The 57,671-nt window shown below is 38.9% G+C and carries 60 protein-coding genes, 3 pseudogenes and 1 riboswitch (1 of these 64 running past the window's edge); of the genes and pseudogenes, 18 read left to right on the forward strand and 45 right to left on the reverse strand.

Annotated elements, in window-relative coordinates; translation table 11 throughout:
• Positions 1–305: 305 nt before the first annotated feature.
• Together ACFQRG_RS10595 and ACFQRG_RS10600 are read right to left on the reverse strand one after the other, a co-directional pair.
• Complete coding sequence (locus ACFQRG_RS10595) at positions 306–821, reverse strand: type 1 glutamine amidotransferase domain-containing protein (RefSeq protein ID WP_380965893.1); 516 nt, start codon at positions 819–821, stop codon at positions 306–308.
• Between the two features lie 245 nt (positions 822–1,066).
• A complete protein-coding gene (locus ACFQRG_RS10600) occupies positions 1,067–1,660 on the reverse strand; it encodes a Maf family protein (protein WP_380965894.1) in 594 nt (197 codons plus the stop codon).
• A 192-nt stretch (positions 1,661–1,852) separates the two neighbouring features.
• Here ACFQRG_RS10600 and ACFQRG_RS10605 point away from each other — a divergent pair, with 192 nt between their 5' ends.
• The 9 genes from ACFQRG_RS10605 to ACFQRG_RS10645 all read left to right on the forward strand — a co-directional run bounded on the left by ACFQRG_RS10605 (position 1,853) and on the right by ACFQRG_RS10645 (position 10,886).
• On the forward strand, positions 1,853–2,197 hold the full coding sequence (locus tag ACFQRG_RS10605; RefSeq protein WP_380965895.1) for a YojF family protein: 345 nt from the start codon (positions 1,853–1,855) through the stop codon (positions 2,195–2,197).
• 32 nt (positions 2,198–2,229) lie between these two features.
• Positions 2,230–2,889, forward strand: coding sequence for a bacillithiol biosynthesis deacetylase BshB2 (gene bshB2 / locus ACFQRG_RS10610; RefSeq protein ID WP_380965897.1), 660 nt, complete (start codon positions 2,230–2,232; stop codon positions 2,887–2,889).
• Between the two features lie 238 nt (positions 2,890–3,127).
• Positions 3,128–4,015 (forward strand): N-acetylmuramic acid 6-phosphate etherase, encoded by an 888-nt coding sequence (gene murQ / locus ACFQRG_RS10615; RefSeq protein ID WP_380965898.1) that lies wholly within the window; start codon positions 3,128–3,130, stop codon positions 4,013–4,015.
• Positions 4,016–4,118: 103 nt separating this feature from the next.
• On the forward strand, positions 4,119–5,492 hold the full coding sequence (locus tag ACFQRG_RS10620) for a PTS transporter subunit EIIC (protein WP_380965899.1): 1,374 nt from the start codon (positions 4,119–4,121) through the stop codon (positions 5,490–5,492).
• Positions 5,493–5,618: 126 nt separating this feature from the next.
• Positions 5,619–6,704: a DUF871 domain-containing protein gene (locus ACFQRG_RS10625; protein WP_380965900.1), complete on the forward strand. Its 1,086-nt coding sequence runs from the start codon at positions 5,619–5,621 to the stop codon at positions 6,702–6,704.
• 14 nt (positions 6,705–6,718) lie between these two features.
• Entirely contained in the window at positions 6,719–7,576 is an 858-nt protein-coding gene (locus ACFQRG_RS10630) for a MurR/RpiR family transcriptional regulator (RefSeq protein WP_380965901.1), read from the forward strand.
• A gap of 125 nt (positions 7,577–7,701) precedes the next feature.
• Positions 7,702–8,607 carry an AAA family ATPase gene (locus tag ACFQRG_RS10635; protein WP_380965902.1) on the forward strand — a complete coding sequence of 302 codons (906 nt, stop codon included), beginning with the start codon at positions 7,702–7,704 and terminating at the stop codon, positions 8,605–8,607.
• 42 nt (positions 8,608–8,649) lie between these two features.
• On the forward strand, positions 8,650–10,548 hold the full coding sequence (locus ACFQRG_RS10640; RefSeq protein WP_380965903.1) for a nitric oxide reductase activation protein NorD: 1,899 nt from the start codon (positions 8,650–8,652) through the stop codon (positions 10,546–10,548).
• 155 nt (positions 10,549–10,703) lie between these two features.
• Complete coding sequence (locus ACFQRG_RS10645; protein ID WP_380965904.1) at positions 10,704–10,886, forward strand: YfhD family protein; 183 nt, start codon at positions 10,704–10,706, stop codon at positions 10,884–10,886.
• Between the two features lie 205 nt (positions 10,887–11,091).
• On the opposite strand, the gene ACFQRG_RS10650 is transcribed toward ACFQRG_RS10645, so the two are convergent.
• The 4 genes from ACFQRG_RS10650 to ACFQRG_RS10665 form a co-directional block, all read right to left on the reverse strand.
• The gene (locus ACFQRG_RS10650) at positions 11,092–11,466 is read right to left on the reverse strand and encodes a DnaJ family domain-containing protein (protein WP_380965905.1); all 375 of its coding nucleotides are present in this window, start codon (positions 11,464–11,466) and stop codon (positions 11,092–11,094) included.
• Between the two features lie 116 nt (positions 11,467–11,582).
• A complete protein-coding gene (locus ACFQRG_RS10655; protein WP_380965906.1) occupies positions 11,583–12,665 on the reverse strand; it encodes a permease in 1,083 nt (360 codons plus the stop codon).
• A 195-nt stretch (positions 12,666–12,860) separates the two neighbouring features.
• Positions 12,861–13,400 carry a CotD family spore coat protein gene (locus tag ACFQRG_RS10660; RefSeq protein WP_380965907.1) on the reverse strand — a complete coding sequence of 180 codons (540 nt, stop codon included), beginning with the start codon at positions 13,398–13,400 and terminating at the stop codon, positions 12,861–12,863.
• A 134-nt stretch (positions 13,401–13,534) separates the two neighbouring features.
• Positions 13,535–14,152: a nitroreductase family protein gene (locus ACFQRG_RS10665; RefSeq protein WP_380965908.1), complete on the reverse strand. Its 618-nt coding sequence runs from the start codon at positions 14,150–14,152 to the stop codon at positions 13,535–13,537.
• Positions 14,153–14,608: 456 nt separating this feature from the next.
• Between ACFQRG_RS10665 and ACFQRG_RS10670 the strand changes: the two genes are divergently transcribed.
• Positions 14,609–15,604: a C40 family peptidase gene (locus tag ACFQRG_RS10670; RefSeq protein ID WP_380965909.1), complete on the forward strand. Its 996-nt coding sequence runs from the start codon at positions 14,609–14,611 to the stop codon at positions 15,602–15,604.
• A 36-nt stretch (positions 15,605–15,640) separates the two neighbouring features.
• Here ACFQRG_RS10670 and ACFQRG_RS10675 read toward each other — a convergent pair whose 3' ends face one another.
• Positions 15,641–17,170, reverse strand: coding sequence for an FAD-dependent oxidoreductase (locus ACFQRG_RS10675; protein ID WP_380965910.1), 1,530 nt, complete (start codon positions 17,168–17,170; stop codon positions 15,641–15,643).
• Between the two features lie 221 nt (positions 17,171–17,391).
• Between ACFQRG_RS10675 and ACFQRG_RS10680 the strand changes: the two genes are divergently transcribed.
• Positions 17,392–17,574 carry a hypothetical protein gene (locus tag ACFQRG_RS10680; protein WP_380965912.1) on the forward strand — a complete coding sequence of 61 codons (183 nt, stop codon included), beginning with the start codon at positions 17,392–17,394 and terminating at the stop codon, positions 17,572–17,574.
• A 100-nt stretch (positions 17,575–17,674) separates the two neighbouring features.
• On the opposite strand, the gene pheA is transcribed toward ACFQRG_RS10680, so the two are convergent.
• Together pheA and metA are read right to left on the reverse strand one after the other, a co-directional pair.
• On the reverse strand, positions 17,675–18,496 hold the full coding sequence (pheA, locus tag ACFQRG_RS10685) for a prephenate dehydratase (RefSeq protein WP_380965914.1): 822 nt from the start codon (positions 18,494–18,496) through the stop codon (positions 17,675–17,677).
• 941 nt (positions 18,497–19,437) lie between these two features.
• The gene (metA, locus tag ACFQRG_RS10690; RefSeq protein WP_380965915.1) at positions 19,438–20,346 is read right to left on the reverse strand and encodes a homoserine O-acetyltransferase MetA; all 909 of its coding nucleotides are present in this window, start codon (positions 20,344–20,346) and stop codon (positions 19,438–19,440) included.
• A 361-nt stretch (positions 20,347–20,707) separates the two neighbouring features.
• Between metA and ACFQRG_RS10695 the strand changes: the two genes are divergently transcribed.
• Positions 20,708–21,082 (forward strand): hypothetical protein, encoded by a 375-nt coding sequence (locus ACFQRG_RS10695; protein WP_380965917.1) that lies wholly within the window; start codon positions 20,708–20,710, stop codon positions 21,080–21,082.
• 56 nt (positions 21,083–21,138) lie between these two features.
• On the opposite strand, the gene ACFQRG_RS10700 is transcribed toward ACFQRG_RS10695, so the two are convergent.
• The 11 genes and pseudogenes from ACFQRG_RS10700 to ACFQRG_RS10750 form a co-directional block, all read right to left on the reverse strand.
• Entirely contained in the window at positions 21,139–22,323 is a 1,185-nt protein-coding gene (locus tag ACFQRG_RS10700) for a DEAD/DEAH box helicase (RefSeq protein WP_380965918.1), read from the reverse strand.
• 20 nt (positions 22,324–22,343) lie between these two features.
• On the reverse strand, positions 22,344–22,565 hold the full coding sequence (locus ACFQRG_RS10705) for a YdbC family protein (protein WP_380965919.1): 222 nt from the start codon (positions 22,563–22,565) through the stop codon (positions 22,344–22,346).
• A 32-nt stretch (positions 22,566–22,597) separates the two neighbouring features.
• Positions 22,598–23,521 (reverse strand): RluA family pseudouridine synthase, encoded by a 924-nt coding sequence (locus tag ACFQRG_RS10710; RefSeq protein WP_380965921.1) that lies wholly within the window; start codon positions 23,519–23,521, stop codon positions 22,598–22,600.
• A gap of 491 nt (positions 23,522–24,012) precedes the next feature.
• Positions 24,013–24,981: a sugar phosphate isomerase/epimerase family protein gene (locus ACFQRG_RS10715; protein ID WP_380965922.1), complete on the reverse strand. Its 969-nt coding sequence runs from the start codon at positions 24,979–24,981 to the stop codon at positions 24,013–24,015.
• 18 nt (positions 24,982–24,999) lie between these two features.
• Positions 25,000–26,043: a Gfo/Idh/MocA family protein gene (locus ACFQRG_RS10720; RefSeq protein WP_380965924.1), complete on the reverse strand. Its 1,044-nt coding sequence runs from the start codon at positions 26,041–26,043 to the stop codon at positions 25,000–25,002.
• Between the two features lie 21 nt (positions 26,044–26,064).
• Positions 26,065–27,099: a Gfo/Idh/MocA family protein gene (locus tag ACFQRG_RS10725; RefSeq protein ID WP_380965925.1), complete on the reverse strand. Its 1,035-nt coding sequence runs from the start codon at positions 27,097–27,099 to the stop codon at positions 26,065–26,067.
• 33 nt (positions 27,100–27,132) lie between these two features.
• A complete protein-coding gene (locus ACFQRG_RS10730) occupies positions 27,133–27,843 on the reverse strand; it encodes a ThuA domain-containing protein (protein WP_380965927.1) in 711 nt (236 codons plus the stop codon).
• A gap of 16 nt (positions 27,844–27,859) precedes the next feature.
• Complete coding sequence (locus tag ACFQRG_RS10735; RefSeq protein WP_380965929.1) at positions 27,860–28,687, reverse strand: carbohydrate ABC transporter permease; 828 nt, start codon at positions 28,685–28,687, stop codon at positions 27,860–27,862.
• A 13-nt stretch (positions 28,688–28,700) separates the two neighbouring features.
• On the reverse strand, positions 28,701–30,005 hold the full coding sequence (locus tag ACFQRG_RS10740; protein ID WP_380965931.1) for an ABC transporter permease subunit: 1,305 nt from the start codon (positions 30,003–30,005) through the stop codon (positions 28,701–28,703).
• 36 nt (positions 30,006–30,041) lie between these two features.
• Positions 30,042–31,335 (reverse strand): annotated as a pseudogene (locus ACFQRG_RS10745) (ABC transporter substrate-binding protein).
• An 89-nt stretch (positions 31,336–31,424) separates the two neighbouring features.
• The gene (locus ACFQRG_RS10750) at positions 31,425–32,417 is read right to left on the reverse strand and encodes a LacI family DNA-binding transcriptional regulator (RefSeq protein WP_380965932.1); all 993 of its coding nucleotides are present in this window, start codon (positions 32,415–32,417) and stop codon (positions 31,425–31,427) included.
• Between the two features lie 364 nt (positions 32,418–32,781).
• On the opposite strand from ACFQRG_RS10750, the gene ACFQRG_RS10755 reads away from it, so the two are divergent.
• Entirely contained in the window at positions 32,782–33,801 is a 1,020-nt protein-coding gene (locus ACFQRG_RS10755; protein ID WP_380965933.1) for an LLM class flavin-dependent oxidoreductase, read from the forward strand.
• Between the two features lie 107 nt (positions 33,802–33,908).
• Positions 33,909–34,064, forward strand: coding sequence for a small acid-soluble spore protein O (gene sspO, locus ACFQRG_RS10760; protein ID WP_380965934.1), 156 nt, complete (start codon positions 33,909–33,911; stop codon positions 34,062–34,064).
• Between the two features lie 68 nt (positions 34,065–34,132).
• On the opposite strand, the gene ACFQRG_RS10765 is transcribed toward sspO, so the two are convergent.
• The 6 genes from ACFQRG_RS10765 to ACFQRG_RS10790 form a co-directional block, all read right to left on the reverse strand.
• Positions 34,133–34,291: a hypothetical protein gene (locus tag ACFQRG_RS10765; RefSeq protein ID WP_380965935.1), complete on the reverse strand. Its 159-nt coding sequence runs from the start codon at positions 34,289–34,291 to the stop codon at positions 34,133–34,135.
• 97 nt (positions 34,292–34,388) lie between these two features.
• Positions 34,389–34,595 carry an H-type small acid-soluble spore protein gene (locus ACFQRG_RS10770; RefSeq protein ID WP_380965937.1) on the reverse strand — a complete coding sequence of 69 codons (207 nt, stop codon included), beginning with the start codon at positions 34,593–34,595 and terminating at the stop codon, positions 34,389–34,391.
• Between the two features lie 116 nt (positions 34,596–34,711).
• Positions 34,712–35,953: an alkaline phosphatase gene (locus tag ACFQRG_RS10775; RefSeq protein WP_380966045.1), complete on the reverse strand. Its 1,242-nt coding sequence runs from the start codon at positions 35,951–35,953 to the stop codon at positions 34,712–34,714.
• 193 nt (positions 35,954–36,146) lie between these two features.
• A complete protein-coding gene (locus ACFQRG_RS10780; RefSeq protein WP_380965938.1) occupies positions 36,147–37,652 on the reverse strand; it encodes an aminotransferase class V-fold PLP-dependent enzyme in 1,506 nt (501 codons plus the stop codon).
• Between the two features lie 139 nt (positions 37,653–37,791).
• Positions 37,792–38,976, reverse strand: a complete 1,185-nt coding sequence (locus tag ACFQRG_RS10785) for a serine hydrolase domain-containing protein (protein WP_380965940.1) — start codon at positions 38,974–38,976, stop codon at positions 37,792–37,794.
• Positions 38,977–39,306: 330 nt separating this feature from the next.
• Complete coding sequence (locus ACFQRG_RS10790) at positions 39,307–39,540, reverse strand: hypothetical protein (RefSeq protein WP_380965941.1); 234 nt, start codon at positions 39,538–39,540, stop codon at positions 39,307–39,309.
• Between the two features lie 118 nt (positions 39,541–39,658).
• A riboswitch (PreQ1 riboswitch) is annotated at positions 39,659–39,703 on the forward strand.
• A 6-nt stretch (positions 39,704–39,709) separates the two neighbouring features.
• Here ACFQRG_RS10790 and ACFQRG_RS10795 point away from each other — a divergent pair.
• Positions 39,710–40,195, forward strand: coding sequence for a QueT transporter family protein (locus ACFQRG_RS10795; RefSeq protein WP_380965942.1), 486 nt, complete (start codon positions 39,710–39,712; stop codon positions 40,193–40,195).
• 78 nt (positions 40,196–40,273) lie between these two features.
• Here the strand turns inward: ACFQRG_RS10795 and pcp are convergent, their stop codons facing one another.
• From pcp to ACFQRG_RS10810, 3 genes are all read right to left on the reverse strand, one after another.
• A complete protein-coding gene (gene pcp / locus ACFQRG_RS10800; protein ID WP_380965943.1) occupies positions 40,274–40,921 on the reverse strand; it encodes a pyroglutamyl-peptidase I in 648 nt (215 codons plus the stop codon).
• Between the two features lie 330 nt (positions 40,922–41,251).
• Positions 41,252–42,484 carry an MFS transporter gene (locus ACFQRG_RS10805; protein WP_380965944.1) on the reverse strand — a complete coding sequence of 411 codons (1,233 nt, stop codon included), beginning with the start codon at positions 42,482–42,484 and terminating at the stop codon, positions 41,252–41,254.
• Positions 42,485–42,816: 332 nt separating this feature from the next.
• Positions 42,817–42,987 (reverse strand): hypothetical protein, encoded by a 171-nt coding sequence (locus ACFQRG_RS10810; protein WP_380965945.1) that lies wholly within the window; start codon positions 42,985–42,987, stop codon positions 42,817–42,819.
• A 354-nt stretch (positions 42,988–43,341) separates the two neighbouring features.
• Between ACFQRG_RS10810 and ACFQRG_RS10815 the strand changes: the two genes are divergently transcribed.
• A complete protein-coding gene (locus tag ACFQRG_RS10815) occupies positions 43,342–44,124 on the forward strand; it encodes an arylamine N-acetyltransferase family protein (protein WP_380965946.1) in 783 nt (260 codons plus the stop codon).
• Positions 44,125–44,247: 123 nt separating this feature from the next.
• Here ACFQRG_RS10815 and ACFQRG_RS10820 read toward each other — a convergent pair whose 3' ends face one another.
• From ACFQRG_RS10820 to ACFQRG_RS10830, 3 genes are all read right to left on the reverse strand, one after another.
• Positions 44,248–45,132, reverse strand: a complete 885-nt coding sequence (locus tag ACFQRG_RS10820) for an SH3 domain-containing protein (protein WP_380965947.1) — start codon at positions 45,130–45,132, stop codon at positions 44,248–44,250.
• A gap of 477 nt (positions 45,133–45,609) precedes the next feature.
• Positions 45,610–46,974 (reverse strand): 23S rRNA (uracil(1939)-C(5))-methyltransferase RlmD, encoded by a 1,365-nt coding sequence (rlmD, locus tag ACFQRG_RS10825; protein WP_380965948.1) that lies wholly within the window; start codon positions 46,972–46,974, stop codon positions 45,610–45,612.
• A 36-nt stretch (positions 46,975–47,010) separates the two neighbouring features.
• Positions 47,011–47,949: a diacylglycerol kinase gene (locus tag ACFQRG_RS10830; RefSeq protein WP_380966046.1), complete on the reverse strand. Its 939-nt coding sequence runs from the start codon at positions 47,947–47,949 to the stop codon at positions 47,011–47,013.
• A gap of 242 nt (positions 47,950–48,191) precedes the next feature.
• Between ACFQRG_RS10830 and ACFQRG_RS10835 the strand changes: the two genes are divergently transcribed.
• Complete coding sequence (locus tag ACFQRG_RS10835) at positions 48,192–49,352, forward strand: ArgE/DapE family deacylase (RefSeq protein WP_380965949.1); 1,161 nt, start codon at positions 48,192–48,194, stop codon at positions 49,350–49,352.
• 132 nt (positions 49,353–49,484) lie between these two features.
• On the opposite strand, the gene ACFQRG_RS10840 is transcribed toward ACFQRG_RS10835, so the two are convergent.
• Positions 49,485–49,613 carry a hypothetical protein gene (locus tag ACFQRG_RS10840; protein ID WP_380965950.1) on the reverse strand — a complete coding sequence of 43 codons (129 nt, stop codon included), beginning with the start codon at positions 49,611–49,613 and terminating at the stop codon, positions 49,485–49,487.
• Positions 49,614–49,869: 256 nt separating this feature from the next.
• On the opposite strand from ACFQRG_RS10840, the gene ACFQRG_RS10845 reads away from it, so the two are divergent.
• Positions 49,870–50,034 carry a LuxR C-terminal-related transcriptional regulator gene (locus ACFQRG_RS10845; protein ID WP_380965951.1) on the forward strand — a complete coding sequence of 55 codons (165 nt, stop codon included), beginning with the start codon at positions 49,870–49,872 and terminating at the stop codon, positions 50,032–50,034.
• Positions 50,035–50,094: 60 nt separating this feature from the next.
• On the opposite strand, the gene ACFQRG_RS10850 is transcribed toward ACFQRG_RS10845, so the two are convergent.
• The 12 genes and pseudogenes from ACFQRG_RS10850 to ACFQRG_RS10905 all read right to left on the reverse strand — a co-directional run.
• Positions 50,095–50,562, reverse strand: coding sequence for a DUF600 domain-containing protein (locus ACFQRG_RS10850; RefSeq protein WP_380965952.1), 468 nt, complete (start codon positions 50,560–50,562; stop codon positions 50,095–50,097).
• An 11-nt stretch (positions 50,563–50,573) separates the two neighbouring features.
• A complete protein-coding gene (locus tag ACFQRG_RS10855; protein ID WP_380965953.1) occupies positions 50,574–51,374 on the reverse strand; it encodes a DNA/RNA non-specific endonuclease in 801 nt (266 codons plus the stop codon).
• 236 nt (positions 51,375–51,610) lie between these two features.
• Positions 51,611–52,093, reverse strand: coding sequence for an antitoxin YezG family protein (locus ACFQRG_RS10860; RefSeq protein ID WP_380965954.1), 483 nt, complete (start codon positions 52,091–52,093; stop codon positions 51,611–51,613).
• Positions 52,094–52,186: 93 nt separating this feature from the next.
• Positions 52,187–52,660, reverse strand: a complete 474-nt coding sequence (locus ACFQRG_RS10865) for a hypothetical protein (RefSeq protein ID WP_380965955.1) — start codon at positions 52,658–52,660, stop codon at positions 52,187–52,189.
• A 23-nt stretch (positions 52,661–52,683) separates the two neighbouring features.
• On the reverse strand, positions 52,684–52,989 hold the full coding sequence (locus ACFQRG_RS10870; protein WP_380965956.1) for an AHH domain-containing protein: 306 nt from the start codon (positions 52,987–52,989) through the stop codon (positions 52,684–52,686).
• Positions 52,990–53,302: 313 nt separating this feature from the next.
• The gene (locus ACFQRG_RS10875) at positions 53,303–53,899 is read right to left on the reverse strand and encodes a pre-toxin TG domain-containing protein (RefSeq protein WP_380965958.1); all 597 of its coding nucleotides are present in this window, start codon (positions 53,897–53,899) and stop codon (positions 53,303–53,305) included.
• 9 nt (positions 53,900–53,908) lie between these two features.
• Positions 53,909–54,115 (reverse strand): hypothetical protein, encoded by a 207-nt coding sequence (locus ACFQRG_RS10880; protein WP_380965959.1) that lies wholly within the window; start codon positions 54,113–54,115, stop codon positions 53,909–53,911.
• A 414-nt stretch (positions 54,116–54,529) separates the two neighbouring features.
• A complete protein-coding gene (gene ltrA, locus ACFQRG_RS10885; RefSeq protein ID WP_380965960.1) occupies positions 54,530–55,495 on the reverse strand; it encodes a group II intron reverse transcriptase/maturase in 966 nt (321 codons plus the stop codon).
• A gap of 564 nt (positions 55,496–56,059) precedes the next feature.
• Positions 56,060–56,528 (reverse strand): annotated as a pseudogene (locus ACFQRG_RS10890) (DUF600 domain-containing protein).
• Positions 56,529–56,773: 245 nt separating this feature from the next.
• A complete protein-coding gene (locus tag ACFQRG_RS10895) occupies positions 56,774–57,229 on the reverse strand; it encodes an antitoxin YezG family protein (RefSeq protein ID WP_380965961.1) in 456 nt (151 codons plus the stop codon).
• Between the two features lie 15 nt (positions 57,230–57,244).
• On the reverse strand, positions 57,245–57,577 hold the full coding sequence (locus ACFQRG_RS10900; RefSeq protein WP_380965962.1) for an SMI1/KNR4 family protein: 333 nt from the start codon (positions 57,575–57,577) through the stop codon (positions 57,245–57,247).
• A gap of 9 nt (positions 57,578–57,586) precedes the next feature.
• A pseudogene (locus tag ACFQRG_RS10905) lies at positions 57,587–57,671 on the reverse strand (suppressor of fused domain protein) (it continues 479 nt past the right edge of the window).

Genomic DNA, 57,671 nt, shown 5'->3' on the forward strand with positions numbered 1-57,671 from the left:
TCCCTCCTAGTAAAATAAATCTGGTTGGCGAACCAAAATTTATTTTATCACTAGAGGGGCTTTTTTTGTTACATCGCTGAAAGCTTTCCGGAACCATACGCCTAGCGTATGGTTTTCTTTTTATAAAAAATCCGAAGCCGGTCCAAGCCGGCTTCGGCAATCAACTTTTTTACTTTTATTTTAAAAATGGGTTGGTTGCCCAAAGACTGGCAGAACTTTGTATGATCTTATATTAATCAAAATGAGCCAAGCTTAAAAAAAAGCTGCCTCATTATTATGAGACAGCCCTCTTCTATTTACCTTAATTATTGCAGTAATTTTAAGCTTTCGCGGTTAAATGCCGGTAAGTCATCCGGCGTACGGCTTGTTACCAGCTGATTTTGACAAACGACAACCTCTTCATCATGGAAGTTTGCGCCGGCGTTCTTCAAGTCTACTTGAATAGATTTATAACCTGTTGCATCACGCCCGTTTAATGTCTCAGCTGTAATGAGTAACTGAGGTCCGTGGCAAATTGCAAACACAGGCTTTTTATCGTCCATAAATGATTTTACAAAACTTACAAACCGGTCATCGGCACGAAGGATATCCGGTGAGAAACCGCCCGGAATTAACAGTGCATCAAAATCACTTGGCTTCACATCGTCAATGGATGCATCTGCTGTTACTGAAACTTCGCCTTTTTTCCCTTTTATCGTTTTTCCTTTTTCTTTCTCAATAATGGTTAATTGATGTCCTGCTTCCTTTAAAGCTTTTGCAGGTTCACTATATTCAGAGTCCTCAACCATATCAGTCATGACTACAGCTACTTTCTTGCTCATTAGGTAAATCCTCCTTTTATCTTTCTAATATGTATCTACCCGTCCAATTTAAAATTAAAACATTGTGTTAATAGATAAAAAGCAGCCTTATTTGACCAAATCTTTAATGAATCTTCTCAGAAAGATCTTTTTGATTATCAGTTGAAACGGCGATACTATTGACAGTTTGGCTCACTTCATCAATCACATTGGATATATTTTCGAGCTCTTTCCAACTAAAAACGGTGAAGTGATTTGAAGATCTTTTATATGACTTGAATGTCAAACTCTCCAAGCATATCAGCCAATAGGGCCAACGGTAAGCCTACAACAGTAAAATAATCACCGTCTATTTTTTTAACAAAAGTCGCCCCAAGTCCTTGAATACCGTAAGCACCTGCTTTATCCATCGGTTCGCCTGTATTTATATAGCGTTTTATCTGTTCTGAAGATAAAGTTTTAATCTTAACCCGGGTCATGCTGTCATTCACTTGGGTTTTACCTGACTCTGAATCAATACAAGCAATTCCGCTGTAAACTTCATGAATATTTCCTTGAAGCATGTTTAACATATGGAAAGCATCATCTTTATTTTTTGGTTTGCCGAGCCTTTTGCCATCTAAAACAACAATCGTATCGGAGCCAACGATAATGCCATGCTCGTTATCCTCCTTACATGCCGCATAAGCTGCGTTTGCTTTTCTTAACGAGAGCTCCTTGACAACTTCAGAAGGCGTCATATTTTTGTTAATCGTTTCGTCAACATCATTTTTCTTTATCTCGACAGGCAGGCCCAATGTATGTATAAGCTCACGGCGGCGCGGAGATGAAGATGCTAAAATTAATTTTCTCTGTTTCATAAATAATGGTCACTCCTAATCATAGGTACTAACTTTATTTTTCACCTTTTCTAATTTCTAAAAACATAAATATGCATTTCACTAAGCATATTTTTATAACAAACCCATTCAAAGTTGTATGATAGTGTGTAGAATAAAATTATCGAACATCATGTTTGTTGTAAAGTTCGCTGATTAAAGGAGGAATGACAGTTGCAGCCGATAAAACGATCCGAAGTGCAACAGGCTTTAGATACATTTGCTAATCAAGAGGTATACATCCACCTTGAAACAACCAATGGCGCCTATGCCTCCCATTTTAATGAAGGTTTCTTCTCGGCGGGCGCATATATAAGAAACGCAAAAGTAAGCTATACGCGGGGAACTATTACCGGCGACGATCCATACCGGATCGGTCTTAAAATGCCGATAGGATGGATTTATGCCGAGGGTCTTACAGATTGGGAAATTGACGATCAAGGGCGGTTGCTGATCGCCGGTCACGATCACGAAGGAAAACTTGCTGTCGCTCTGGAGATAAGCAAGGAACCATTTTAATACGTAACATCCCTGCAGGAAGGAGAATAAAGATGGATCGCCACATTTTAATAGTATTTCCGCATCCGGATGATGAAGCATTCGGTGTTTCCGGCAGTATTATGAAATATATTCAAGAAGGGGCCTCTGTTACATATGCTTGCCTAACTCTAGGTGAAATGGGACGTAACATGGGAAGGCCGCCTTTTGCGACACGTGAATCATTGCCGGGGATTCGTAAAAAAGAACTTGAAGAAGCTTGCCTGATTACAGGCATTCAGGATTTGCGACGCATGGGTCTTCGCGACAAAACAGTTGAATTCGAAGATCCAGATGAGCTTGCTAAGCGCATCCGTGCAATTATTGATGAAATACATCCGGAAGTTATCATTACTTTTTATCCCGGTTACAGCGTCCACCCTGACCATAATGCATGCGGCGCAGCTGTTATTAAGGCTGTCCAAAGCATGCCGGAAGATCAAAGACCGGCAGTTAACTGTGTCGCATTTTCTCATGACTGTTACGACAAATTAGGTCAACCGGATATTAAGAGGGACGTCAGCGAGTTTGCTGAACGGAAGCTTGAAGTTATAAAAGCCCACCGCTCACAAACACAAGGACTGGTCCAAGGAATAAAAAAACGCCTCAGCAAAGAAAATCAAGAATTTATGAATCAACTTAAAACAGAAAGATTTTGGACTTACAAGTTCTAGATATTAGAAGTTGGATGTTTGAAATTTGATTTTAGAACCCAAGGCTATATTTTATGGCCTTGGGCTTTTTAATACTTAAGAAAAATATAAATTGGAAGCTATGCTGGCTTTGTTTATTAAACGTTTATTTAAAATTTAATTTTATTTTTTTTATTTATTATTGATATTTTATTTTACTGATCATATAATATAAATCAGAAAACGCTTTCAATACTCTAGAATTGTGGTGATAGACACGATGCTTAATCATTTAACAACAGAGACAAGAAACAAACGCACGATGAATTTAGATCAAATGTCGATAGAAGAATTTTTAAAAGTCATGAATGAAGAGGACGCAAAAGTTGCTCAGGCTATCCGTGAACAAATTCCGCAAATTGCAGAAGCAGTTAAAAGAATTATAAAATCCTTCAAATCCGGCGGCCGTCTTATTTATATGGGTGCCGGCACCAGCGGCAGGATCGGCCTTCTTGACGCCGTTGAATGTCCGCCAACATTCGGTACGAATCCTGATGAGGTGATTGGATTAATAGCCGGCGGCGAAAGAGCCTTTATTAAAGCAGTTGAAGGGGCTGAAGACAGCCGAACATTAGGAGTACAAGATTTACAAGACATCAAGTTAACTAAAAAAGATGCGGTCGTCGGCATCGCAGCCAGCGGCCGTACGCCCTATGTCATTGCCGGTCTTGAATACGCTAACAAAATCGGCGCAACAAGCATTGCCGTCAGCTGCAATAAAGATTCCGAAATTGGAAAGGCTGCGCAAATTGCCATCGAAGTGGTTAACGGCCCCGAGGTTTTAACAGGTTCAACCCGATTAAAGGCAGGCACTGCACAAAAGCTTATTTGCAATATGCTGTCAACAGCCTCAATGATTGGGATAGGCAAAGTCTATGGAAATTTAATGGTGGATTTGCAGCTTACGAATGAAAAACTGGTAGAACGCGCAAAACGGATTGTTATGGAAGCAACGTCTTGTGATTTTAAAACGGCAGAAGAATATTTGAAAAAGGCCAATGATAAACCAAAGATTGCTATTGTTATGCTGCTTACCGGCATGTCATATGAAGATGCTGTCAAACGTTTGGAAAAATCACAAGGGTTTGTTCGGAAAGCTGTTGAGTAGAGAAACTGGCTAAATATTTTTCTAAAGATTGGAGGGATTTCATCCAATTATAAGTTTACCAGTTTCATTGTTTTAAAAGAAAATTAAAGGGGGTAGTACAACAGTGAAAAAAGAAGAACGTATGGCCAAAGAAATATTAGAAAATGTCGGTGGTCAAGAAAACCTTATCAGTCAAGCCTATTGTATGACAAGGGTCCGGATGAAATTAAAAGATTTCACAAAAGCTGATATTAGTAAATTAAAAGCTATCGATGGTGTTATGGGCGTCGTAGAAGATGAAACATTACAAGTCGTTGTGGGACCAGGTACTGTTAATAAAGTTTCCGCTGAAATTACTAAAATAACAGGGTTAAAGGCCGGTGAAGTAAACGAAAACCCTGATGGGCCATATACCGAAAAAGCTCTTGAAAAGAAGTCAGAAATTAAAAAAAAGAACAACACACCGGTTAAAAATGTTTTGCGAAAAATCGGCAACATCTTTATACCGCTCATTCCAGGATTGGTCGCATCCGGTATTTTAAACGGGATTGCCAACTTTGCTAAAAACGCCGGTGCTGATCCAAAAGATATTTGGATGCAGCTGTTATTGTTTATCGGCGGCGGTATCTTTACCTATATGGGTATTCTTGTTGGCTGGAACACCGCTAAAGAGTTTGGCGGAACACCTGTATTAGGCGCTATTGCCGGTATCTTTATTATCAACCCCGCACTGGCGGATATGGTTGTCTTCGGTCAACATTTAATCGCCGGGCGCGGCGGTTTGATTGGTGTCATGTTTGCCGCTTGGTTAATGGTTATTATAGAAAAAGTTGTCCGTAAATTCATACCGAATTCTATTGATATTATTTTTACTTCTACTATCACCGTTTTAGTTGTCGGCATTTTAACTGTCTTTGTTGTTCAACCGGTAGCCGGGATCCTTTCAGACGGCATTACTAACGGTATCAACGCCATCTTGAATGTCGGCGGTGTCGTGGCCGGTGCTATTCTAGCCGGGTTCTTTCTCCCGCTTGTTATGGTTGGCTTGCATCAGGGACTCACGCCAATCCATATGGAAATGATTAATAAGTTAGGCTACACCCCGCTTCTGCCGATTCTGGCCATGGCAGGTGCCGGTCAAGTTGGCGCAGCTATTGCAATCTTTGTCAAAACTAAAAACAAACGCTTGCGCAATATTATCAAAGGCGGTCTTCCTGTCGGCTTCTTAGGTATTGGCGAGCCGCTCTTATACGGGGTTACCCTTCCCCTTGGCCGTCCATTCATCACAGCTTGTCTCGGCGGTGCTGTCGGCGGTGCCTTTCAAGCGGTTATGCATACAGCTTCAGCCGGCATCGGCGTCTCCGGCTTGTCACTTATACCTTTAATTGTGCAAAATAAATATTTACAATACTTTATTGGCCTAGTTATCACATACATTGCCGGCTTTATTTTCACATACTTTTTCGGTTTTAAAGATGAAATGGCCAAAAATATATAAAGAAAACTTGGCTGGCGCCAAGCCTTAAAGGCGCAGGCAATTGCCAATTTATACGCTTAACGTATAAAAAATGTAAATGGCCCGCACCTTTTGAAAAGGATGCGGGCTAAATTTGGAGGATTGCTTATGCTCGGGATTTCTATTTATTTAAACAATAAACTTACCGCAGCCGGTGAAAGTTTTATAAAAGATGCCAAGCAACACGGGTTTGAAGCCATCTTCACTTCACTGCACATTCCAGAAGATGACCCGTCTCAATACCGTGAACGATTAAAAGCATTAGGCCAGCTTTCAAAAGATAATAGTATGACTTTAATGGCTGATATATCATCAAAATCAATGGAGCACCTTGGTCTTTCTTTTTCAACGGCTGCCGAACTATTAAACTGGGGCGTTGACGGATTGCGCATTGATTACGGAATTGATGAACAAACGATTATCAGTCTTTCACAACAAATGCGAATCGCCCTTAATGCGAGCACTATAACAGAAACAAAGCTTGACCAATTGACAAAAAACGGATTAATTACCGGTCACACAGAGGCTTGGCACAACTTTTATCCCCGTCCTGAAACCGGTTTGAGCAAAGCCTATCTCATTGAAAAAAATCAATTATTTCACAAATACGGTATCCAAACGATGGCGTTTATCCCCGGTGACGCATCATTGCGCGGCCCCCTTCATCTCGGTCTGCCGACGCTTGAAAAGCATCGAAACTTATCGCCATTTGCTGCTTATTTAGAACTTATTCATTCTTGTGAAGTAGATAAGGTGCATGTTGGCGATCCCTATTTATCGCAAACTGCCTTAGTACAATTTGCTGAATGGCAAAAAGAGCGTGTGATAACATTAAGAGCATGGCCATATCTTGAAAAGCGTTTAAGAGAAACCATTCCTGTCAGTCATACAAATCGTCCAGATCCGGCCAGGGATTGCCTGCGCTCGGCTGAATCCCGCACTTATGCCAGTGAAAACGGCATGAAATATGAACCTTATCAAACAACTGAACGGCCGCGCGGATCTATTACAATCGATAACAAACTTTACGGCCGCTACGCCGGCGAATTGCAAATAACCCTGACAGACTTGCCGAAAGATGATAAAGTCAATGTCGTCGGGCAAATAATAAGCGAAGATTTACCTCTGTTAGACGCTGTCGAACCCGGCGGCAAGTTTAATATTAAATGGATCGAAACTGTTAATAACAACTAAAAGGAGATTACTGGATGACAATTGGTAGTATTATTTCCCAAATAAAAGCGGCTTTATCTGATTTACCTGACTCGGAACAAAAGGTCGCAGAATATATCATGGATTTTCCAAAAGAAGTTATTAAAATGAGCATCCATGAAACAGCAAAAAAAGCCGGAACAAGCAGTGCTGCCATTGTCCGTTTTTGCCGTTCCATGGGGCTGGACGGTTTTCCAGACTTAAAAATACGTCTTTCTGTTGAAATGTCCAAACCGCAACAGCCCGGTTATCTTGATATAGAATCAAATGAAGAGGTTGAATCAATCGCAAATAAAATCATGTCTAATACATTGCAGACCCTTCAAACAACTGCAGGTCACTTGGACAGTTCAGCTATAAAAAGAACCATTGAGGTCATGCGCAAAGCATCGGTTATTTACGTTTATGGCGTTGGCGCATCCTATATTGTTGCAGAAGACGTTGCCCAAAAGTGGCAGAGGCTTGGCAAGCATATTTTCTCTATCTCCGACTGCCATATACTGTCGATGAATTTTGCCACCTCCCCTCCTGACGCTGTTTTCTTCGGGATCTCATACAGCGGGGATACACCGGAAGTGGTTCATTTAACAAAGCTTGCCAAGGATTACGGCATTACTACCATCGGTCTTTCCCGTTTTGGCAATAATAAGCTTTCACAGACAGCTGATATTGTGATTAATACAGCCCGTGCTCCGGAGGCGGAACTCAGGAGTGCGGCAACGACATCGCGTTTTGCCCAACTCTTGGTCATTGATGTTCTTTTTTTTGCTTACGCTTCATCACAATATGATTTTACGGTTGATCAATTGGCAAAAACCAGGGAAGCTGTAGAGTCATGGAAAGAGAAATTTTAAAGCGGGGGTTGCCCCGCTTTTTATTTATTTTCTTATTTTAGCTCCGAAATGCCATTATTAGACTAAATGACGGATATCGATTATCATAGAATGTTGGATGAAAAATATTTTATGGAGGGTTTACTTTGTTAGATAGTGAACTTTTAAACACACTCCCTGACGTTATTCAGGATCGTGTTTTAACAATAAATGAACAAAATCAATCACGCTATGCAGAAGAGGTTGAATGGCTGATTGGCAAAACAGGCTATACGGCACCGGATGAGAATATTATTAACGATGCTGTCACAGCCCTTGCTCTCGGTAAGAACGTCCTTTTAAAAGGACCGACGGGATCCGGTAAAACGAAGCTTGCCGAATTATTGTCTTACTTATTTTATCAGCCAATGCATTCTATTAACTGTTCAGTTGATTTGGATGCGGAAGCGTTGTTGGGATACAAAACGCTTTCCTATGATGATGACAATAACGCTCACATTACATTTGTTTCAGGACCTGTTGAAAAAGCGATGAAACAGGGACAAATGTTATATATTGATGAAATTAATACGGCAAAGGCTGAAACGCTGCCGATTCTTAACGGTGTTCTCGACTACAGGAGAATGGTTTTAAACCCTTTTACCGGTGAAACAGTAAAAGCCAAAGAAGGATTTAGCGTTATTGCTGCAATAAACGAAGGTTATGTCGGGACAACGCCTTTAAATGAAGCATTAAAAAACCGCTTTGTTGTGATTGACGTGCCTTACCTTCAAGGTGATGCGCTCGGAAGTATGTTAAAAGAACAGTCACTGCTTAAGGATGAAAATGTCATATCACAATTTGTAACGTTAAGCCAGGATCTCCTTTCAAAAGTAAAAGAAGGCCAAATCTCAGAAGAAGGCGCATCTACCCGTTCACTTTTAGATGCCTGCGATTTATCTGCATACATGCCGCCCGTCCGCGCCATCCGCCGGGCAATTATCGACAAGCTTGAAGATGATCGTGAAAAAGCGGCTGTTCAAAACATTTCCGAAACCATTTTTGGACGCTAAGAATTTTTGACTGTCTGTTAAAAGAAAGAGAGGTGAAAAACGATGAAGTTCTTAAACTTTATGGAAAAACGCATTGATCCATTTCTTAAAATTGAGCTGACGGATTTAGCTAAAACACTGGCTTCTTCAGAAGATTTAAAGGTTGACTTTGCTTTCCATTCCTACTATAGAAAAGAAGAAGATACAGTCACTGTCAGTCATTATTGGACAAGACTGCTTGATGAAAGTAAAAAGGACGGCATGAAAAGTGATATTTATTTAAGAGCTTTTGGAAACCTCCATTTTACTGATTATCAGGCTGTTAGCCATTATTTATCTGAGATTGACACAATGAATGCCCCTTCATTTCGAAAACAAATTTTTTGTTTTTTGGAAGATATGCGCCTTGAGAAAGTATCCTGTGAAAAGCGCCCAGGGATGATTGTCGCTTTTCAGGCCAGGCATGACCTCTTTCATAGACGTTTCCGTGAGCGTTTCTCTTATCATAAATCAAAAAATGAATGGCTTGATGCCCTTTTTTGCGCTTTTTATTTGCAGTTTATCGGCAAACCCATTGCTTTACCGCAGCCTATTGCACACTTAAAACCAATAATGCGAAAAGCCGTTTCCGAATGTCCTAAAGCTGAACATACGGCTGACATTCGTGATTTGGCAATTTTAATCGGAAACGAGATTAATAAGGAACTTGGAGATATGGAAGCCTCTTACCTAACCATGTATGAATCCTTAAGTGAGCCGGAAGCGGATGAAGCGTCTATGGAAGAAAAGAACGAACTGATTAGCGACTCTTCTAAACAGGTTGAGGATAAGGAAGACAAAGAAGCACACAAAGAGAAAATGCCTTCTTGGCACCAAGAGCAAGAACAAGAAGGAGATAATTTTCTTCAATTTGATTTAGATGAAGGACAGAAAACAGACCTTATCGGTGAGGGTGAACGCAAATCAGAATCCGGGGATCAAGCTCTTGCCAGCGTCCAAGGCGCATCAAAGGATTCCGAGGGAAACCAATTTGATGAAAATCAAATGGAAACGAGTAAAAGCGAGGGGGCTGTACCTTCCGGAGAGGATTATGGATACGCTGAAGTCAACAGGAACGCCAAAGCCATCATAAAAGGTGTTAAAAAGCCCAATCCCGCCGATCAACAGGCCTATAAAAATTTAAAGGCAAAAATCCAGCCTGTACAAAAAAGCCTTCAGCAATCGATCCAAAAAACGATTGAACAAAAACAAATTGCTCCTAGAACGGATTTGCACTTTGGAAGGTTAAACAAAAAGCTATTGCGAATTGTTACCGACGATAATCCAAGGCTATTTTATAAAAAACAAGAACCAAGTACAGAATTGGATGTTGTCTTCTCGCTTCTTGTTGACTGTTCAGCTTCCATGTACGACAAAATGGAAGAAACACAAGCGGGTATCGCTCTTTTTCATGAATCATTGCTATCTCTTGGCGTCCCCCATGCTGTAACGGGTTTTTGGGAAGATGCCCTGTCCGCTGATGACAATGAACAGCCTAACATTTTTCTCGAAGTCATCAAGTATGAAAAATCCTTATTACCCGGACAAGGCGCAAATATCCTTCAACTTCATCCTGAAGAGGACAACCGCGACGGCTTTGCCATCCGAACAGCCGCTAAAGAATTGTTGGCTAGACCTGAAAAGCATAAAATACTGCTCGTTTTTACAGACGGCGAACCATCTGCCTTCGATTACAGCGAGAACGGCATTGTCGATACACAAGAAGCCGTCCTTGACATACGAAAAAAAGGAATAGAAGTCATCGGCGTCTTCCTGTCGAATGAATACACCCAAGACAGCGAAAAAGAAACAATGCAAAATATTTACGGAAGGCAAAGTCTTATCATACCGACCGTAGAAGAAATCCCTTCATACATTACCCCGCTCCTAAAAAAATTATTATACCGCTTTTTGGGGGTCTGACCCTGTGAACTTGTGGATAGTGTTGATAATGTGGATAAATGATGCCGATTTAGTCAATATAGTAAGTCCTCTTGTGAAATCACAAGAGGACTTTGCATTATTTCTCTCATCCTTTCACAACATAAATAAGAAGCTACAGAAAGGAATGAGAATATATGGGCAGATCGCATCATCGTAAAAAGCGCGATAAAAACAAACAAGATTTACCGCAAACACCTAAATACGAAAAAAACCCGGATGGCCAAGATTTAGAATTGGCAAAGGAACTTTCAGACCGTTATGAATTAAAAGCAAAACCCGGATTCCCTCCAATGGATGTTGAAAGAAAGAGTAAATAGGGGGTCTGACCCTGTGAATTGTGGATAATGTTAATAATGTGGATAACGCATTATTTGCATATATCAAGGCCATTAAATTAGCGCCATGTTCAACTTGGAACATGGCGCATTTCCATACTTTCACAAACGAACGGCGGCTTAGGTTTAAAGCATAAGTATAACTGCCTCTGGCTGCACCTGCTGCATGCCAGTCAGAGTGTATTCTTTATAATTTAAACTTGTCCGCAACCTTATCCTTATAAGCATAATAGGCCTTCGATTTTGTAAGATTCCTTCGTTCCATTAACTGGTTATATCGTATTGTTTTCTCGGTAAGTTCCCTATGCAAAGAGGCAATTTCTTTTTCATCATCACAACAGGAAATTAAGTCTTCCAGTGAAAGCATTTCCTTCTTTAATTGAACTTCCTCGGGAACATAACCCGAATTTTTTAAGATTTTATAACTCATGCGAAGGTCGTCAGGTACACCAGATAATTTTTCCATCTTCAATGGCTTGCCTTTCCCTTTCAAATTATCAAATTCACCGTTATTCATAGCTTCACGTATCTTCCCTTCTGCAATCAACGAGAAAATATCCATACCGGTGCCTCCTCCTTATAGTGGGGTCTGACCCTGTGAACTTGTGGATAGTGTTGATAATGTGGATAACTTAATAACCATGGTCCGGATATAATTTATATTATTTGCCAAATTAACTAAAGAAAAAACATACCAATAAGACCGCTGATAATGCCCAATATCATGATACTGATACCAAGAAAAATAAGTGTCCGCCAAGACAAGGCTCTCCGTACCATTAACATGGACGGCAAACTGATAACAGGAAGCGTGATTGCAAGCGCAGCTGCTGGCCCGGTTCCTAATCCCATTGCCATAAACGCTTGAACAATAGGAATCTCTCCTGCGGTTGGAATAACAAATAAGGTACCCGCAATCGCAAAGATAATAATAGCTAAAATACCGTTGCCCCAATCACCGCCAACTATCGGAAAAAGCCATGCCCGAAAAGCCCCTAATACAAAAACACTAATAATATATATAGGAAGAGTTGTTAATACGATAGAACCCAGGTTCTTTAACCAACGAATTGGAAGGCGCCCTTTAGGATCGTCATTATTATTATTGGCTGTTTTTTGGATGATTTCGAGCGGCTGATCTTGCTCTTTTGCTATCCGTCCTGCCAGGTAGCTTAGTCCAAACACGATAATGATGCCAAAAATAAGACGCAGAACGGTGAACTTCCAACCTAAAACAAAAAACATAAAAACAAGAACAGCAGGATTTAATGCTGTATTGCCAAACCAGAAAGCTGCAGCCGCTGAAACAGAACTCGCCTGTTTTCGCATACCTACAACAAGCGGCGCCGTACAGCAAGTGCACATCATACCAGGCAAAGCAGAAAGACCGGCTATAACCGTACTGCCGTAAGTCGTTTTACCCAGCACACGGCGGAACCAATCTCGCGGGATAAGAACTTGAATAAGTGAGGCCAGAATAAGTCCTACAACAAAAGCTTTCCAAATCGATTGAAAATAGGCAACGCTGTATTGCCACGCCGCTGACCACGACGGTTCCGGCGTCTTACTATGGCCGCCGGAAATAATAGAAGAACCGACCGAGTGAGTAGTCACGGCATTTAGCGCCTTCCCGTAATAAGGGTGCCATTTTACCCAATATAAACCTATAATTGCTGCAATAATAAATATAATGGCACCGGCGATCCATCGCTTTCTATTTGATGAAGGAATATGTGATGATAACTGGGTTTGTTCATTCATTTTTGCTTCACTCCTTTCCTGGGGTCTCCCCTGTGAGCTGTGGATAATGTTAATGATGTGGATAAATAAAAAGTTATTATTGAGTCTCCGGAACGACACTGAATAAACGCCATATTCACTTTGAATATGGCGCTTTATATTATTAAACGGATCCACCGCTCCTATTTAATTATACATGATTAAGATACATACGATCTAGAACTTTCCATGATGATGCATATGATGCGGATGGTGCGGGTGTTGCGGATGATGCGGATGATGCAAATGCTGCGGCAGCACACATCCGCAATTCACGTCTTCGCAGCTTTCTGTACATTTCATCGACTCAGTATGAGGGTAATAATGAGCATTTGTGACATGAGTGTGTTTCCAATGTAACGTATGAGACGGATGAATATACGGTACGACTATATTCTCATAATAGTTTTGTTGAGAATATTGCGGATCACAAACTACTTCCGGCATCACCTTTGGCGGGCAAGGTCCAGCACCATCCATCATTGGTCCCATACCATCCATCATTGGCCCTGTACCATCCATCATCGGTTCATTGCCATATGGCATATTTGGGTTCCCTCCGTCATGATGATGCATACCATGGTGATGTGCGTCATGATGATCATGATGATGCATACCATGGTGATGTGCGCCATGATGGTCAAATTTGTGGTGATGCATTTCATTTTCCCAGTTAGCCAAATTTGGATTAAACATATTTTCATTATCCAAATGCATTTTAACATGCCTCCTTATGGTTAATTCACTATAGATTATGTAAAATAACCATCGTCTGAAATGGACAAAGACCTATGGAAAAACCTATTTTTAAAAAAAATCCCTTAAATAACAAGGGATTTTGGGTGTTATTATCATTCGAATGATTCATAAGTAATAATTTCTTTTGGTCCGCGCCGGGAACCGCGCTCTCTCGTTTCTGCCTCACCTTTACCAAGAGTAATCATCATAACAGGAACCAAATTTTTTGGTACATTAAATTCCTTTTGAATGGCTTCCGGATCGAAACCTATCATCGGGCATGTCGCATATCCCATATCTTTTGCCGTAAGCATCAGTGCCATTGCCGCAAGCGAAGCGCCGCGGATCGCTTCGTCCCTCTTCGTTTGATCGCCTTTGTAAAAGTTATGAATAGTATCAACCAACCCGGCCTTTCCCTCTTCAGAGAGGTAACCTTTTTGAATCCAATCATCAGCTACTTCATCTGCTCGATTATAGGCATCTAAATCGCCAAGAACGACAATTGATGCACTTGCGTCGGCAACTTTTGGCTGATCCCAGGCAGCTTTCTTTAACTGTTCCTTTTTCTCATTATCTGTAACAATGAGAAAATGCCATTGCTGCAAGTTCCAGGCTGATGGTGATAGAGCCGCTAATTCTATAATCTTTTCTATTTCTTCTTTGGTCATTTTATAATCTTTATCATATCTTTTAACTGACCTGCGTTCATTGACTACTGCTAAGTATTCCATAATCTTGACCTCCTAAAGTTAGTGATTTTAACCAGACACTACTTATTATAATGAACGTTTTTTATGAAAAAAAATCATCGGCTCAAGGATTGAAAATTCTTAAAGACAGCCGCCCTTTTTGGATAACTATTAAAAATTATGATTTTAACTTGCATTTAGTTTAGGAAAAATGGACTTTTTTTCTGAATTAATCTAGCAGATTACCTGCCAATAACCCCCTTCTTTTGTTCTATATAACAAATCCAACCTATCATTCGCCATTTTTCTCCAATAATTCAAGTAAAAAATTTCTAGAATAATAGGACTTTGTAGCCAATATCAACCAATGTAACCAAATTGTAATTTTTTTAAAACCTGCATGTTACATTATTCGAGTATTATTGACACCAGAGAGAAAAAAATGTTGAATCGTAAAGCTTCATTATGAAAAGAAATAAAATTAGGGGGAATTTTGTTTTGTTAAAACCTAAAGGTATTGTAAGAAAACTTGTAACTACAACAACTGTCGCTGGAGTAATGGCAATCGCGCCATTAGCGCTGCATCCTGGAAGTGCTTCAGCACATTCGCCATCTATTGGCTTAAAAAATCAATCTACTAATTATAGCAGTCAATCTACGGTTGTACATAAATCTGTTCCAGTTTCAAAGCAAAATACACAATCTAGCGGACTTTTACAATCCGGTGACCGTGGACAAGCTGTCAGCAACCTTCAATCCAAATTAAACTCTAAAGGCTATTTAAAAGGCGGCGTTGACGGTATCTATGGTCCTAATACGGCTAATGCTGTTCGCCAATTCCAAAGTGCAAATGGTCTTTCTGTTGACGGTATTGCCGGTCCAGATACACTTTCTAAATTAAACGGTAATTCTGTTGCAAACAATAATAATGGCAGTAACTCCAGCAACAGCAATAATAACAGCCAAAGCAATAATACTACTGTAAACAATGACAATTCTAAATCTAATAATGATAATGTCTATCATCCTATGTCTGCACCGGCAAACAACAATCAATCATCTAATGTAAGTGATATGGCATATCATCCTAATAATAGTGCTAACAATCAAGACACTCAAAAGCAAGTTTCCGGTTCAGAAATAGCTTCTATTGCCAAACAATATAATGGCGCTCCATATGCAGATGGCGGTATGTCACCGTCCGGGTTTGATTGCAGCGGTTTTATAAAATATGTTTTCCAACAAGCGGGTATTGACTTAGCCGGCAGATCTGCAGCCGATCTTTACAATGATGGAACTCCAGTAAGTTCTCCAAGTGTGGGCGATGTTGTATTCTTTAGCAATACTTATAAGCCAGGTATCAGCCATGCAGGTATCTATCTTGGAAATGGACAAATGATCAGCGCTGAAAATTCAAATACAGGTGTAAAAATTACTGATCTTAGCATCAGCTATTGGCAAAATCATTTAGCTGGATACAGATCTTATAATTAATGTTAGAATTGAGCCCTCTAGAAAGGGCTCTTTATTTTACTTCAATTTCTTCAACGGTTTTTCCGCAGGTCCTTCAACAACTTCACCGGTATATGAATACCGTGAACCGTGGCACGGACAATCCCAAGTTCTGTCACCACTGTTCCACTCGACTTCACATCCCAAATGTGTACAGGTCGTGTCTACGATATGACATTCACCCTGATCGTCAATATATGCTCCGGCCCGCTTGCCATCATATGTAACAATCCCGGCTTCACCTTTTGATAAATCATCTACCCTTTTATTGAATATCTCAAACTTCCCTTTGATAAGGTGGCCCGCGACATCGGTATTTTGTTTAAGAAAAGTTTTCAGGCTTGGATCAGCGTAGAAACGTGACGGACTATATAAGTTCTTATAAGGATTTTCCTTTTCCAATACAATGTCAGAAAGTAACATGGCCGCAGCTGTACCATTAGTCATCCCCCATTTTCTGTAACCGGTGCCGACTAAGATACGAGGATGCCCGGAAGCAATTTCTCCAATATAAGGGACTTTGTCTAAAGTTGACAAATCCTGAGCAGACCAACGATAAACAATCTCTTTTAAAACAAACACTTCCTGACCGAAAGATTCGAGGGCCTTATAATGTTCTAAAGTGTCTTTTCCTTGACCGGTTTTATGTCTTTCTCCGCCAATAAGCACCATATTATCATTATTAATTTTTGCAGACCTGAATGAACGTACCGGGTTCTCCGCACTGATATACATGCCGCCCGGGTAAGGCACGTCCACCTTTGCTGCAATAAGATAAGCCCTTTCAGCATGAAGTCTTGTAAAATAAAAACCTTGCCCATCATAAAATGGATAGTGTGAACAAGCAAGCACGTATTTGCCTAAGGCACGATGACCATCCCGTGTGACAACTGCCGGCTGCTGTCCATCTTCAATATCAACCGCGGTTGTCCCTTCAAAAATCATACCGCCGTTATCTGTAATGACTTTGACTAGGCCAGCCAAATATTTAATTGGATGAAATTGTGCCTGACCTTTCATAACTAAAGCATTTTGTGCATTGACATCAAATGGTATTTTATCAACTAGATCTCCATTAATTCTCAATTCCTGATAGGCATTGAATTCTTTCTCAAGTTTTCTGGCATACTGGCTTGTCGTTGCATACAAATAAGCATCCTGCTCACTAAAATCACAGTTAATGTCATGCTGATTGATCGTTTTCTTAATAAAATCCAATGCTCCCATATTGGCTTCGTAATAGAGCCTTGCTTTACTTTTACCCATATGATTAATCAATTCATCATAAATCAAATCGTGTTGGGCGGTAATTTTCGCCGTTGTATGTCCGGTTGTACCGTTCAGCAGTCTGTCTGCCTCCAGCAAAGCGACTTTTAATCCCTCTTTCACAAGCAAATAGGCGGCGGTTATTCCTGTAATACCCCCTCCCACGATTACAACGTCAGCTTTTATATCTTCTTCTAAATGATTAAATTTTGGCAAATCAACAGTATCTCTCCAAGACGGTTCCGGAAGCTTTGGTAATTTTTCTTCTGAATTTTGTACCACTTATAGTCCTCCAATAATCGGTTTGTTATAACCTCAGTTTTTCCAATAAAATCATGTCATTATACCTAAGTACATACTAATGCCCTAATATATAGGTGAATAACAACATTAACCTCATATATTGTTAAAAAGGTCTTTCTTTTTTATAAAGTAAGAAGGAATTTAAACACGATTATGGAAAAATATAACAGAAATTTAATATTAAGGAGGGAAATGTCGAGATGCTTGAAGAAAAGAAAATCGATGAAATTCAAAAAAAGCTTGATGATATAGAAAAGCACCTTAAAAAAATTGAAAGCCGTATAGATACAAGCAGTGATCACAGACCCATTTTTGGCAACAATGTTTGGGTATTAGTCCCGGTTGCTTGCATTGTAATGTGGGGATTATCACAGATATTTTGAAAATAGAACCTTATAAACCAGCGAGGGTACTTTTAAAATATTATTTTTAACGGGTGTAAGAAAGGAGCAAGCCTTCACTCGCCCCTCGCCTCTTCTGAAATTATAAATTTGTCGTATTATAGCTTCCAAGTATACTAACCTGATGCTCAAGTGTCTGAAGAATCGTTATGGCTTTTTCCATTGCACGATCCTTTTCCCCTGCGGCCGCTTCAAGGAAAAACTGATAAGTCCCTAATTTTTTCTTAGTCGGACGGGATTCAATCCAAGTTAAGTTAATATTAAGAGCGGAAAAGACATTTAAGATTTTTGACAGAACGCCGGCATTGTCTTCATTAGGTGTTACTAACAGCATTGTTTTATGCGGATTTGGCGGTGTTGATTGAGTTTTTGAAACAACAACAAACCGTGTATGATTAACCTCATTATCTTGTATGCTTCTTTCAAGTACATGCAGATCCAAAGCCTTTGCCGCCCACTCAGAGGCGACAGCTGCCACATCATTTCTTTCACTATTTTTTACCGCTTCCGCCGCTGAGGACGTACTGTCGAAATGCTTTGTTAAAACTTTGAGCTTCCTTGTAAATTCCCTGCATTGGGCAAGTGCAGGCGCAATCGACCACACTTCTTTAATATTCGTTAAACTCGTTTCAGCCGATGTTAATAGATTCAATGTAACAGGTAAAACAATTTCTCCCTCAACGAATAATTCATACATTAATAAGCCGTCCACTGTCATCGTGATCGTACCCTCAATTGAGTTTTCAATCGGGACAATTCCCTTGTCCACCGTGCCTTCCCTGACAGCTTCAAGGACATCTAAAACTGAATAACTCATATGCCAATCAATATCATCGCCTTTAAAATAGCGAAAAGATGCTTCTTCTGAAAATGTTCCTTTTGGTCCTAAATAGGCTACTTTCATTAGTGAAATTCCTTTCTGCAAATCTATTGGTTTAATTGTTACAATACATTGATTATTAGAATAAGTATATCACTGTATCAATTATTTGGCTAAAGGATATTTTCTTTTAAATAAGCAGGAGTTGGTTTAACAATCTAATTATTTCTAACTAATTTTGCAAGCTTCATAAGAAAGCAAATGGATTTTTTTATTATTAATATGGTATTAAAAAAAGCACCCGGGTTAGTACTGTATCCCATATATTCCGCCTTCAAAAATTCAAAAGCATTTGTTTTTAAATTTTTCAAGGTAACTTGGATAATAGGTAAGATAATGAGAGTTTGGATAAATAGTCTTTATTTTGTTTAATGATTTTGCATTAACATCATAAAATACATAGTTCTCTAATATTTTTACCTCCGTTTTCAAGTACCGGGTTAATCAAGTAACAGGAAAAAAATTATTAAATAGGATTGTGTCATTAAAGGAACAACTATCAATAACAATGTCAATAGACTTCGACTTTAACGGAAAGTTCATGTTATTATTTGCTATATATAAAGCGTTGACATTAGAATTGGATTGTTCAATTCGTCTCTTTAGTTTTTCCAAGGTTTCAACAGAATAACAACTGAAAACATAAAGGATGTCATTGACTTTAATTTATTCATTGTAAAGTAAAAATATAGACAACCAAAAGAAACCAATATATTAGATTAGTGGGATCGTAAATGATCCCACTACTTTTTTTAATATAACTTTAATTTTTTACCATTAAAATAACAAGTCGTATATAAAATTACTCTTTAAATTTTGATGCGATACGATACATGCCCGTGGAACTCATGAAGGACCAAAAGGACCAATCGAAAAATTTAATGGTTAAACCCCCTCTTACTACTTATGGAGCAAAAATAAAATGAGATGGATGCCCGCCTTCTCCAATTGGTTTTAATACTCTTCTAATCCCACTTATAAGGCGTTTCTTGATAAACATAATAGTTTAACCAGTTTGAAAAAAGCAGATGTGCATGGGAGCGCCATTGATTGAGCGGCCGTTTGTTTGGATCGTTATTAGGATAGTAATGTTCCGGGAGACATATGTCCAACCCTTTACTGCAATCACGCTGATACTCCTGTCCTAATGTTACAGCATCATACTCTAAATGTCCGGTGACCATAATATGCTTCTCATCTTTAGAAATAATAATAAACGGACCCGCCTCATCTGACTGCGAAAGTAAAATTAAATCGTCACAGCTTTTAATTTGTTCCTCGGAAACACTCGTATGGCGGGAATGCGGAGCCGCAAACTCATCATCAAAACCGCGTACCAGCTTGATCGTTGGATGATTTATTTGATGTCTAAAAACACCAAAGCATTTCTCCGGCAATTCGAACTTATCAATACCATAGTGATAATAAAGAGCGGCCTGAGCCCCCCAACAAATATGCAATGAAGATGTGACATGAGTTTTCGACCACTCCATGACCTCTGTTAATTCATCCCAATAATTAACTTCTTCAAAATCGAGATGTTCAATCGGTGCCCCTGTAATAATCATGCCGTCAAAATCAGATTTCTTCACTTCCTCCAGCGTTGTATAGAATTGTTCAAGATGAGATTTGCTGACATGCTTTGACTCGTGGCTTGCGGTATGCAAAAATTTAATATTTACTTGCAGGGGAGTATTGCCAAGAAGACGCAGCAACTGTGCTTCAGTTTTCTCCTTCTCCGGCATTAGATTTAAAATTAATATATTTAAAGGTCGAATGTCTTGGCTGTTTGCCCGTTCAACATCCATGACAAAAATATTTTCATTTTCGAGAATTTCCCGTGCAGGTAATTTTTTTGGAATATTTATAGGCAACTGAATATCCCCCCAGGTGTGAATTTTCGATAAATACATTATATAGGTGTCTCCGGGAACTAGCAACCGCATGCCGCCCTTGGAAATATAACTTTTATTCGGATGCGTTTTCATTATCTTCAAATGATCAATCTTTATGACTCATGCTAAATTAAAATCAATTATCTTATTTTCAATTTCATAGTTTAATATTGTTATTTTTGGACATAATGCTATTAATCTTAAAGAAAACTTGGCTGATATCAAGCCATAAGGCGCAGACAACTGCCTGGTACTCCAGAGCACAAGTCTCGCTAACTCACTGTGTTCGCAGTTACGCTTATGAAATTAAACACTTAAAGTAAAAAAGGGGTGTGGGATAATGTCTAAAGTCTCAACAGTTTCACTTAAAAAGGTCGAAAAAGTCTTAAAACAAAAACGCGAAAATGAATTTAACGGGTATAAAAATAGGGGAACAAATAATCAATATGTGACAATTGAAGATGTTTTAAGAGAAGTCGCTCTGAGAAAAATGATAGAGAACCCGATGATCGGAATGGAATCTAAAGAAGTCAAACAATCTAATAAAGAGTTAATACATGAATATAATGCATTAGCTAATCTTTTGAATACACAAGAACAAAAAGGAAAGCTTCTTGATGTAGATGCTGCTTATAATTATACAGCTATATGCGAGGCTGAGGAATGTTTCATTCAGGGATTTTTGATGGGTTATAAATTTTCAAAGGAAACTTAAGGATAAATTAAATTCCAAAAGTAGAGAAGCGGAGGATAATACTTCCGCTTCTTTTCTTAATGACGTTTTCTGGTTCGTTTATTACTGTTTGAACGGTTTGGGCCAGGCTTCTTATCCGTTATTTGTCCTTTAAACAATATCTTTCTATGTACAGGTATTTGACATTCCCGGCAGAACTTCTTTAGGTCACGCTCTTCTCTGGGCGTGACAATTGATATCACAATCCCAGATGAGCCTTGTCTGCCCGTTCGGCCCGACCGGTGAACATACTGTGTGACACTCTCTGGAAAATCAACATGGATAACATGCGTCAGTCCTTCAATATCCAGTCCTCTGGCAGCCACATCTGTAGCCAGCAGCAACGGATATTTTCCAGCGCGAAAATTTTTAAGAGCTGTTTCACGCTCTGATTTCTTCGCCTCACTATGCAGCACACCTGCAGGGATACCTTTATACTGCAATTTTTCGGCTAATACGGATAAGTTGCCAATGTCCTTTACAAAGGCTAATGCCTTTAAAGACCCTGTTCTCATAATCTTTCTTAAAACCTCAATTTTCTCCCTTGCTTCACAGACAAAATAAATATGTTCGACCTTTGATTTCGCCGCTTTAGTTTGATTTACTTTTACAATTTCCGCCTGATCCATTATGTCTTTTGCAAGTTGTTCAATATGATTAGGTAAGGTTGCAGAGAAAAGAAGCAGCTGCCGATCATTCAAAGTTGTTTTAATGATGTTCTTAATCGTATCAATGTGTTCCGGTACAAGCAGCTGATCGCCTTCATCCATGACAATGGTCTTAACCTCATGCATTTTCAATTTCTTTAGCTTGATTAATTCCAATACACGGCCGGATGTCCCTACGATAACCTGAGGATGCTTCTTCAATTTTTCCAATTGTCTTTTGATATTGGCCCCGCCGATGAAAGAAGCCGGCGCAATGCCGCTGCCTTCCGCCCATTTTTGCGTTTGTTCAAAGATTTGCATGACAAGCTCCCGCGATGGCGCCAAAATAACTGCCTGAGGACTGTTTATTTCTAAATTGATACGCTGTAACAGGGGCAATAAATAGGCAAGGGTTTTACCCGTTCCAGTCGGTGACTCTGCAATAACATTTTTCCCTTCTAATATTAAGGGTGTTGATTTTATTTGAATGGATGTCGGTCCTTTAAAACCTGCCTTCTTCCAAGCATCTTGTAAAAAAGGTTTCATTGCTGATAAAAATGGCTCATTAGTTGGCATGATGTTCTCCTTATTCTTTTTTACTTATCAAAGTCTCGCAACACTTGTTTAAGCTGAATGATTTCTTCTTCAGTTAGTGTAATTCCTTTACCCATTTTTTCATGTTCGGGTGACCAGTCCCGAAGATCATATTTCGGTTCTCTGCCGTTCCAGCTGATTAAATTCAACTCCTTTTTCCACCCCTTTGGTGATTCTGAAATAACCCCTATGTTTTCTATTATTTCATATTTAATATCTGCCATAAAAACCCCTCCTTATTTAATCTTTGCCAACATCACTTTTTCTTATTTTCATTAAATGGCCTGAGAAACTGCTTCGGTATTTTTGCCTCAAAACGTAAAGTTTCCCCCGTAATAGGATGTTTAAAAGCTAATATCCGTGCATGAAGCCCAAGCCGGCCAATTACATTATTTCTCGAGCCATATTTTTTGTCGCCGACTATTGGATGACCAATATCCTTCATATGAACGCGAATTTGATTTTTTCGTCCAGTTTCCAATTTCACCTCTAACAATGAAAAGTTTCTGTCGGATTGTATCATTTTATAGTGTGTGACTGCCTTTTGTCCATCGTTTGGTTTTTTACTCGAATACATCAGAAGTGTTTTCGTCTCTTTCAGCCAAGAAATAATTGTATCTTTCTCTTTTTTAACTTTACCCTCGACAAGAGCAACATAAGTGCGTTCGAGTATCGATTCCCGCCATGAATTTTGCAAAAGCTGTTGAACATTTTTGTTTTTAGCAAACATCATAACGCCGGATGTATCGCGATCAAGCCGGTGGACGATAAAAATCCGATTTTTGGGATTTTTACTGCGAACGTGCGCCATAAGCTGCCTGTAGGCTGTCATTTCCTTTTCTTTTGATGAAGCAATCGTTAGCAGCCCTGATTCCTTTTCAATGACAATTATGTCATCATCCTCATGTAAAATTTTAAGTCCAGTTAATTCGACCTTTTCAGGGCCTTTTCCCCATTGAATAGATACCTGCTGCCCGGGCTCCAGCTGATGATTATGCTTTGTGACGGCTTGTCCATTCACTGACACTTGTCCGCGAGACAGTATTGATTTGACCGAGTTGCGGCTGCGGTTTGATAAGCTTTCCAATAAAAAGTCAAGTAACCCTGCAGGTTCTTTGACGATAAATTCGGTGGTTTTTGATTGGCTTGTATCTCCATTCTTACGACTTTTTTTAATCACTGCTAAGTCATCCTTTTTATAACTAAATGTTCTGTCCCTTTTTTCCGTTATTGTTACTATATCGCATAAGCAGATAAAAAACACCTCATTGAAAGAATTTATGGCGGACCATTTAAAAACCCCTTTCCTTAAAATATAAGAAAGGGGTCTGCTTGGATCAATTAATAATTACGGATTATTTTCCCAATCATCAATAATTTCCTGAATCGCTTGCCTTACCTTTTTATAGTCAATTTCTTGCCAATGCTTTAATATTGGTATAAGGCTTCGATCCCCTGTCATCTTGATTTTATCTATCAAAAAAGATCATTACTTTTGATTTTAAGCTTGATTTTTATTACATTATTTCCTTGAACGAAAACCCGTCCATATCGGCGAGTTTAACCGAACATGGACGGATTTATTTTTCGATGATTCCCCTAAGATGGTTTATGCCAACTGTTTTTGACTCATTTTGGAAAAAATAAAGCGGTTAAACTACTATTTATTCCTTAAGCCCACCACATATCAACCGGCTTTTCTTTTATAAGGACAGACCGCAGATTAGTAACAGCCCGTTGGAAACCTTCGTCTATCGACATAAGGGGATCTTCGTGCTCAATACTGACAACATAATCATAACCGTAAGTACGCAGTGCACTCATCATATCAGACCAATTCTGGATGCCGTGTCCGCAGCCGACAGACCGGAATGTCCAGGCCCGTGTCTGCACATTGCCATACGGCTGCATGTCAGTTAAGCCATACATGTTAACATTATCCTGATCAATGAACGTATCTTTGGCATGAAAATGGTGGATTGCCCCTTCCTTTCCTAAAATTTTGATCGCCCCAACAGGGTCAATGCCTTGCCACCATAAATGGCTCGGATCTAAATTGGCGCCGATAGCTGAACATGTTTCTTCCCTTAATTTTAATAATGTATAGGGTGTGTGAACAAGAAATCCGCCATGAAGCTCCAGTCCAACTTTTACACCATGTTCCTCTGCGAATTTTCCTGCATCTTTCCAATAAGGAATAAGTTTTTCTTCCCATTGCCATTTTAGAACGTCACTATACTCATTCGGCCAAGGTGTGACCGGCCAATTAGGGTATTTAGCCCCTTCATGGTCACCCGCAGTTCCTGAAAAACAATTTACAACCGGAACATCCAGCATTTCTGCCAGTTTGATTGTTTTAATAAACGTCTCATCGGATTCTTTAGCATAGCCTTTATCAGGACTAATTGGATTGGCATGGCAGCTAAAAGCGCTGATTGTCAGTCCCCTGGAATGAACGGCTTCCATATAAGCTTTTCTTTTATCTTCACTATCAAGCAATGCATCCACATCACAGTGAGCATTGCCCGGGTTGCCTCCCGTCCCGATCTCAACGGCGTCAAGACCGGCTTCTTTAACATAATCCAACATATCTTCAAAAGATTTATCAGAAAATAAAACAGTAAATACGCCTAAGTTCATAAAGTTCTGCACCCCTTTTTAGTTATTAATAAGCAGACTTTTCCCTTGCTCGCTGCTTTTATAAATCATTTCAATTATTTGTGAGACTTGGATCGCTTCTTCCGGTTTGACAACCGGTTCTTCAAGGCCTAGGCAGCTGTTAACGAAGTTTTCCGCCTGCCGAAGGCCCGGGTCACTATTCCCCGGGAGCCAGTTCGCTTCACTATTCAATAGCATACCGTGTTTCGACTGATTAACTTGAAACGGAAATACATTCACTCCGCCATCAACACCCGATAGACTGATAGACTCAATATCTTCTTCTATATTAGCTGCCCACGAAGCCTCTAAAAGCAGGGAGCAGCCATTATCGAAAAGGACATATCCTGTTGCATGGTCTTCTACATCGAAGGCTGTATGATCAATTTTCCCCCATATGTTAACCTGATTCGGTGTTTTGCTCAGCTCATTATACGTTTTGCCTATAATATGAACTGGTTTCGGGTTACCTAATAACCACATCGCTAAATCGATTGAATGACAACCAAAATCGATTAAGCAACCGCCGCCCTGAAGCGCTTTATTTGTAAATACACCCCATCCCGGTACTTTACGGCGTCTTAGTGCCTGAACACGAGCTACGAGCGGTTTGCCGATATCACCGGCCTCAATAACCCTCTTTGCTGCTTGAGATTCCTTCATAAATCTATAATGATAACCAATTGATAAAATTTTTCCCGAAGCCTTAGCCGCTTGGAGCATTTCTTGGCAGGCGGCTTCTGAAATCGCCATTGGCTTTTCGCAAAAAACATGAACCCCCTGATTAAGCGCCGCTACAGCTATTTCCGAATGGAATTTATTTGGTGTACAAATAAATACAGCATCTACATCGGTTAACATGTCACGGTAGTCACCAGTTACATGCGGAATGTTGTATTGTGCAGCAACCAATTGTGCTTTTTTCCCATTAAGATCGTGAACCGCTTGAATTGCAACTTTTTCTGAAAGCTTATCTAATGCCGGTAAATGTCTGCTTTGGGCAATTCCCCCTGCACCTATAATACCTACTTTCAGCTTTCCCATTCGAAAACATTCCCTTCTAATCTATGATGTTTGCACTTTAACAATTTGTTTCATTGCATTTGATTCAAGTGCTGCTAATATCACATCAAGTGATTTCATTCCCTCTTCACCCGATACCGGTGACGGAAGATCATTGAGAATACAAGATACGAATCTATTGATCACTTGGGAATTGGTTTGGCCGCCCTTATCATTGGATTGTATTTGTCCCATTTCATATTTAACCGTTTCTCCAGTTTGATATTTTACAACTAATGAATATTGCGGATCATCCTCTAATCTTAAAATTGCCTTTTCACCATATATGATCGTTGAATTGTCCTCAGCTGAGACATATGACCAACTTGCGGTCAGCGTTCCGATGATACCGCTTTCTGTTTTCAAGACACAGACGGCATTATCATCAACATCGGTTTCTTTCTTAGCTTTCGTCTCGACGAGAGCCGCGACTTCGGTTACTTCCTCGCCCAGTAAATAGCGGATAAGGTCGGATTTATGAACCCCTAAGTCACCCATGGCTCCGATAAAGGCTTGATCCTTCTTGAAAAACCAGCTTCGTTTCCCGTCCGCACTCCACGATTCCGGGCCTCCGTGTCCAAATGTTGTACGAAAGCTGTATATTTTTCCAACTTCACCGTCCTCAATCAGCGCTTTCGCCTTTTGATGTGATGGTACAAAACGCTGATTATGACCGATCATTAACTTTTTATTATTTCTTTTTGAAGCTTCAATCATATCCAGTGCTTCCCGCTTTGAAGTTGCCATTGGCTTTTCGCAAAGGACATGTTTTTTTGCATTTAAGGCATCAATCGAAATTGGTGCATGAAGATAGTTTGGCGTACAAATGCTGACGGCATCAATCGTCCTATCACGCAGGACATCTTGATAATTGCTATAAGCCGCTGCACCGTATTTATCAGCCATTTCCTCTGCACGTTCTTTAACAATGTCACAAACAGCCGCTATCTCAACATGTTCATTTGCCTCGTATTCAGGTAAGTGCCGGTGCCTTGCAATACTTCCGCAGCCTATAACTGCAATTTTTAACTTTGACATTTGTATTTCCTCCTTCTTTTTCATAAAAATGGTTTATATTTTTTCTAAAGGTTTGGCGTTGCCGTAAGCTGGTTTAGACCGTGGTGACGGTTTTGCCCAACGAACAGCATTGATAATCACTTGTTGAATGTCTTGATGATAGTAGGTTGGATAAGTTTCGTGACCCGGCTGAAAATAAAAGATTTTCCCTTGACCGCGTCTATATGTACATCCGCTGCGGAAAATCTCACCGCCGGCAAACCAGCTGACAAACACAAGCTCATCAGGTGTTGGAATATCGAAATGTTCACCGTACATTTCCTCCTTATCAAGATCTATATATTCTCCCAGACCTTCTGCAATCGGATGAGCGGGGTCAATCACCCAAAGCCGTTCATTTTCATCTGCTTCCCGCCATTTCAGGTTGCAAGATGTCCCCATAAGCTTTTTGAAAATCTTCGAGAAGTGACCGGAATGGAGAACAATTAATCCCATACCATTAAGGACTCGGTCATGGACTTTATCAACGATCTCATCCCTGACTTCATCATGGGCAATATGCCCCCACCAAACCAAAACATCGGTTTGATTCAAGACATCCTCCGTTAAGCCATGATCCGGCTCATCCAGTGTTGCGCAAGTGACATCCAAACCGCTTTTTTCTAAAAATCCGGCTATCGCCCCATGAATGCCATTTGGGTAAACTTCTTTAACTCGCGGGTTTTTCTGTTCGTGACGATTTTCGTTCCATACTGTAATTTTCATCTTTTATCACTCCTAACTATTCTTTAACAGATCCGGATGTCAGACCTGAAACAATCCTTTTTTGGAATATTAAAACCATAACCACGAGCGGGATAGTAACGACAACGGTTGCGGCACAGATTTCACCCCATGGAATGGTGAATTGCCCTTGAAACATGGCTATGCCAACTGGGACTGTTTTATATTGGTCAGATGTATTGATCGTTAAAGCGAATAAAAATTCATTCCATGCGGCAATAAAAGCTAAAATCGCAGTTGTAAACAGCCCGGGAACCGCCAATGGAAAAATCACCCGCCAGTAAGTCTGCATATGTGTTGCCCCGTCAATTTTCGCTGCTTCCTCAAGGTCATGAGGAATTTTCCTGAAAAACACAACAAGAATCCAAATTGACAAAGGAAGCGTAATCGTCGTGTAAGAAATAATCAGACCTAAATAGCTGTTTGTCAAACCTAAATTTTTCAAAATAATATAAATTGGTGACAGGGTCGCAATTTGCGGAAACATGGATACTGATAAAACCAGCCCTAAAATCACCGTTTTACCTCTGAATTGCAGCCTGGCAATGGCATAGGCACAAAAGGAGGCAAAGAATACTGTGTAAATCGTTGTAATTGAAGAAACGATAAAGCTGTTCCACAAATATTTGAGAAATGGATAATTTGTAAAGACTGATATGTAGTTTTTAAATGTCGGTTTATCACTGAACCATTGAAACGCTTTATCTCCAAACAGTTCAGAAGATGGCTTGATCGAGCTTAAAAAGATCCAAATGAATGGAAACATCACAACAAAGACAAAAATGACCATAAAAACATAAAACAGCGGTCCGGCTTTTTTCTCCATCTTTTTTCCTCCTTTACTTTTTTGAACCTTCTGGCAATAGATCAGACCCCAGCACCTTAACAAAGATGATCGAAATGACAGCAACACAGATAAAGACAATCACTGATAAGGCTGATCCCGCACCAAAATTGGTTTGTGAAAACATCTCTTTGTAAGCTAGAATCGAAATAGTCTCTGTCGAATTAGCCGGACCTCCCCCGGTCAGAACATAGATCAAGTCAAAGACACGGAAAGCATCCAATGTCCTGAATAAAAGGGCAACCAAAATACTTAATTTCAGCGAAGGCAGTGTAATACTCGTAAACTGTTTCCATTTACTTGCGCCATCAATCGAAGCGGCTTCATAGAGCGATTTAGGTATCACTTGAAGACCCGCTAGCAATAACAGCGCAATATAAGGTGTAGTCTTCCACACATCAGATAAAATGACGGAAAACATGGCTCCGGCTTTCGATGACAGCAAAGTACTCATATTGTCAACCAGTCCTATTTTTGAAAAGAATTTAGCAACAATCCCGTATTGGCCGTCATACAGAAACTTCCACATTAAAGCGGAAACAGCTGTCGGAATCGCCCAAGGAATTAACACCGTTGCCCGAATCAATCCACGGCCAAAAAAGGCTTTGTTTATTAGAAGTGCTATGGCCAAACCAAGAACAAATTCGATTAATACTGATACAATCGTAAAGAAAACTGTATTCCACAATGAAGACCACATTCGACCGCTTTTAAGCTGCTCAGCATAATGATGAAAGCCGATATAATTCGGCTCAAAAATGACACCTTTAAGCCCATTAGCGAGACCAATCACTTCTTTTTTATTCTTAAGACTTGTAATCTGTTTAAGTTGTTGATTAACCTCTTTAATTGTTTTTTGGAATGACTTGGCTGTCTCATCATTTATTTTTACAACACTTAATGATGTTGAAGGTGTTTCAAAATCCTCCTCAATCTTTTTGACCTGTTGATAATTGTCTTTCGTATCCTTTCTGATGTTTTGATCGAGTGATTCAAGACGCTGAATGATTTGTTTTATATAAGTTTTTTCAGCCCCCTTCGCTGTTTGTGCTTCTTTCTTTAAATCTTCAATCAGGAACGGATAATAATAGAAATATTGTTCAAGATCAACGTTATAACTTAAATGAACATCCGCTTTTTGCGGATCGTTTAACCGTAAATCAAATAAGCTGAAATAAAAGGACTGGAGCACAGGATAAATCGAAATCACCAAGATTAAAATCAATGCCGGCGCCACTAATAAATAGGCCGTTCGTTTCTCAGAATTATTGATTTTCAGTTTTCCTTTTCCAGCTGCCATACCCGCACCTCAATTCTTTTTAAAATGTAAGATTACCTATTTTAAAGCGGCTTTTAATTGCTTTTCCATATTTCTAACCGCCTGCTCGACTGTTTCCTGCTTGGCAATGGCCTTTGACACTTGAATTTGAATGATCTCGGATACTTCCTGATAGTTTGGTACAACCGGACGCGGTACCGCTGATTTAATCCCTTTAACAAAACCCTTTTCACCAAAGAATGGATTGGCTTTCAATACCTCCTTATCTTTATATAACGACATAATAGTAGGGGCTTTACCTCCCCAGACGGCATTTATTTTTTCTCCTTCGGGACCCGTCAGAAACTTCAAAAATTTCCACGCAGCCTTTTTGTGTTCTGAGTATTTATTCATTGCCACCATCCAGCCGCCGAGGGCCGAAGCATTGCCTTTGTCTCCCGCAGGCAATGGGGCAACAGCGACTTTTCCGGCAATTTTAGACTGCTCTTTATCATTAGCAAGCGCATACTGGTAAGGCCAGTTTCGGACAAAGGGCGATTCTCCCTCAATAAAAGAAGTAGCCGACTCAGTCTCAGTAAAATCCGTAATATTTCTTGGTACAAAGTCAGAGTTTGCAATCTCAACCATCTTTTTTAACCCTTTAATCGTCTCAGGACTATTGACAACGACTTCACCATTTTCATTGATGATTTTACCGCCGTATGCTGAGATAAACTCCACAGCATTGGTTACTAATCCCTCATATTGTTTGGCCTGCATCAAATAGCCGTAATCAGTCCTTTTCTCACCCTTCAATTTTTCCGCCTCGGAAATGAGATCATCCCAAGTTTTAGGGGGCTTATCCACCATATCGGTTCGATAGAATAATAGACCGACATCAATATACAGGGACATTGCCCATTGCTTGCCATTAAATTGACCAGCGCTGATTGCAGCACTATTATATTGGCTTTTATCAATGTGATCCTTTTTCATGAAGCGGTTAAGCGGGTAGACATAGCCTGCTTGCGCCAGCTCAGCCGGCCATACAGTATCAACATTGAAAACATCAATTTCAGATGACTTAGCATTCAGCATCGTAACATAAGCATCATGCTCCTTTCCGGAATCTGACGGCATTTGCCTGTATTTAACGTGAATGTTGGGATACTTTTCTTCAAAAGACTCGATCATTTTTTTTTGTTCCATTAGTGCTGTCTTTTCCTGTTGCATATACAATCGTGACTTTCTTTCCTTCAGATTTTCCATAAGGATTTTCTTTAGGTGCCGATACGCCGGTACTGCATGAGGCAAGAACCAGCGCCGCGGAACAAAAACCTAAAGCCAGCATTCGTTTCACCTTGGTGTTCATTTTAACCATCCCTTCTGAAATCGATTTCACATTCAACCGGGGACAATCCCCATTAACTTAGAAAAACAGCTTCCTTCTCCCCTCCTTTATCAAGTCGATTCCCTTACTACCAAATGAAACGGAATCTGAATAAAACGATGTTCCAACTTTCTTTTATTAACTAATAAATCAATCATCACATCCATTGTCTGAATACCCATTTGTTTAACCGGCTGACAGATCGTTGTTATGCCCGGTTCCATCAATTCGGCAATGGGCTGATTGTCAAATCCCATAACGGCCAGATCTCCAGGTACCTTGATCCCGCAAGACTTGGCTTCTTTAATCATGCCTGCAGCTACTTCATCACTTCCTGTAAATATGGCATCAGGCGGATTATCCATAACGGAGATTTTCCGTAAAATTTGTTTTCCATCTTCAATGGTTAATGCGTCTTTAAACCACCATTGATCTAAAATGTTTAACCCCGCCTCCTCTACAGCAGACATAAAGCCATTTTTTCGATCCCGTCCTAAACAGGTTAACTTAGAACCTCCGCAGTAAGAAAGTTTAGTATATCCTTTATCAATGAGATGTTTTGTTCCAGTATACGCACTTCTATATTGATCAAGGTAAATAATTGGAACAGAAGCTGATTCAGCAAAATCATTGCAAAAGACGATTGGGCCATATTGTAAAAAATTTTCCACCACTGACCATTCGCTCTCAATTGATGCAAAGATTAAAGCATCAATTTGTTTTGTCTTAAGCAGGTTTAAATACTCTAATTCTTTCCTTTTATCATTATTGGTCTGACAGATAAGCAATTTGTACCCGTTTTCATTCGCAATGATATCCATACTTTCAACAAGCTGGCTAAAAAAGGGATTGGCTATCCTTTCAATCAGAACAGCTATTGTCTCAGTTTTCTGCTTCCTAAGCCTTTGCGCATTTGAATTTGGCACATAACCTAACTCTTTCATTGCTTTGAAAACAAGATCTTTTTTCTCCTGTGAAACGTACGGGTGGTTATTAATGACTCGTGAAATCGTAGCAGGCGACAATCCTGCTAATTTAGCAACATCCTCGATTGTAGGCATCATTAAGTCAGTCCTCTATTCTTTTATGAAATCCTTTTCAGTTTTTCAGAAATTTATCGAAATTAATCTGGAATCGTTTTCACAAATTATTGTATGGGAAAATTTAAAATATTTCAATAGGAATTTTGAAAATTAAATCATTATTTTTAAAGATAGTCGATGACTATCGACACCGGGACTTTAATTTCGGGAAAATTCCGCCTAATAAAACAGAATTATTGATGCCAATATTTTGGTCAAATAATTCCGTGAAAGGCCTTTATAAATTCACATCATACAAGCAAAAAATTAGTATCCTCTATTGAAGAATCGGTAAACTGTTTTATATAAAAGATTTTATCCTAATTCCGAAATGGAGTGAAAAGGATTGACTATAGAAGAAAACTCAAAAAAACTTCGTGATATTTCATTTTCAGTTTTAGATCTTGCTCCTATTATAGAAGGGGGAACACCGGCAGAATCCTTTAAAAACAGTTTGGATTTAGCCCAGCATGCAGAGAAATGGGGATTCAACCGTTATTGGGTTGCTGAGCATCATAACATGCCTGGTATTGCAAGTTCGGCAACATCGGTCGTTATTGGTTATATTGCATCCGGCACTTCACGTATCCGGGTCGGTTCCGGCGGTATTATGCTTCCCAACCATCCGCCTCTTATGATAGCCGAACAATTCGGTACATTAGAATCGATGTATCCGGGGCGAATTGACCTTGGGCTCGGACGTGCGCCTGGAACAGACCCTACCACTTCCCGAGCTTTGCGCCGTTTTAATAATGGAGATCATTTTCCAGATGAAGTTGCCGAGCTGCGCGCCTATTTTGATCCAACGTTAGCCGAACATGAACAGAAGGTTCATGCTGTGCCGGGGGAAGGCCTTAATATTCCCATTTGGCTGTTGGGATCAAGCGGCTTTAGCGCCCAGCTTGCCGGCATCCTTGGACTGCCTTTTGCGTTTGCCAGTCATTTTGCGGCCGAAAATACATTACCGGCCTTAAGAATTTACCGGAGTCATTTCCAGCCGTCAAACGTTCTAGAAGAACCTTACGTTATGGTTGGCGCCAATGTCATCGCTGCGGAAACAGAAGAGAAAGCGAAGTGGCTCGCGACTTCACAGCAACAGCAATCTTTGAGCCTTGTTCGGGGTAAGCCTGCTAAATTACAGCCTCCCGTCGAAAATATTGAATCGTTAATGTCAGATTATGAATGGTTAGCCATCAAAGATAAGATTAAATCATCAATCATAGGCACGCCTGACATGGTTAAAGAAAAACTGCAGAAATTTCTTGATAAAACACAGGCTGATGAAATCATTGTCAACTCTCAGATTTACGGTCATCAAGAACGCCTGCGGTCTTATGAACTTCTTGCAGGAATTATTAATGAATAAAGTCTTTGTTAAGGAGCGGGATACCCGCTTCTTTTTATTTTAACTAACTTTGTACATTACATGACTTCTCGAAAAGTTGAGCAAAATATGTTCATGGAGGTGTTACGATGGGTAAAAATGTGAAAAAGCATTTAAAATCTGAAGTTAATGATGAACAAGCAGTAAGAAAGAACCTCTCCCGGCAATTTGATCATGAATTTGCCAACGAACCGCTCACCGAAGCAGAAAGGCAAAACAATAAGAAAAGAAAGAAAAACCAATAGAAAGCTTGGCTGATTCCAAGCCAAGCCATAATAAAAATCCCGCTTTGCGGGATTTTTCGTAAGGTCTGTTATATACCTGCTCCATTATTATTTAAACTGTTTTTATACTCATCTTCTTTATTTGAATGTTTATCATCCTCATAAGCGACAAGTATAACACCAAGCTCGTTCTCCATATGGGTTATTTTATTTAATTGTTCGTTAGTTAAATTTGCGATTTCAGACATAGTTATCACTCCTTTATAGCGCTAGTATTCCCAACTTGAACAAACTATAAAAATGACATTAAAGCTGCCATTAATACCGGCAGCTTTACTTGAAACCTTATTCTGAAACCTCTGTAATTGTATGTTCTTCTTCTAATTCCGAAATTTCTACGACTGTATGTTCTTCTAAAGGACCGTGCAGTAAATGGACGGTAGCTGTTCTTTCATCTTCATTTAACTTATCAATCCATACTGAGACATCATGATACTTAACATCAATATCAGCCGGGGAGGACAAAATTTGTTTTACCCTTTTGGCTTCCATATATCCATAACCTCCATAATTATAGTCACTTTATTTTTTGTAAAAGGAGATTTTTTATGCTGTTTGGTTACTGTTTTTAATCCCTTTTAAAATATGTCATACTGATTGAGGTAAAACTATTTCAGTCCCATTGCTTTTAAAAGCGCGTTATGAATATGGGTATTTTCATAAGTACCCGTGAATAATTGAGCGTTTCTCCCCATTGCTGTCAGCGGCACATCATCCGCTGTATGTTCCGTCCTTGTCCAATCGATCATAAATTGATCCTTAGAATGTGCAACATTAAAAGGACCATCTTCTTTGGAGATGCCTTCACCGGATTCATCTTTGTTATCTGTATCCTCTATTGCAAGCCCGCCTGTTTCATGATCGGCAGCAACTAAAACCAAAGTATCGGGATGTTTACCGGCAAATGCCTTTGCTTCTTTTACTGCTTTATCCAGCTGTTGGCCGGCTTTAATCATTTGTTTGGCATTGTTAACGTGAGACATCTCATCTGTTGCCTCTTCTTCCACCATTAAAAAGAACCCCTTTTTATTTTTAGAAAGCGTATCTATTGCCTTATTTGTCATTTCAGGCAAAGAAACGGAAGGATGATAAATATCACCTTTGCCTTCAGGCTTTTGCTGGAACATCTCTTCATTTGCAAACAGACCAAGCACTTTTTTATTATTGGTTTTCTTAAGTTCTTTGGCGTTTGTCACATAAGAATAACCCAATTTTTTTGCATCATTAACCAGATTTCCCTGGGTCCCTTTACTTTCTTCTGTCGGATCTTCGGATGGATGATCTTGATAGGCACCCGATTGGCCTTTGGGATACCAATAATCCTCACCCCCGCCTAAAATCACATCTACTTTACTATTTTTAAGATATTGGTTGGCAATATCACTTTGTGAAGAACGATCAGCAACATGAGCGCCAAACGCTCCAGGTGTTGCGTCAGTGACTTGGCTTGTTGTCACCAGTCCAGTTGATTTACCATGTGCTTTTGCTGATTCTAAAACCGTTTTTAATGGTTTTTTGCGGGTATCTAACGAAATAGCACCGTTATATGTTTTCACTCCAGTCGCCATTGCTGTTGCAGCTGCGGCAGAGTCTGTCACTGGACTTGTTGAACTCGTATGAACGATGCCAGCATATGGCATTTCATTCATGGCAAGTTCTCCCTTTTTACCAACGGTCGCAAGTCTAATGGCATTTCGATGCGCTGCTCCCATACCGTCCCCAACAAAAAGAATCACATTTTTAGCTTTGTCATGATCATTTTCTTGTTTTACGGGCCCCTTCGCATTCGCATCCGTTAAATAACTGAATGTAAACGTCGCAACAGCAGCCAAAGACAGAGCAATATTCATCTTAGCTTTCTTTTTAATTCTTAACAAAATAGTCACCTCTTTTAGTAAATTGGTCATTTCACTTAAAGTGTAAATGGCCTTTATTAAGTGACTTCCGCCTTTTTGTTAAGGGATTGTTAAGTTATGGATGCAAAAAGCCGCTGATCTCTTCAGCGGCTTTTCCTGACATCTCAAAAAAATTATAGAACGGCCTTTACTCCTCAAGCCGAAAAATCTGATCCATATCGGCCCTCTTGTGATTAATGTAAAAGTAATCATTACTTTTCGGATCATAATTATAGTCCTTTTTCCATTCCTCGATATTTTTAATGATTAATTTCATGGCCTGAACAAATCCGTATACCTCTTCGTTGGTCGTCGTCGGATGGACTGAAAATCGTACCCAGCCCGGTTTTGTTGTTAAATCGCCGCTGTCAATTTTGTCTGTAATAAGCTTAGAAGCTTTTTGGTCAATATGATATAAATAATGGCCATAGGTCCCGGCGCATGAGCATCCTCCCCGAACCTGATAGCCAAATCGATCATTCAGCAGTTTAACAATAAGGTTATAATGAATCCCGTCAACGTAAAATGACACAATGCCTAACCGGTCTGTCATATGGTCTTCCAGTACATGTAAATCGGGGATTTCTTTTAAAGATGTCAGGAGGATTTCTACGAGTTCTTTTTCTCTTTTTATGATGTTATCAATGCCCATTTTTTCCTTTAATTTAATCGCTAAGGCTGCTTTTATCCCTTGTAAAATGCCGGGCGTGCCGCCATCTTCGCGAGCTTCAATGTCCGGAAAATAATGATGCTGCCCCCAGGGATTAGTCCATAATACTGTTCCGCCGCCAGGATGATCAGGAACTTGATTAACATAAAGCCTTGAATCGAACACAACAACACCGCTTGAACCCGGTCCCCCTAAAAATTTGTGAGGCGAAAAAAATATCCCGTCTAATTTTTCAAGGGGGTCATCCGGGTGCATATTAATATCAACGTAAGGCGCTGATGCAGCAAAATCAACAAAGCAAATCCCGCCGTGTTCATGCATCTTTTTTGCAAATTGATGATAAGGAACCTGAATGCCTGTGACGTTAGAGCATGCCGAAAATGAACCGATTTTAAACTTTCGATCCTTGTATTGCTTTAAAAGCTCCTCTAAATGATCGGTACTGGGTCTTCCGCTTGAATCGGGTTTTAAAATAATGACATCCCCAAGCGTCTCGAGCCAGGATGTATGGTTCGAGTGATGCTCCATATGCGTCACAAATATAATGGGACGTTCTTCTTCAGAAAGACTTATTTTACTCTTTAATTTTTCCGGTACCTTTAAGCCTAATAATCTTTGAAGTTTATTAATAACTGACGTCATGCCAAAACCGTCAAACAAGATGACATCATATTTATCTGCGTTAACATGATCTTTAATAATTTTTTTAGCATGCCCGTAAGCTAATGTCATAACCGAACTTGTGATATTGGACTCAGTATGGGTATTTGCCATATAAGGTCCAAAAACTTTACTAATCTTCTCTTCAATAGGACGGTATAACCTGCCGCTCCCCGTCCAATCTGAATAAATAATTTTCTTTTTGCCATAAGGAGACTGGAACATCTGATTGGTGCCAATAATATTTTCGCGGAACTGATGAAAATAAGACTCTAAATCACCGCGAAATTGAAATGCTTTACTCCCGATATTAACCGTGATCATCCCTACTCCTCCTTAACTCGCCCATACATTATGTCATATGTAAAAGGAGGGGCAGGTGTGCTTATTGCCGGAAGAAACTATGCTTCCGGTATGGGAACACTGCGGTCAATATAAAAAAAAGACGAGTTCATCACTCGCCTTAAAGTGCAGGATCATTTGCCAACTTTGTGTAAATATTATTATTTACAATACCAAATGATTTGATATTATTTTCAATATTAGATAGGAGAACAACATAGACCTTTCCGCTTTTTCCATAGCTATTTAAGCCATTCCATCCCGGTAAGACACCATGTGAGGAGACACTTCCCGGATCAATATACCATCCAAAACCGTATGTTGCTTTAAATGGTGTGAAAATTTGTTTGTAACTTTCTTTCGATACAAGTTTTCCAGATGCCAGCGCATGATCAAATTTATACAAATCAGACGCTGTCGTGTAAATATCACCGCAGCCGAAAAGCTGCGAGAAATCAGGTATGGCAGGTGTATACATTGTTCCATTTTTGATTTTATAACCGGTCGATGGATAAGGTTCTTTTTTAAATTGTGTACCAAATCCTGATTGATTCATGCCTGCCGGTTGAAAGATGTGCTGCTGTATATAATCGTGCAGAGATTCCCCCGATACCTTTTCAACAACATATCCAAGAATAGAGTAATTCGAATCTGAATATGCCCACCTTGTTCCAGGAGCAAACATTAACATTTGCGCATTTTTCCCGATCTTCTGCATCAGCTGCTCTCTTGTCAGCTTTTTTTGCGATTCATCAATTTCACGGATACCGGAAGTATGTGTCAAAAGATCGAAGAGTGTTAGCTGATTAGCATGCGGGAAATTAGGAAGGTATTTCGCCAATGAATCATGAACGTTTACCTTCCCTTTTTCTTGAAGCTGCATCAGTGCTGTTGAAACAAACGATTTTGTAATCGAACCAATATAATAGACTGTATTTGAATTATTTTTAATCCTTTTTTCACGATTAGCAAAACCATAACCTTTATCAATGACAACTTTACCATCTTTGACCACCATGGCCGAACCGTTAAAATGAATGGATTTTAAATAACTGTCGATATTTTTGCTGTTAACAATATTTACTGGCGGATTTCCCGACGGCTTCGTTTTATTAACAGCTTTATTTTTAATTTTAGTTTGATGTTCACTTTCCTCATTTTTAGCGGAGGCACTGACACTTTCATTTGAATGAGCTGATAATTTTTGATGAAATAAATACCCGGCTATGATAAGCAATAAAATATAGACGACGCTATATCCAATAAATCGTCTGCGCCTTTTAATCTCCTTGGATTTTCTTCTCATACAAGGCCCTCTTTTTATTATTTTGTTTTATTATTTCCTAAACTATTGATCTCCGACGTTTATAAGATCATCACCACTTTTTTAAAACTTGGTATTTAAATACTTACAGAGTATGTATTTAACATTTTTCTATCATTCTCTGTTAATCTTTCAATAAAGTCGCGGAAGGCACAAAATTCTTATAGAATGTATTGGAAAACTTCAAGCTATTTTGATCAACTTATTTTACCATCGATAGGGTATTAAAAAGTTAAAAATTAGTTACAAAAAAATCTAAACGCCGAAGTTATGCGACGTTTAGATAAGAACTCTTCTTACAGAATTATAAAGTTAACAATTTTTTAGTATAGCCGCTATTTTTTCATTCCTATCGTTTTGTTCACCTTCAGCGGCTAAATCATACTTTTTTAAAAGGTGAAAGATTTCATTGAGCACCTCTTGTGATTGTTCTTTTGTAAAAAAGGACTTAAATAATGAATTGATTTCATCGGGTAGAAAGCTTGATTGCGACAAAAACTTATTTCTGACATCTTCAAAAGAATGATCGATATTGCATTTACTCATCTTTACACGCCCTCCTTTTCTAATATTTTGTAATTTTCATTATAACATTCTATGGTATTAGCTAAATGTCTTTTGACTAAATGTCAATGTATAAGTATAATTATATCTTTGGGTATTACCCGACGTGGTTCGAAAACCTCCCACGTAAAAAAACTAAGGAGAGAATGATATGAAGGTAAAAACACTGGTTGGAAACGCGATTATAGCAGCATTGTATATTGTAGTTTCAATGCTTATTCAGCCATTCGGATTTAAGGTCATACAATTCCGCATCTCGGAAATGTTTAACCATCTCGTTGTTTTCAATAAAAAATATATATTCGGTATCGTTTTAGGCGTTATCTTAACCAACCTGTTTTTTTCGCCAATGGTCGCATACGATCTCATCTTCGGTGTTGGGCAATCGGTTATTTCGTTAATCATAACTATCATATTGGCACGATTTATTAAAAACATATGGGTTCGTATGGCGGTGAATACCGTCGTCTTTACCATTACTATGTTTCTGATTGCTTTAGAACTTCATTTAGCTTTTCATGTGCCTTTCTTATGGACATGGTTAACAACCGCAATCGGGGAATTCGTCGTTATGGCTGTCGGTGCGCCGATTATGTATGCAATTAATAAACGGGTTGATTTTAAAAGGTTGGTATAAAATAAGAGTTGCTGCTATATAAAGCGGCAACTCTTTTTTACTGTTAACATATTTAACCATCTATCCTAGATAACAAACTTAATGTGTCGCACCGCCAACTTCTTTAATATCATCTTTTTCATTTGCTGCCATAACAGCTGCAATCTCCAAACCCTTTACAATCGTATCAAGACTTAAACTCGGCGCTTCTTTATCAATTGTTTGTTCATGCAGATATGGAATATGAATAAACCCGCCGCGAATGTCAGGTGCTTCTGTTTGCAAATAATGCATCACACCATAAAATAAATGATTGCATACAAAGGTCCCGGCGGTATTGGAAACAGCGGCGGGGATTCCTTCCTCCTTAAGGCAACGGACAATTCTTTTGATAGGTAGTGTTGACCAAATCGCTGCCGGCCCGCCCTCGACAACCGGTTCATCAATCGGCTGTTTGTCATCATTATCCGGAATCCTTGCGTCATCAATATTAATAGCGATACGTTCAGGCGTAATTTTCAACCTTCCTCCAGCTTGTCCGATGCAAATGACTACATCAGGGCGATGCTCTTCAATCGCTTTTACAGCGAATTCAATTGATCGACGGAAAACAGTCGGCACTTCTTGAGTAACTATTGTAACATCCCCTATTTTTCTCCCGTCTAAACGCTTAATGGCTTCTAATGCCGGATTAATTTTCTCACCGCCAAAAGCGTCAAATCCTGTTAACAATACTTTCTTTCCCATGATAACACTTCCCTAGCAGACTTTTATTTTTGTATTGATTTCATCCCAAAAAGAATTTTTTGCTTGAATAACTTTCTTTAATTATTATTTAATTGGAGCCGATTACAGGTAAATAGTCACTAATATGTTTCCACTCATTTCTCTTTGGATTATATCTTTTTCATTATAAAATTCAATGACTGAAAAAACGATTTCATTATAATCATTTTCAAGGATAAATTAATTTAGTTTAAAAACTTAGGTCATCATCTCCATTTGTATAATTAACTCCTCCTATGACACAAACAAAAAAGCCATTCACCCTTTATGAAAGTGAATGGCCCTTATCAATTAAACAGCTTTAGACATAACGCCGTTTTTTTGTTCTTGTTTTTGTTCAGACTTTCCCTTATTCAGGCTAAGCATAGCGACAAAGGATACACAATATAATAGAGCGAGGTAGGTCATCGCAACACCCATATTAAAGTGCTGCAGGATATATCCGACAAGAATTGGAGAAAACCCTCCCAGCGCTCTGCCAAAGTTAAAAATAGTGTTCGTTGCAGTGCTTCTGATTTCAACAGGAAAATGTTTGCTGATTAATGCTCCGTATCCGGCAAACATCCCATTTGAGAAGAACCCAACGATCGCCCCGCCAATCAATACCCCGGCACTGCCTGAAGCATACGAGTACAAAAATACCGCTGATGCTGAAGCTAAGAGAAAGATTCCATAGGAAGTCTTGATACCAAAGCGATCCGCAAACTGTCCGAACGTTAACATCCCGGCAATCATGCCTACTGATGTACTAATCGTCCAAAGCGCTGAACTTGAAACAGACAATCCCTGTGACTGCTGCAGCATCGATGGCAGCCAGATCATTAATCCATTATAGCCGGCGATTTGTACAGTTGCCATTACCGCTAAAGCAATCGTTGTAAATGCTGTTCTCGGCGTGTTAAACAATTGGATCAGCTTACCCTTTTCTTGCTTTGGCGCAAGTTGCTTTTGTTTTTGAACAGCCACCCATTCAGGGGATTCCTTAAGATTACGTCTTACAATAAAGGCAAAAATCACTGGGACAACGCCCACGAAAAACAAGCCTCTCCATCCCCAGGCAGGAAGAATCATCGCACTCAGCAATGCAGCGATAATAACACCAAATTGAGCGCCGATACTGACATAAGATGAAGCACGACCTTGCTTATTCTTTGGCCACGCTTCTGCAACAAGCGCCATTCCGATGCCATACTCACCGCCGGCACCCAACCCGGCTATAAATCTAAACACATAGACTTCTCCGATATTTGTAGCCAGTCCTGTCAAAGCTGTACCGATAGCAAACAAAAGTATTGAATAAGTAAAAACCTTTACCCTGCCAAACTTATCCGCCAATATCCCAAAAATCATTCCTCCAACAAGCATACCGATATTTGTAATTGAAGAAATAAGACCGCCTGTCGCAAGATTAATATGGAAATTCGCGATGATTAAAGACATGGCAAATGAAATAAACATAATATCCATGCCCTCTAATGTTAAACCCGCGACCGATGCTACCACTGTTTTATTACGATAATCCATACCGTTCCATTCTCCTTTCTAGCCTCGCTGGACTATGTTTAAAAGAGTTAAAAATATAAAATAAAAAGCCCTTCTATCCAAGAGGACAGAAGGGCATATATCTGCATTCATTATATACTAAGTCATACTGCCGCCCTTTTTGGCCTCTCAGGACCGAATTTAAAGGAAATGTATTTTTGTTTATTTTAGCATGTAATTAAACGGTATTCAATAAATATCAAATGGTAATAAAATACTTATTTCATAAATGAATTGACTTAAGTAATAAAAGTTCAAAAAAATAGAACAGGTAAGTATAAAATTTTTTTAGTACAAATTGTCTTTTAATGTGATTAATTCGTATTTTTTTCACCTGTAATAAGATCAAATTGTTTAGGCGTTAATCTTAATTTTATGCCTCGTACCCGTAATTCGTAATAATCCTGATGAGGAATAATTTTCACATCATTTTCTAATTGGTATTCTTCTAACGATAACTTAGTCTCAAAATCCATTTTACTCATGTAACCCCTCCATGTTCTGATTTGCAATTTCAGCATAACAATGTCATTTGAGTTACATGTAAAGGTAAAGTAAAATTTGTGTAAAGTGGATTGCAGATTGCATGAAATATCAAAAACATCAACATTACACCAAGGAGCCGTAATAATCGTTACTTTATTTGTACTGATTGCTGTACCTCTATCGACACTCAAACATGGTCAAGTATAGTGCACATCACTTATTCATAAGTTGCAGAAAAGGACCAATAGTTTGATTAAAGCCAAGAATGTCATTTAATTGTAAAATGAAAGCAGCCTATTTCTTACTTCAATCAAAAAATAAGTATTAATATCCTTTAAAGGAGGGGCCGCAAAATGGGGAAGCTAAATGCATTATTCCGAAAAAAAATCGGGATTTCACAAAATGAAAAAATAACATTTGAAACGTTGGATCATATTCTTGAAAAGACAGCTGAAACCATTCCCTTCGAAAATCTGCGTGTCATTTCAAATCAGGTAAGTGATATTACGAAAGACTATTTGATTGACAAAATCCTCGTAAGTAACGAAGGCGGGCTTTGTTATGATCTAAATACCATTCTCTATTTTTTCTTAGCGGAAAATGGTTTTAACGTGTCCTTATTTCGCGGTGTGATATACGATAATGCAATACAAGATTGGATAACAATTGGGAGGACCCATGTTACTATTCTTTTGACCCGTGATAAACATACCTATTTGATTGATACAGGTTTTGGTGTGAATTTACCATTAAAACCTGTCCCGTTAAGCGGTGGGATTGTGAGCTCAAGCAATGGGGAATTCCGAGTCAATAAAATGGACAGTGCCCACGGAGATTATAATCTGGAATTAAAATTGAAACATAAGGACAAAGACTGGAAAATCGGCTATACCTTTGACTCCAGTCGAGCTGTAAGAGGTGGATCAGAATTGAATGAAGTTCAGAACATTATTGTTAAGAATCCAAAGTCTCCTTTTAACAAAAAACCCTTAATCGCTAAACTAACCGACTTAGGAAGCGTAACTTTAACTGATACTTCCTTTACTCAATGGATTGACGGAAAGATAAAGAAGGAAGAGATTACCGACAAAGAATTCAAGGAAATAATGAAACAATACTTTGGCATTGAGAAATGAAATAAGAAAATCAATGAACCACAATAAATTAGGTAAAATATTGATGAATGATCTAAAAAACTATCAGAAAATGATTACAAACAAACCTGCAAAGGAGATATGATCCAATGCAGGTTTATTTATTTAATATTTGTTTAACTCCTGAATAGGCGTTTGAATAATAACTGGATTCTTTTTAGGATCCAGCCATTTTAAAATTTTCACAACATTGGCTTCAGATGTCGCGGTACATCCGAGTGTGTAACTGCTTCCAATGTGGAAGAAGATAGCACTCCCTTTATACGGAATGCGTTTTGTATTATAGTTAATAACGAAACCGTAGTTATACGCCGGGATATTCATATTTTCGGCGCTTTTCCATTTTCCTTGTGTTTTCTTACGGGATTGCCATGTGTTGTATAGTGAGGATTTTGGGTCATCCACCCAAACATCATCGCTTGTGATTTTTCGGAAATGTAATTTTGTTCCCGGATTTCCTTTACGGCCAAAAGCTGTTCCAATTGTATACTTCCCAATTGGAGATTTTTTACCGCCTTCACTCATATTTGAGGTGAATCCATATTTTCCAATATGTCCTGTTGTTGTTAATACAGGCACCCATTGTCCTTTGGCATTTCTCTCAAATGTATGAATTTCATCCGAAGATGTATTATATCCGTTAGAAGTTACAAGGATTAGTTGCTTGTTACTTCCTACTGTTTTTAATCCCGCTGCTAAATTCTCTGAAGCTGCTGGCTTCTTCGTGGTTAGGTATTTACCAGAAGCCCAGCCTGTTTTACTTCCAACTATAACTTTATCCCAAGAGCCGCTCGTCTGAGTCACTTTCACAGATTGATCTTTTTTGATAACGGTAACGACTTTGTATTTTGTACTTGGACCGCTTCGAACATTCAAAGCACTGGCTGTGACATATTTTGTTTTGGTAGTCGCAGCATGAGCCCGTTCAACTATATGAAATCCCGCAAATACAACGAGAATGGCAACAAAGGTTACGATTAGCCTTTTCATCTTCTTCTCCCCCCCTCCTCTTAAAGTTAATATGGATTGTCCTTTTTAATTACGTCGTCATTATATTACCATTCTATCTATCTATTTCCAATAGACAATGTTTTGTGGTGAAGAACAGATGATTTGGACTTATTAATATAAAGGATTGCATAAAAATAAACCTTTTAAAATAGAGAGGTCATCTGAGCAGTGAAAGACAATACTAGCATAAATATCAGAAAAGTGTCTTTCATTAAAGCTATGAAGGACAAATCTAAGTTAAAAAAACGAAACAAATGTCCTTTATCCGTATTATGAAAGACAAAATTAGGTTCGAGAATCGAGAAATGTCCCTCATCATACTAAAAAAAATATAAGTAAGAATTAATAAACCAAGCTGCCTTCTTCGCCTTTTCTCCAAATAAAAAACGAAGGCTTCCGGAAACCGGAAAACCTTCGATTATCTTTTATTCTTATTTATTGTTTGGAAGAGCGTATTTACTTTAAATCCAGCCGCACGACACATTCGGTATGCGTCGTCTGCGGGAACATATCCACCGGCTGTACTTCAACCGTCTTGAACCCGCCAGCCTCTAATATCTTCAAATCCCGCGCCAATGTAGAGGGATTACAAGAGACATACACAATCCGTTCGGGCTTCATTTCAATCATTGTATTAAGTAGCGCTTCATCGCAGCCTTTACGCGGCGGATCTACAACCAGAACATCCGCTTTAATCCCTTGTTTATACCAAGCAGGAATGACTTCCTCTGCTTTCCCTGCTTCAAAGGTAACATTATCAAGTTCATTCAGTTCCGCATTTATTTTTGCATCTTCAATCGCTTGCGGGACGATTTCGACGCCATAGACCTGTTTAGCCTTTTTCGCTAAGAAAAGTGATATCGTACCGATGCCGCAATAGGCGTCAATGACTGTTTCTTTGCCCGTTAAGCCGGCATATTCTAAGGCTTGATTATATAGGACATGCGTTTGCACGGGGTTGACTTGATAAAATGACCGCGCTGAGATAGCAAACTTGATATCCCCGATTGTGTCGTATATTTCTTCACGGCCCCAAAGGGTATTCGTTTTCTCTCCGAATATGGTATTAGTACGTTTCGAATTAATGTTTTGGGCAATTGATTTGACTTCCGGGAACGCTTCAGGAATTTCTTTGATGAATCGTTTTCGAAATGGTAGTTCTTCTGTTTTCGTGACAAGAACAACCATGATCTCACCGGTATTTTGTCCGATCCTTGTAACAATGTGGCGCAAGATGCCGCGGTGCGTTTGTTCATTGTATGGCTCTATGCCGCAGTCTTTGGCAATTTGCTTAACTTTTTGTACGACTTCATCGTTTAGGCTGTCTTGAATGAGACAATGATCCATGTCAACGATTTGGTGACTGCGTTTTTGGTAGAAACCGGCGATAAATTCGCCGTCTTTTACCCCCACGGGGACTTGAACTTTATTACGATAGCGCCAAGGATCATCCATTCCAAGAACAGGTTTGACATGAATATCCTTTAGTCCGCCGATTCTTTCAAGAACTTCCTTTACCTGGTTTCTTTTATAATTTAATTGGCCCGCGTAGCTTAGATGCTGAAGCTGACAGCCGCCGCACTGATCATAAATGTCACATGGCGGATCTACCCGGTCAGGGCTTGATGTCTGTAATTCGAGCAGCTTTCCGTACCCGTAGCCTTTTTTCGTCTTAAGGACTTTTATTTTAGCCTTTTCTCCTGGCAGTACATTGGGTACGAACAATGCGTAGCCGTCTATTTTCCCTACGCCTGAACCATCATGGGTCAGGTCATGGAATGTGACATCTATAATATCGTTCTTTTTTACTGGTGTGGCCACTGGTCTCACCGTCTTTTCATTAATTTCATTTTGATTTTATTGTTCTATCGTATCGGGAATCTGTTCCCATTGTGTATTTCGTTCCGCCGTTTCCTTTGGTACGATAAGCTGCAGATGCTGGTAGAGATTAACCATGTCGCCCGGCAAGTCTCCGCCGTATTCCCCGTCGATATTCAATTGCATTTTTTCTTCGGTGTAAATTTTAATCCGGTTAGCCTGTGCATAAATAATTTTCGGATCTTTCATATGTTCGCCTTTTAGGGCCAATGTTGCCAAACGAATAAATTCCGCCAAATTTGTCTTTTGCAAAATAAGCAAGTCAAACATACCGTCATTTAAAGAGGCTTGCGGCGCTAATTTTTCAAAACCGCCGACGGAATTTGTATTTGTTACTAAAAAAAGCATGATATCGCCTTCAAATAATCGTCCATCATATTCAATCCGTGCATTTAATGGACGCAATGATGGCAGCATTTCAATCCCTTTTAAGTAATAGGCCATTTGGCCAAGCATCGTCTTCAATTTGCTAGGCACATCATAAGTCAGTTCAGTCAGCTTACCGCCGCCGGCAATATTTATAAAATATCGATCATTTACTTTACCGACATCAATAGGCATTTCTGCACCTTCACATAAAATGTCACAAGCCTTTTCAATTTGGCGGGGCATATTGATCGCTCTGGCAAAATCGTTAGTTGTTCCCATTGGTAAAATAGCGAGCTTAGGACGAAAAGGTTGTTCTGCCAACCCATTCACAACTTCATTAATCGTGCCGTCGCCTCCCGCAGCAATTACAAGATCATACCCGCGTTCTACAGCCTTGCGTGCACCTGTTGTTGCATCTCCTGCACAGGATGTCGCATGTGTCGATGTTTCATAGCCAGCCCGTTCCAAACGATTTAAAATATATGGTAAATTCTTTTTCATTAATTCTCGACCGGATGTTGGATTATAAATGAGTCTTGCTCTTTTCAATTTCATCACCTGATTTCTTGTAGCCGTCACAAAAAGACAGCTCCCGCCCAGTTAGAGAGCTGTACAATACTTCAATTATATTGTAATTACACCTTAAAATCAAAAGACTGATTCTATACATTATCCTATCCAAAAAAATACATTATAAATAACAGTTTTGTTTTTTTACTGTGAAGTCACTGGCCCAAATGTGAGATTATCTTTTAAAACAAAAGGGTATATTGAACTTGAGGTGATCAAAGATGGACCAAGAACAAGCCAAATCGATTCTTAAGGATATTATTAAAATTAAAAGCGTTAATCCTCCCGGAGATGAAACATTAGTCGCAAATAAATTAAAAGCACTTTTTGATCAGTATGGCATTGAAACAGAACTTGTCGAATACAGCGAAAATCGTACAAATCTCATTGCGCGTCTGAAAGGGACTAACAGCCCAGACGGCCCAACCCTTGGACTGACAGGCCATATGGATGTCGTACCCCCTGGTGAAATTGACTGGGAGCATGATCCGTTTGGCGCAGAAGAAGCAGACGGGAAAATTTACGGCCGCGGCGCTTGTGATATGAAGAGCGGACTTGTTGCCTGTGTTTTAGCCATGATTTCTCTAAAAGAAGAAGGTCTCCCTTTAAACGGTGAAATTACATTATTAGCTACTGTCGGCGAAGAGGCGGGGGCTGTAGGTGCCAAACAGCTCGTTGATAGAGGTTATGCTGATCATTTAGATGCCCTAATTATCGCTGAACCGACGCAAAATCAAATTAAAATTGCCCATAAAGGCGCCCTATGGCCGCAAATTACGACGTATGGTAAAACAGCCCATGGTTCGATGCCGGATGTCGGCATTAATGCTATTGTTCACATGAATGAAATTATTCATCAGATTCTAAGCGAACAATTTAAATTAGACTATGAGGAAGATGAACTTTTGGGCAGTCCTACATATAGCATAGATGTTATCAGGGGAGGGTCAAACACAAATGTTGTCCCTGACCAATGCAGCACAAATATCGATATCCGAACTGTCCCATCCCAGAATCATCAAAAAATTATTAAGCAGCTTGAACAAGTGATTGACACAACAAAAAACAAATATCCTGATCTTAAAGCGGATATCCGCATATTAAATGATCAGCCGCCGATGAGAACACCCGGAGATTCCCCTTTTGTTAAACTTGTACAGGAAGCTGTAAAATCCATTTACGGCTCAGCTGAACTTGGAGGAATGACCGGTTATACAGACGGCTCCCAATTTATGCAATCAAACAATCATTTCCCGATTATCGTATTGGGACCAGGAGATACCTCTGTAGCACATCAGCCTGATGAATATGTAGAGGTTGAAGAATATTTGAACAGTATTAAGCTTTATAAGGACATTGCTAAGAAATTTTTAAATGAATAATTCCAAGGCGGTTTAACTGACATAATATCACTAATTGGCCAACAAATTGGCCAACAAATAATTTTACGAGCTGCAAAAGACGATTATCATATCGATAACCGTCTTTTGTTCATTCCGTTAAATTAACCTGTATTATTGTTTGTTGTAAAGTAAAATGCCTTCACCGCCTTTTTCCCAGGCTTCTTCATATACTTTCCGGCGCTCTTCCGGTTTATCTTCCAACGCCGATCGGCCATTATTTTCAAAAGGCAGAGCCCCCAAGTTTCGCTCATCTTCTGGTTAATTTCACTGTAAATTCCTTTCGTTTGCTGAATAAACTCCGGTCGTACGGATGATTTCTCGCTGGGACAGTATACTGCGGGGTCCGCTGAAAGACGGTAAGATTTAAAGAACGAGCAATCTTTGACGATAAAATGTTTCATTTCCTTACGCATTTCGGCAAACTCGTTGGAAAAGTATTACATAGCTCCAATGGTTAGAAGATTCTCAGCCCCTAAGCAGAAGGGAATTTAAAGTCATGAAGATAATTTCATGGGGAGAAAGCACAATAGAAATGGCTGATTCAATGTCAATCAGCGAATTAGCCGTTAAGCAATATGTCAAAACAGCCATGAAAAAACTCGGTGCACAAAATCGGTCGCATGCAATTGGGGAGTTGTTTCGACGGGGGATTATTACTTAAATTAAAATTATGAGACAGCCCAATTTTTTATCTTAGCCTTTAAGCTTACTTTAAACTTTTTTAAATATTGCTTTTTATTTCTTCATACCATAAATCAAAAATATCATCTGGCAATAATTCATCATCCTCTGAGTAAACTAAGTCATATTTATACTGTCCTTTTAAGCTATTTTGTTTAACATCATAATGCAATTTCATTTCTGTTGGCATTTCTCTACCAAACTCTTTGCAATATTTATGAATTTCCTGCAAGCTTTTAATCCCAATATCCAAAAGTGCCTCTTGTCTCTCCTCTGACACATTAAAAATAGTATTTTCCTTATTATTTTCTCCTGTTATAGCTTCATTAACCTTATGCTTTAAAACAACCTTATTATTTATTCTATAAAAAACATCAAAAGCATACATCTCCGGCTCATATGAGCAATAAATATAAATATCATCTGCTTTATTATTAACATACTCTAGACAAATTGAAACCATATCTGCTTGCAAGTCAGAAAAATAATCTTCAAATACTTTTGGCACAATTATCACTCCTAATTTCTGAATACTCTCTTTTTAACAGCACCATCAATTTTATATTTCACTTCAAAGCTACTTGGCCTTAGTTCACTTCTATCATAATGCACTTTAACTTTAACAGAAACTTCTTTACCTTTAGAAATTGCTTTCGCCCATTGGTTTTCTAATTTTTTATAATTACTCAAATTAACTTTGCTAGATTGTGATACAAGATTATCCAATTCCGGTGAGCCACCAAACCTATTACCAGCCAAGTGTCCTGCATGGTCACCTGGTTGCTTTCCCGGGGTATTGGATTTATGTGGTAACCTCTCTTCCCTTACGGTTAATTTTAAATTGTCAGCATTAAACTCATTAAGCCTTCCTAATTCGTCTGTTTTATATATATATTCATATTCACCAGTCTTATATTTCACGTTTGGCTTAAGTCTTCCGCTTTCATCCATATGACTGCCGTCTCTTATTATACCATCATTGGGCCTACTAATATTTCTTGAACTTTCTTCAGCCCTATGAACAGTAACACTCCCGCCGACTTCTCTACCAACAGCCTTCATCATAGTATCTTTAGCGCTTTTAACTACATCTCCGACAGTCGTTTCCACTTTCCCTATTCCCGCAAATTCCGGTTGTAAAACCTGCGGGAGGCGGATGTTTCCTACCTTTTTAACAATCTTATTTGTTAAGCCGAGAGATTGGTGTTTGACTGCTTGAAAGATTTCCGCTCCAATGTCTAACAATTGACCGAACCAAGATTCATCTGCTTGACGAAACTGCGTTACCGTTCTTTTAACAACAGCTAAAGACTGGTCCATCAGATCTTGATAATGTTCAATATGGTTGTTTAATTGTTAATGAAGAGAGTTTGCGTAGCCCCTGTTGATTCTCATTTTCAAGAGTATCCTTGATGTCTTTTACTTTATCAAAAGGAAGTTAAATTATTTCTAGTGGTTATACCTATCAATTATAAAGCCTACATTAATAAAAAACGGGGCTGTTCAAAAAGTCAGGGTGAATGACTTTTTGAACAGCCCCATCCGAATTCATTATATTATTCCTGTCCTTTACTATTCTTTAAATAATTATCCAACAGCTCCCTTTTATAACTTCCTTCCGGAGGGATTAATCCCAAATGTCTATATGCCCATACTGTATGAATCTCAGTTTGATCCGCATCTGTGATGTCATCATATCCGTATTCTATTTCAAATCCCCCAGTATTATCCAATATAAATATAAGATTTGACCAAACTTCTTGGTTGTTCCTCTTAAATTCTTCCCATAATTCATCAAAACACTCAAATAAATCATAGTTCAATTCGTCAAATTCACTTTTTTCTACTGAAAATCTATTTATTATATCTAGGGAGTATACGGGGACCTTATCATTTATTGGATAATAATAGAAAAATACACGACCACCGTCTTCATTTATTTCAGCATATAAATAAACTTTATCCCAATTTTCAGGTATAATATCATTTATTAAATTAGCTGCCCTTTGATAAAGTTCTTCCATTACCTCGGTTTCCATTTAATTACCCCTAACCGTATCATAATTAGAAATTTTATATAAATAAAAACCTTGAAAGGATAAAATCCATTCAAGGATAAATTGTTCTTCAATTTATTTTGCAGGTATATAGGCTATAACTGAACCCTCTGGATAGTTGCCATACCAACCACATGGCCATCCCCCCGCCTTATAGATCTCAAATAGATGCTCAAAAAAGTTGTTTTGTTTTCCGTTTAAAGCCCTATTAATAGCACAATTATGTAGATCAGCAACAATGTCATCAAGTAATTCTTGGTAAGGACCTTTAAGACGTACTTTAAGGATCTTAGTAAAAGTATCAAGTAATTTATCTAAATTATCCATTTCTTCTTCAAAGTTTTCTTTCTCATAACTAACCGCATCAACTTCCGCCATTTCTAATTCTCTAATATCCGTCCAGAGTAGCTCTTCATCACCATAAACTTCTTCCCAAGCAAAGCGTTTTGCTTTATCAAGTGTATCTACAATTTCTACACTTTTTAATAAATGCGGTACTGATTGTTTGAGTAAATTACCATTTTTAATATACTCAATAACTTCTTCCACTAACGGTGTGTTTGAACCATAGTTTATTTATTTAACCACCTTTCCCATAGGTCAATTGAAGCACCATATTTCGGATACAAAGGCATTCCTTTTTCCTGAAGGTGTTTTAGCTTCTGTTGTAAATTATAAACTTGATTTTGCAAATCATCTATACTTTGATTGATATCCATCTTATCCAAAACACGTTTTACTACTCTATTATATACCGAATGAAAGCCTCTATGTCGTGACATAGCACTTACATCGTCAACCGGTTCACGTAAAAATATTCCATTTGAGGCCTCGTCCAAGTCCATACCAATTTTCTTTAGTATAGGGTGATTCCTCATCTGAGATGGAATAATATGCTGTGCCTGATGGCCATTCCCTTTGAACGTGGTAATCCCATAGATTCCATTAAATTTTTCCCAAGTTTTGTTGAACTTCCACCACTCACTTTTCCAGGAGTCCCAGAAATTAACCTTGATGCTGGTACAACCCCTGGACTCCCGCCACCTTCACCAACAACAGCCTTCATCATAGTATCTTTAGCGCTCTTAGCTACATCTCCGACAGTCGTTTCCACTTTCCCTATTCCCGCAAATTCTGGTTGCAAAACCTGCGAGAGGCGGATGTTTCCTACCTTTTTAATAATCTTATTTGTTAAGCCGAGAGATTGGTGTTTGACTGCTTGAAAGGTATTGCGAAAGGCGTTCTTGATGAGATTGGGGTGAAGGACATTTTTGACCCCTTTAAAAAGCTTGCTCCTTCTTCACTCATCTTAATCATTTTAACACCTTTTATGCCGGTTTTCACAAGCAGTCCGGCGCCTCTTGACGGCGGGAAAAATGATGATGCAACCATGCCAAAGGCTAGAAGCCTGTCTCCAAAGCCTATTTTTTCACCGGTGACTGGATCATACTCGCCAAATAAGCGCTGAAAGTCATGAATAGGCAGGACCTCTGCTACTGTATCCCAGATATGACCCAGTGCGGATTCATCTGCTTGACGAAACTGCGCTGCTGTTCTTTTCACAATAGCTTGAGATTGGTCCAGAAGGTCTTGATAATGTTCAATATGGTTGATTAATTGTTGATGAAGAGAGCTAGCGTAGCCCCCTTCAATGTCTGTTACTTCGGCTATAAGGGAAGTAAAATGCCATTTTAATGCCGATAATGCATCGCCGCATGAACTTTTTGTATCACCGAGCTTGTCAGCAAGCTGTTCCAGACGGTCTGGATCTACTTTAATTTGTCCCATGGCGTTCTCCTAATCCACATGGCTTGCCTTTTGGCGGTATTCTGCTGCTTTGCGGCGCAACTCTTGGATTAATTCTTCTGCGACGTTATGTGCGGCAAACTTTGTGGCATTTAATTTTTTTTTCCCAATCCGACTAGTGATCAACAGATCTAGGTATGCAGTAGAGTAGAGAATTGATTTCAAAGGGACAGCTTTCGCTGTCTCTTTTACTTTCAATTCCCCCTCATCAAACCGTACATGAGGTTTTCCCTCATACGGCTTTCCGACGTTCTTCTCCCTTTGGCATTACGGTGTCTAGCTAGCGAGTTTCACAATCATATGATTGATGGACTTTACAACATCATTCATATGTCCATGCTTGTTACGCCTATTTCTTTTCTTGTTATTGAAAAGTGTTAGGCGCTCAAGTACATACCAATCAATACGGTTAAGCCATCTTTTCGCCATTGGCGAAAGGTAATAATAGTTCTTGAAACCTTGAGGGTTTTCGATTTAAACCCTTTACCAGATCATTGATATCTAGGAACAGTTTATTTCGCAGCTTCGTATATTCTTTAATCTTCAGCCGCATCTTCTTCATTGCTTTCTTACTTGGTATATGGGACATGACATATAATGTTTTACCGCCTTTTATTCTCTTTGGGAATTGCGATGATGAAATCCTAGAAAATCAAACCCCTCTTTATCATCCCATATGTTGACCAACCGTGACTTCTCTCGGTTTATGGAAAGATCGAGTTTATCCATTATTGCTTTAATGACTTGTATACTCTCTAATGCCTGCTTTTTCGTGTGGCATAAGATGACAAAATCATCGGCATAACGAACAATTTTCCCAAGACCACTAAATTTCTTTTCCCACAGTTTGTCCATGATATTCAAATAAATGTTTACCAGGAGAGGAGAAATAACGCCTCCCTGTGGAGTTCCAGTGATGGGGTTTCTGACTTTTCCCTCCTCCATAATGCCAGCTTTTAACCATTTGCGAATGAGTTTAAGTACCCTGCGATCGCTAATCCGTTGCTCCACAAGCACCATGAGCTTGTCATGATTAATGTGGTCAAAATACCCTTGGATATCGACGTCTACTACCCAAAAGCATTTCCGGCTTGCTTTACGTATTTTCGCAACAGCTTGATGGGCATTACGCTTTGGGCGAAAGCCGTATGAACAGCCTTCAAAGTCTGCTTCAATGATTGGTTCAACTACCATCTTAGTCGCCATTTGTGCTACTCGATCCTTTATGGTTGGGATACCGAGCGGTCGTTTCTTTCCGTTGTCTTTCGGGATATAGGTTCTTCGTACAGGTTGTGGATGATAATTTTTCTCTTTAAGCTCTTTGTAAAGCTCATTCAAGAATTTCTTCTCACCATAATCATAAACGATCTGTTCAATCGATTGATGATCTACACCTGCACTTCCTTTCTTTCGTTTCACTCTTTGCCATGCTTCCCATAAAATATCCGGGCGGAAGATCTTATCATATAATGCATGGAATCGCCGTGTTGGACTTTCCTTGGCACAAAGGTATAATGTTTTCCAAAGTTCTTGAGCTTTAGCTTTATTGATGTAGTTAGCCATTTTCTTGGCATTCACTGACTCTTACCTCCTTCTAACATATGAACGAAGCAGGGCTCCTTCCCTAGACAACGTTGTGTTGTCGCTGTCATCATTGGTACTATGACCCCCTCCGACTCCCTTTCGTCCGTCCATCACTTCGCATATCGCTTATAGATTTCCGCTTTACTTTCCCTAATAGAAAGTGACGAGGAGGGCATCCCCAGTTCCGTTCACTACTTTCCTAACATGCCGATCCCTTTACCCCAAGGGATTCTTCGGTGCTGATTTCCAAGTTCTTCACACCTTCCATGGTCTTCGCCTATATACCCCAGGCTCGACTTCCCTTTGTCCTCTTTTAAGGGTTCTTTTGATGAGGCGGCAGGATTCACTTGATGTTACGGCCTGCTAGGTTGTTCGCACTCTATAAAGTTACTTTGTCACAGGGCTTCAACCTTAGGATTTCTCCACCAGTTGCCTGTCTACTACCGAGCGTCTTGGCACTTACTCGGGTCGGACTTTCACCGACTAGCAATTAACGGCTTGCTGGGCACGCAATAAACAAAAAACCTTGAAAGGCATTTTGCCAATCAAGGTCTCATTTTACAAATCACTTTTTTTTACTTCTTCAAACCATAAATCAAAAATGTCATCGGGTAATAGTTCATCGTCATTTGAATAAACTAAATCATATCTAAATTGACTTTTTAAACTGTTTTTCTTTACATCATAACGCAACTTCATTTCTGTAGGCATTTCCTGGTTAAATTCTACACATTTTTTGGATAAGTTTTAAATTTTCAATCCCTATTTTTAGTAAAGCCTTTTGTCTTTCTCTTGAAACATCATATACTTGATTATTTTGACCATCAAGGTCTTTTGCCACCTCATTTAGTTTATGTTTATGAACAACCTTACCATTAATTTTGTAGAAAACATCAAAAAAGTACATTTTTGGTTCATAAGAACAATATATAAAGATTTCGTCTGCTTCATCTTCGACATATTCTAAACAAATAGCCACCATATCTGCTTGAATCTCTGAAAAATAATCTTCAAATACTTTTCCCATAACTAACACCTCTAAATTATTAGACTTAATAGGATCTGAAACAACCTACTATCATAATATATTTTTACTTTAGAAGAAACCTTTTTTCTATCTCTAGCCTTTATTACAATGTTTACTAAAAATAATAAACACTACAATATGGGTGATTTAGACCATTTAATATTAAAACCTTGGCTGAAAAATTAGTCAGCCAAGGTTTATTAACCAAATAAATTCCATTTATTTAATATCTTTATTAATGCTATTTAAATGTTTTCCAATTTTCTCCTTCCTGAATTACTTTTAGGTGAAATTCCCAGATAATTGTATTTCCATATAACTTTTCTTTCATGAGAATCGGCATTTGTCATATCATCATAATTGTAGTCTATTTTAAATTTACCTGAACTGTTAAAAAGCATTGTTAAATTTGTCCAAGGTTCTTGATCATTGTTCTTAAATTCTTTGTAAAGTTGTTGAAGATAGTCTAAAAGTTGATGCCATAATTTTTTATATTGCTCCTCATTTACCTGGAATAGTTCAGGAATATCATGGCAATACACTGGTTCATTACTGTCATCTGGATAGTAATAAAAGTATGAAGTTTGAGAACCCTCAACAATTTCACCATACAAATAAACCTTCGACCACTCCTCTTGAATAGTTTCAACTACTGTTTCTGAAATGTCTTGATATAGCCTTCCTAAAACTTTCTCATTCAATTAATTTCTTCCCTTTCATTCATTCTCATCATATAAACTATCTAAAAATTCATTAATATTACTTGAAAGAAAATACATATTACTCATATCATCTGGATTTTCGGATTCTTGTTCGTGATCCCAGAAATAAATATTTTCATAATAAGGTTCTTTCGTTCCTAAGCATATGACGTTACTTGCCGGATCATCTCCTATCGGAATAAAGCGGTTTGGAAATCTATAATCATATATGTCTATAACTTTTTCTAAGTTATCATACATATCATATATACCATTAAATACATTTAAAACGCTTGTTCCTTGTTCATCAGAAATATTAAATAAATTTGGTTCAGGGTAGTTCGACACGGATAATTCTCAAACCGCAGATGTTCTACTAACGTCAAACGGATCAACGTTCTTTAATTCTAGCAAATCCTCAAACTTCTCAGTTCCATATTTT

Source organism: Scopulibacillus cellulosilyticus (genome assembly GCF_042665295.1).
GTDB lineage: Bacteria > Bacillota > Bacilli > Bacillales > Sporolactobacillaceae > Scopulibacillus_A > Scopulibacillus_A cellulosilyticus.

Bases quoted from the DNA above. Each gene is read 5' to 3' on its own strand.
- ACFQRG_RS10700 (WP_380965918.1), bottom strand. From the start codon at position 22,323: ATGCCAACTAATGAGCCATTTTTATCAGCAATGAAACCTTTTTTACAA.
- ACFQRG_RS10795 (WP_380965942.1), top strand. From the start codon at position 39,710: ATGAAGGTAAAAACACTGGTTGGAAACGCGATTATAGCAGCATTGTAT.
- ACFQRG_RS10695 (WP_380965917.1), top strand. From the start codon at position 20,708: ATGTCTAAAGTCTCAACAGTTTCACTTAAAAAGGTCGAAAAAGTCTTA.
- ACFQRG_RS10595 (WP_380965893.1), bottom strand. From the start codon at position 821: ATGAGCAAGAAAGTAGCTGTAGTCATGACTGATATGGTTGAGGACTCT.
- ACFQRG_RS10855 (WP_380965953.1), bottom strand. From the start codon at position 51,374: ATGGACCAGTCTTTAGCTGTTGTTAAAAGAACGGTAACGCAGTTTCGT.
- pheA (WP_380965914.1), bottom strand. From the start codon at position 18,496: ATGAAAGTAGCCTATTTAGGACCAAAAGGAACATTTTCAGAAGAAGCA.
- ACFQRG_RS10785 (WP_380965940.1), bottom strand. From the start codon at position 38,976: ATGAGAAGAAAATCCAAGGAGATTAAAAGGCGCAGACGATTTATTGGA.
- ACFQRG_RS10780 (WP_380965938.1), bottom strand. From the start codon at position 37,652: ATGATCACGGTTAATATCGGGAGTAAAGCATTTCAATTTCGCGGTGAT.
- ACFQRG_RS10875 (WP_380965958.1), bottom strand. From the start codon at position 53,899: ATGGGACAAATTAAAGTAGATCCAGACCGTCTGGAACAGCTTGCTGAC.
- murQ (WP_380965898.1), top strand. From the start codon at position 3,128: ATGCTTAATCATTTAACAACAGAGACAAGAAACAAACGCACGATGAAT.
- ACFQRG_RS10870 (WP_380965956.1), bottom strand. From the start codon at position 52,989: ATGAGGAATCACCCTATACTAAAGAAAATTGGTATGGACTTGGACGAG.
- ACFQRG_RS10790 (WP_380965941.1), bottom strand. From the start codon at position 39,540: ATGAGTAAATGCAATATCGATCATTCTTTTGAAGATGTCAGAAATAAG.
- ACFQRG_RS10845 (WP_380965951.1), top strand. From the start codon at position 49,870: ATGAAGATAATTTCATGGGGAGAAAGCACAATAGAAATGGCTGATTCA.
- ACFQRG_RS10750 (WP_380965932.1), bottom strand. From the start codon at position 32,417: ATGATGCCTACAATCGAGGATGTTGCTAAATTAGCAGGATTGTCGCCT.
- ACFQRG_RS10860 (WP_380965954.1), bottom strand. From the start codon at position 52,093: ATGGAAACCGAGGTAATGGAAGAACTTTATCAAAGGGCAGCTAATTTA.
- ACFQRG_RS10645 (WP_380965904.1), top strand. From the start codon at position 10,704: ATGGGCAGATCGCATCATCGTAAAAAGCGCGATAAAAACAAACAAGAT.
- ACFQRG_RS10680 (WP_380965912.1), top strand. From the start codon at position 17,392: ATGCTTGAAGAAAAGAAAATCGATGAAATTCAAAAAAAGCTTGATGAT.
- ACFQRG_RS10650 (WP_380965905.1), bottom strand. From the start codon at position 11,466: ATGGATATTTTCTCGTTGATTGCAGAAGGGAAGATACGTGAAGCTATG.
- ACFQRG_RS10600 (WP_380965894.1), bottom strand. From the start codon at position 1,660: ATGAAACAGAGAAAATTAATTTTAGCATCTTCATCTCCGCGCCGCCGT.
- sspO (WP_380965934.1), top strand. From the start codon at position 33,909: ATGGGTAAAAATGTGAAAAAGCATTTAAAATCTGAAGTTAATGATGAA.
- ACFQRG_RS10715 (WP_380965922.1), bottom strand. From the start codon at position 24,981: ATGAACTTAGGCGTATTTACTGTTTTATTTTCTGATAAATCTTTTGAA.
- ACFQRG_RS10770 (WP_380965937.1), bottom strand. From the start codon at position 34,595: ATGGAAGCCAAAAGGGTAAAACAAATTTTGTCCTCCCCGGCTGATATT.
- ACFQRG_RS10705 (WP_380965919.1), bottom strand. From the start codon at position 22,565: ATGGCAGATATTAAATATGAAATAATAGAAAACATAGGGGTTATTTCA.
- ACFQRG_RS10630 (WP_380965901.1), top strand. From the start codon at position 6,719: ATGACAATTGGTAGTATTATTTCCCAAATAAAAGCGGCTTTATCTGAT.
- pcp (WP_380965943.1), bottom strand. From the start codon at position 40,921: ATGGGAAAGAAAGTATTGTTAACAGGATTTGACGCTTTTGGCGGTGAG.
- ACFQRG_RS10720 (WP_380965924.1), bottom strand. From the start codon at position 26,043: ATGGGAAAGCTGAAAGTAGGTATTATAGGTGCAGGGGGAATTGCCCAA.
- ACFQRG_RS10775 (WP_380966045.1), bottom strand. From the start codon at position 35,953: ATGAATATTGCTCTGTCTTTGGCTGCTGTTGCGACGTTTACATTCAGT.
- ACFQRG_RS10725 (WP_380965925.1), bottom strand. From the start codon at position 27,099: ATGTCAAAGTTAAAAATTGCAGTTATAGGCTGCGGAAGTATTGCAAGG.
- ACFQRG_RS10810 (WP_380965945.1), bottom strand. From the start codon at position 42,987: ATGAGTAAAATGGATTTTGAGACTAAGTTATCGTTAGAAGAATACCAA.
- ACFQRG_RS10735 (WP_380965929.1), bottom strand. From the start codon at position 28,687: ATGGAGAAAAAAGCCGGACCGCTGTTTTATGTTTTTATGGTCATTTTT.
- ACFQRG_RS10820 (WP_380965947.1), bottom strand. From the start codon at position 45,132: ATGAAAAGGCTAATCGTAACCTTTGTTGCCATTCTCGTTGTATTTGCG.
- ACFQRG_RS10835 (WP_380965949.1), top strand. From the start codon at position 48,192: ATGGACCAAGAACAAGCCAAATCGATTCTTAAGGATATTATTAAAATT.
- ACFQRG_RS10660 (WP_380965907.1), bottom strand. From the start codon at position 13,400: ATGCATTTGGATAATGAAAATATGTTTAATCCAAATTTGGCTAACTGG.
- ACFQRG_RS10740 (WP_380965931.1), bottom strand. From the start codon at position 30,005: ATGGCAGCTGGAAAAGGAAAACTGAAAATCAATAATTCTGAGAAACGA.
- bshB2 (WP_380965897.1), top strand. From the start codon at position 2,230: ATGGATCGCCACATTTTAATAGTATTTCCGCATCCGGATGATGAAGCA.
- ACFQRG_RS10625 (WP_380965900.1), top strand. From the start codon at position 5,619: ATGCTCGGGATTTCTATTTATTTAAACAATAAACTTACCGCAGCCGGT.
- ACFQRG_RS10805 (WP_380965944.1), bottom strand. From the start codon at position 42,484: ATGGATTATCGTAATAAAACAGTGGTAGCATCGGTCGCGGGTTTAACA.
- ACFQRG_RS10665 (WP_380965908.1), bottom strand. From the start codon at position 14,152: ATGGAATACTTAGCAGTAGTCAATGAACGCAGGTCAGTTAAAAGATAT.
- ACFQRG_RS10730 (WP_380965927.1), bottom strand. From the start codon at position 27,843: ATGAAAATTACAGTATGGAACGAAAATCGTCACGAACAGAAAAACCCG.
- ACFQRG_RS10765 (WP_380965935.1), bottom strand. From the start codon at position 34,291: ATGTCTGAAATCGCAAATTTAACTAACGAACAATTAAATAAAATAACC.
- ACFQRG_RS10640 (WP_380965903.1), top strand. From the start codon at position 8,650: ATGAAGTTCTTAAACTTTATGGAAAAACGCATTGATCCATTTCTTAAA.
- ACFQRG_RS10655 (WP_380965906.1), bottom strand. From the start codon at position 12,665: ATGAATGAACAAACCCAGTTATCATCACATATTCCTTCATCAAATAGA.
- ACFQRG_RS10815 (WP_380965946.1), top strand. From the start codon at position 43,342: ATGGGGAAGCTAAATGCATTATTCCGAAAAAAAATCGGGATTTCACAA.